The sequence below is a fragment of the uncultured Chitinophaga sp. genome, from assembly GCF_937874145.1.
Classification (GTDB): domain Bacteria; phylum Bacteroidota; class Bacteroidia; order Chitinophagales; family Chitinophagaceae; genus Chitinophaga.
Window position 1 is genome coordinate 1 of record NZ_CALNBI010000364.1, and the last position, 40,645, is coordinate 40,645.

41 protein-coding genes are annotated in these 40,645 nt (G+C 53.8%); 23 read left to right on the plus strand and 18 right to left on the minus strand.

The genetic code is table 11. The features are described 5' to 3' along the window. Positions 1-693, minus strand: a 693-nt coding sequence (locus Q0510_RS17630; protein ID WP_298714832.1) for a fumarylacetoacetate hydrolase family protein, incomplete at its 3' end; no start/stop codon positions are given. Positions 694-749: 56 nt separating this feature from the next. Here Q0510_RS17630 and Q0510_RS17635 point away from each other — a divergent pair. After that, on the plus strand, positions 750-2,687 hold the full coding sequence (locus tag Q0510_RS17635) for a serine hydrolase (protein WP_298714834.1): 1,938 nt from the start codon (positions 750-752) through the stop codon (positions 2,685-2,687). A 70-nt stretch (positions 2,688-2,757) separates the two neighbouring features. Beyond that, complete coding sequence (locus tag Q0510_RS17640) at positions 2,758-3,420, plus strand: sterol desaturase family protein (RefSeq protein ID WP_298714836.1); 663 nt, start codon at positions 2,758-2,760, stop codon at positions 3,418-3,420. Positions 3,421-3,481: 61 nt separating this feature from the next. Here Q0510_RS17640 and Q0510_RS17645 read toward each other — a convergent pair whose 3' ends face one another. From Q0510_RS17645 to Q0510_RS17670, 6 genes are all read right to left on the minus strand, one after another. Beyond that, positions 3,482-3,817 carry a hypothetical protein gene (locus Q0510_RS17645; protein ID WP_298714838.1) on the minus strand — a complete coding sequence of 112 codons (336 nt, stop codon included), beginning with the start codon at positions 3,815-3,817 and terminating at the stop codon, positions 3,482-3,484. Further along, positions 3,817-4,755: a DUF6263 family protein gene (locus Q0510_RS17650; protein WP_298714840.1), complete on the minus strand. Its 939-nt coding sequence runs from the start codon at positions 4,753-4,755 to the stop codon at positions 3,817-3,819. The genes Q0510_RS17645 and Q0510_RS17650 overlap by 1 nt, the downstream gene beginning before the upstream one ends. Before the next feature lie 14 nt (positions 4,756-4,769). Next, complete coding sequence (locus Q0510_RS17655; RefSeq protein WP_298714841.1) at positions 4,770-5,552, minus strand: TIGR02757 family protein; 783 nt, start codon at positions 5,550-5,552, stop codon at positions 4,770-4,772. 94 nt (positions 5,553-5,646) lie between these two features. Further along, positions 5,647-6,786: a cystathionine gamma-synthase gene (locus Q0510_RS17660; RefSeq protein ID WP_298714843.1), complete on the minus strand. Its 1,140-nt coding sequence runs from the start codon at positions 6,784-6,786 to the stop codon at positions 5,647-5,649. Positions 6,787-7,175: 389 nt separating this feature from the next. Further along, complete coding sequence (locus Q0510_RS17665; protein WP_298714845.1) at positions 7,176-7,796, minus strand: DUF2911 domain-containing protein; 621 nt, start codon at positions 7,794-7,796, stop codon at positions 7,176-7,178. A 55-nt stretch (positions 7,797-7,851) separates the two neighbouring features. Beyond that, positions 7,852-8,442, minus strand: coding sequence for an ACP phosphodiesterase (locus tag Q0510_RS17670; protein ID WP_298714847.1), 591 nt, complete (start codon positions 8,440-8,442; stop codon positions 7,852-7,854). A 419-nt stretch (positions 8,443-8,861) separates the two neighbouring features. Here Q0510_RS17670 and Q0510_RS17675 point away from each other — a divergent pair, with 419 nt between their 5' ends. From Q0510_RS17675 to Q0510_RS17690, 4 genes are all read left to right on the plus strand, one after another. Then, positions 8,862-9,305: a hypothetical protein gene (locus tag Q0510_RS17675; RefSeq protein WP_298714849.1), complete on the plus strand. Its 444-nt coding sequence runs from the start codon at positions 8,862-8,864 to the stop codon at positions 9,303-9,305. Positions 9,306-9,449: 144 nt separating this feature from the next. Next, positions 9,450-10,424 (plus strand): deoxyhypusine synthase family protein, encoded by a 975-nt coding sequence (locus Q0510_RS17680; RefSeq protein ID WP_298714851.1) that lies wholly within the window; start codon positions 9,450-9,452, stop codon positions 10,422-10,424. Positions 10,425-10,701: 277 nt separating this feature from the next. After that, positions 10,702-11,325: a TetR/AcrR family transcriptional regulator gene (locus Q0510_RS17685; protein WP_298714853.1), complete on the plus strand. Its 624-nt coding sequence runs from the start codon at positions 10,702-10,704 to the stop codon at positions 11,323-11,325. A gap of 131 nt (positions 11,326-11,456) precedes the next feature. Beyond that, on the plus strand, positions 11,457-12,071 hold the full coding sequence (locus tag Q0510_RS17690) for an outer membrane beta-barrel protein (protein WP_298714855.1): 615 nt from the start codon (positions 11,457-11,459) through the stop codon (positions 12,069-12,071). 691 nt (positions 12,072-12,762) lie between these two features. Here the strand turns inward: Q0510_RS17690 and rho are convergent. Further along, entirely contained in the window at positions 12,763-14,460 is a 1,698-nt protein-coding gene (gene rho / locus Q0510_RS17695) for a transcription termination factor Rho (protein ID WP_366941014.1), read from the minus strand. 362 nt (positions 14,461-14,822) lie between these two features. Here rho and asnS point away from each other — a divergent pair, with 362 nt between their 5' ends. The 4 genes from asnS to Q0510_RS17715 all read left to right on the plus strand — a co-directional run bounded on the left by asnS (position 14,823) and on the right by Q0510_RS17715 (position 18,317). Further along, the gene (gene asnS, locus Q0510_RS17700; RefSeq protein ID WP_298714857.1) at positions 14,823-16,259 is read left to right on the plus strand and encodes an asparagine--tRNA ligase; all 1,437 of its coding nucleotides are present in this window, start codon (positions 14,823-14,825) and stop codon (positions 16,257-16,259) included. 173 nt (positions 16,260-16,432) lie between these two features. Further along, positions 16,433-16,960 carry a biopolymer transporter ExbD gene (locus Q0510_RS17705; RefSeq protein WP_298714859.1) on the plus strand — a complete coding sequence of 176 codons (528 nt, stop codon included), beginning with the start codon at positions 16,433-16,435 and terminating at the stop codon, positions 16,958-16,960. Between the two features lie 55 nt (positions 16,961-17,015). Continuing rightward, positions 17,016-17,972, plus strand: coding sequence for a 2-oxoglutarate and iron-dependent oxygenase domain-containing protein (locus tag Q0510_RS17710; protein ID WP_298714861.1), 957 nt, complete (start codon positions 17,016-17,018; stop codon positions 17,970-17,972). 132 nt (positions 17,973-18,104) lie between these two features. Beyond that, positions 18,105-18,317, plus strand: coding sequence for a hypothetical protein (locus tag Q0510_RS17715; RefSeq protein ID WP_298714863.1), 213 nt, complete (start codon positions 18,105-18,107; stop codon positions 18,315-18,317). On the opposite strand, the gene Q0510_RS17720 is transcribed toward Q0510_RS17715, so the two are convergent. Next, positions 18,314-19,360 (minus strand): alpha/beta hydrolase, encoded by a 1,047-nt coding sequence (locus tag Q0510_RS17720; RefSeq protein WP_298714865.1) that lies wholly within the window; start codon positions 19,358-19,360, stop codon positions 18,314-18,316. The two genes, Q0510_RS17715 and Q0510_RS17720, sit on opposite strands and share 4 nt — an antisense overlap. 168 nt (positions 19,361-19,528) lie before the next feature. Here Q0510_RS17720 and chrA point away from each other — a divergent pair, with 168 nt between their 5' ends. Continuing rightward, a complete protein-coding gene (gene chrA / locus Q0510_RS17725; protein ID WP_333862149.1) occupies positions 19,529-20,722 on the plus strand; it encodes a chromate efflux transporter in 1,194 nt (397 codons plus the stop codon). 3 nt (positions 20,723-20,725) lie between these two features. On the opposite strand, the gene Q0510_RS17730 is transcribed toward chrA, so the two are convergent. Genes Q0510_RS17730 through trmB form a run of 7 tightly spaced genes read right to left on the minus strand, consistent with a single transcriptional unit; the run spans position 20,726 to position 25,550 of the window. Then, the gene (locus Q0510_RS17730) at positions 20,726-21,475 is read right to left on the minus strand and encodes a LytTR family DNA-binding domain-containing protein (protein WP_298714868.1); all 750 of its coding nucleotides are present in this window, start codon (positions 21,473-21,475) and stop codon (positions 20,726-20,728) included. A 22-nt stretch (positions 21,476-21,497) separates the two neighbouring features. After that, positions 21,498-23,564, minus strand: coding sequence for a histidine kinase (locus tag Q0510_RS17735; RefSeq protein ID WP_298714870.1), 2,067 nt, complete (start codon positions 23,562-23,564; stop codon positions 21,498-21,500). Between the two features lie 8 nt (positions 23,565-23,572). Further along, positions 23,573-23,812, minus strand: a complete 240-nt coding sequence (locus Q0510_RS17740) for a 4a-hydroxytetrahydrobiopterin dehydratase (protein ID WP_298714872.1) — start codon at positions 23,810-23,812, stop codon at positions 23,573-23,575. Positions 23,813-23,853: 41 nt separating this feature from the next. Beyond that, on the minus strand, positions 23,854-24,297 hold the full coding sequence (locus tag Q0510_RS17745; protein ID WP_298714874.1) for an IPExxxVDY family protein: 444 nt from the start codon (positions 24,295-24,297) through the stop codon (positions 23,854-23,856). Between the two features lie 30 nt (positions 24,298-24,327). Continuing rightward, positions 24,328-24,741, minus strand: a complete 414-nt coding sequence (locus Q0510_RS17750; RefSeq protein ID WP_298714876.1) for an MGMT family protein — start codon at positions 24,739-24,741, stop codon at positions 24,328-24,330. Beyond that, entirely contained in the window at positions 24,674-24,871 is a 198-nt protein-coding gene (locus Q0510_RS17755; RefSeq protein WP_298714877.1) for a DUF5522 domain-containing protein, read from the minus strand. Before Q0510_RS17755 ends, Q0510_RS17750 begins: the two co-directional genes overlap by 68 nt. Continuing rightward, positions 24,843-25,550, minus strand: a complete 708-nt coding sequence (gene trmB / locus Q0510_RS17760) for a tRNA (guanosine(46)-N7)-methyltransferase TrmB (RefSeq protein WP_298714879.1) — start codon at positions 25,548-25,550, stop codon at positions 24,843-24,845. Before trmB ends, Q0510_RS17755 begins: the two co-directional genes overlap by 29 nt. 492 nt (positions 25,551-26,042) lie before the next feature. Between trmB and Q0510_RS17765 the strand changes: the two genes are divergently transcribed. Continuing rightward, complete coding sequence (locus tag Q0510_RS17765; protein ID WP_109695159.1) at positions 26,043-26,510, plus strand: Lrp/AsnC ligand binding domain-containing protein; 468 nt, start codon at positions 26,043-26,045, stop codon at positions 26,508-26,510. A gap of 77 nt (positions 26,511-26,587) precedes the next feature. Here Q0510_RS17765 and Q0510_RS17770 read toward each other — a convergent pair whose 3' ends face one another. Together Q0510_RS17770 and Q0510_RS17775 are read right to left on the minus strand one after the other, a co-directional pair. Further along, the gene (locus Q0510_RS17770) at positions 26,588-27,628 is read right to left on the minus strand and encodes a tryptophan 2,3-dioxygenase family protein (protein WP_298714884.1); all 1,041 of its coding nucleotides are present in this window, start codon (positions 27,626-27,628) and stop codon (positions 26,588-26,590) included. Between the two features lie 124 nt (positions 27,629-27,752). Next, on the minus strand, positions 27,753-28,538 hold the full coding sequence (locus Q0510_RS17775) for an SDR family oxidoreductase (RefSeq protein ID WP_298714886.1): 786 nt from the start codon (positions 28,536-28,538) through the stop codon (positions 27,753-27,755). A gap of 176 nt (positions 28,539-28,714) precedes the next feature. On the opposite strand from Q0510_RS17775, the gene Q0510_RS17780 reads away from it, so the two are divergent. The 11 genes from Q0510_RS17780 (at position 28,715) to Q0510_RS17830 (ending at position 40,583) form a co-directional block, all read left to right on the plus strand. Next, positions 28,715-29,410 carry a DUF4290 domain-containing protein gene (locus Q0510_RS17780; protein ID WP_298714888.1) on the plus strand — a complete coding sequence of 232 codons (696 nt, stop codon included), beginning with the start codon at positions 28,715-28,717 and terminating at the stop codon, positions 29,408-29,410. Continuing rightward, the gene (gene murA / locus Q0510_RS17785; RefSeq protein WP_298714891.1) at positions 29,407-30,720 is read left to right on the plus strand and encodes a UDP-N-acetylglucosamine 1-carboxyvinyltransferase; all 1,314 of its coding nucleotides are present in this window, start codon (positions 29,407-29,409) and stop codon (positions 30,718-30,720) included. The genes Q0510_RS17780 and murA overlap by 4 nt, the downstream gene beginning before the upstream one ends. Positions 30,721-30,726: 6 nt before the next feature. Beyond that, positions 30,727-31,296: a guanylate kinase gene (gene gmk / locus Q0510_RS17790; protein ID WP_298714893.1), complete on the plus strand. Its 570-nt coding sequence runs from the start codon at positions 30,727-30,729 to the stop codon at positions 31,294-31,296. 54 nt (positions 31,297-31,350) lie between these two features. Then, on the plus strand, positions 31,351-32,622 hold the full coding sequence (locus tag Q0510_RS17795) for a hemolysin family protein (protein WP_298714895.1): 1,272 nt from the start codon (positions 31,351-31,353) through the stop codon (positions 32,620-32,622). Positions 32,623-33,245: 623 nt separating this feature from the next. Continuing rightward, positions 33,246-34,091, plus strand: coding sequence for a twin-arginine translocase subunit TatC (gene tatC / locus Q0510_RS17800; protein WP_298714897.1), 846 nt, complete (start codon positions 33,246-33,248; stop codon positions 34,089-34,091). Between the two features lie 47 nt (positions 34,092-34,138). After that, complete coding sequence (gene rpiB / locus Q0510_RS17805; RefSeq protein WP_298714900.1) at positions 34,139-34,597, plus strand: ribose 5-phosphate isomerase B; 459 nt, start codon at positions 34,139-34,141, stop codon at positions 34,595-34,597. 126 nt (positions 34,598-34,723) lie between these two features. Then, complete coding sequence (locus Q0510_RS17810) at positions 34,724-36,235, plus strand: M28 family peptidase (RefSeq protein ID WP_298714902.1); 1,512 nt, start codon at positions 34,724-34,726, stop codon at positions 36,233-36,235. 117 nt (positions 36,236-36,352) lie between these two features. Further along, positions 36,353-38,686 (plus strand): ATP-dependent helicase, encoded by a 2,334-nt coding sequence (locus Q0510_RS17815; RefSeq protein WP_298714903.1) that lies wholly within the window; start codon positions 36,353-36,355, stop codon positions 38,684-38,686. A 60-nt stretch (positions 38,687-38,746) separates the two neighbouring features. Further along, positions 38,747-39,208, plus strand: coding sequence for a regulatory protein RecX (locus Q0510_RS17820; protein WP_298714905.1), 462 nt, complete (start codon positions 38,747-38,749; stop codon positions 39,206-39,208). 74 nt (positions 39,209-39,282) lie between these two features. Further along, positions 39,283-40,074, plus strand: a complete 792-nt coding sequence (locus Q0510_RS17825) for an amidohydrolase (RefSeq protein WP_298714907.1) — start codon at positions 39,283-39,285, stop codon at positions 40,072-40,074. 35 nt (positions 40,075-40,109) lie between these two features. Next, entirely contained in the window at positions 40,110-40,583 is a 474-nt protein-coding gene (locus Q0510_RS17830) for a glycosyltransferase family 39 protein (RefSeq protein WP_298714909.1), read from the plus strand. The last annotated feature ends 62 nt before the right edge of the window (positions 40,584-40,645 follow it).

The following is a 40,645-nucleotide window of genomic DNA, read 5'->3' on the forward strand; positions in this document are numbered from 1 at the left end:
CAGGTTGAAATTGTTGCCGGTGTGGCCTTCTTTCGCGGGGATGCGGTAAGGCTCCAGTTCGTCGGGCGTGACCAGCATGGGGCCGATGACGGTGCTGAAATCCTTGCCTTTGGCGGGGCCCAGGTTGAGTTTCATTTCTTCCATCTGCAGGGTGCGGGCGCTCATATCGTTCATGATCATGTACCAGCCGATGTATTCGTCGGCTTCCGCGGCGGTGATATTCCTTCCGCGCTTGCAGATCACGATGGCGGCTTCCAGCTCGAAGTCGAGCTTGTCGAAATGATCGGGCATGCAGAAGATATCACCAGGGCCCTGGATGGCGTTGTGATTGGTAAAATAGAAAATAGGATACTGATCGAATTCGGGGATCATATCCACTTTCCGGTTTCTCCTGGCCGCGGCTACGTGCTGGCGAAAGGCGTACCCGTCGCGGCAGCTGGTAGGGAAAGGCACCGGCGCCAGGAGCTGCACTTCTTCGAAGGGCACGCCATGCACGTTGGCACGCGGGGTGTGTCCTTCTTTCAGCCGGGCATCTATCGCCTTCGCCAGGTCGATCACTTCTTCCCACATCTGCAAAAACATATGCATGGTGGTAGGAAGCTCGGGATGGAGATCCTGGAGGTTATACAGTTGTCCGTTCACGAGCATGGCCAGCTGGTCCACGTCTTCCCGGATGTAAGTAACGAGTTTCATTGGTTGGGTTTTGGTGTTCTGGCGCCAAATATATCGGATTTTTATAGCTTTAAGATATGTACAGACGGTTCCTTTTCTGCCTTTTGGTGCTGTATTCCGGCATGGCGGCCGCGCAGGCCCGTACAGACGCGCCTTTGCGGGAGCTCCTTTTCCGCAAAGCTTCTCCCGCACTGCGGCATGTGCTCAGCCACCCCGATTCCTTCCGGGTGCAGCTCATCTTCACCACCATTACCCGCGATGCGAAAGGGAAACCGGCCTTCCGCGACTGGCACTTCCAGACCGACCGGGACAAATATTTCAATCCCGCTTCCACCGTCAAAATGCCGCTGGCGTTCCTGGCGCTGGAGAAGCTCCGGCAACTGAAGCTCTGGAAATGGACGCCGATGCTGACAGACAGCGCCTGGAGCGGGCAGACGGCCGTGCATACCGATACTTCGGCGGCAAACGGGCTGCCGTCTGTAGCGCAATACATCAAAAAAATATTCCTCGTTTCCGACAACGATGCCTATAACCGGTTGTATGAATTCCTGGGACAGGGGTATATCCACGGGCAACTGCGGGCCAGGGGATACCCCGATGTGAAGATCGTGCGCCGTTTCGTGACCATGAACGAAGAGCAAAACCGGCACACCAACCCGGTGCGCTTCGTGCAAAACGGGGAAACGTTGTACAGTCAGCCCGCGGCGTATAATGCCGCGCCTTTCGATTACAGCAAAGTGTGGCTGGCAGGGCATTCGCATTGGGACCGCAACGACAGCCTCATCCGTTCGCCGATGGATTTTACGAAGCATAATTATTTTCCGCTGGAAGATCTTCACCGTTTGTTGCGCAGCGTGATTTTCCCTGAATCGGTGCCGGCGAAGGAAAGGTTTGGGCTGGAAGCTGCAGATTACCGGTTTTTATACCGCTGGATGGCCGCACTGCCTTCGGAAAGTGAGCACCCGCGGTATGATACCAGCGAATTCTTCGACAGTTACACCAAATTTTTCCGGTTTAAAGACGGGCGCCGCAAGATCCCCGGGCATATCCGTGTGTTCAATAAAACGGGCTGGTCGTATGGCTACCTCACCGACGTGGCGTATTTCGCGGACTTCGAAAATAATGTGGAGTTCATGGTATCGGGGAATATCTACGTGAACCGCGACGGCGTGCTGAACGACGGGAAATACGAGTACGAAGAAGTGGGTTATCCTTTCTTCCGCGAGGTGGGCGATATTTTGCACGCATATACGTTGGAGCACGCGCCCGGGAAGCGCGCAGACTTGTCGAAGTTCCGGGAGGCGGTGCGGGGTTTGGGCGAGAAGCCAGCGGCGACCGCCCGGGGGGATACGGCGCGGAAGCAGCTGGCGCTGGTGTTTACGGGGCATGAATTCGCCGATGGAGGGGTGTATATCGCGGATGTATTGAAGCGCCTGGGCGTGAAGGCGTCTTTCTTTTTGACGGGTGATTTTTACGAGAATCCGGCGTTTACAGGGCTTATCCGCCGGTTAGGGGATGAAGGGCATTACCTGGGCCCGCATTCCGGGAAGCATCTCCTGTACTGCGATTGGAAAAAGCGGGACAGCCTTTTGGTTACCCGCGATGAATTTGAATCGGACCTTGATATGAACCTTCGGGCCATGGCGCAACTGGGCTTGCCGGAGCCGCAATATTTCCTGCCGCCATATGAGTGGTATAACGACACGATATTGCAATGGGCACACGATCTGGGGATGCAACTCATCAATTTTACCCCCGGCACCCGTTCCAACGCCGATTATACTTATCCTGAAATGATGAAATCTTATGTATCCAGCGATAGGATTTACGAGTCTGTAATTCAATACGAAAGCCGCCGCCCTGCTGGATTGAATGGTTTTTTACTGCTCCTTCACATAGGCACTGACCCCAGGCGGGAGGATAAATTTTATTTTCAATTGGATAAATTGATACGATATTTGCTTCAGAAAGAATACGAATTGGTGATTGTACCCCGGTTACTGTCCAGACGGTAACCCACCCAAAACATTTAGTTCCCTACTCCTGTTACTGATTAACAAATGGTTTAATTAAAATTTGGGAGTCATGAAGTTTGAGAAGATCAAGAATAAAGGACAGGCAAGATTGTTTGAAAGCCGGTATCTGGAAATGCTGACCAAAACGCACCCTCTCGTGATCTGGGGGATGTATCTGCCGTTGATCGGGTATTCGCTGTATTACAGTCATAGCGCATTGGGTTTCAGCATAGGCCGAATTGCGCTGGTGTTTTTCGGCGCCATGTTTTTCTGGTCATTTTTCGAGTATATCATGCACCGTTTCATTTTCCATATGATAACGGAAAGCCCGCGGATGACGCGTTTCATTTACGTGCTGCATGGCAACCATCACGAATACCCGCGCGACAAGCAGCGGCTCTTCATGCCGCCAGTGCCCAGCCTCATCCTCGCTTCGGCCATTTTCGGAGCGCAGTACATTTTCCTGGGAAAGTTCACATTCATGTTCTTCCCTGGTTTCCTCCTCGGTTACCTCATGTACGGAAGCATGCACTACGCCATCCACGCTTGGAACCCGCCGTTCCGGTTCATGAAGCCGCTCTGGCGCAACCATCACCTGCATCACTACAAAAGCGAAGACAAAGGCTTTGGCGTGAGCTCGGCTTTCTGGGACCGCGTGTTCGGCACCTTCTTCGACATGGATAAAGAAAAAGAAGACAAAGACAAAGTGAAGTCGCTGATGTTCGACAAGTAAAAAAGACTATTCATAACAGAAGGGCCGCCAGTAATCTGGCGGCCCTTCTGCTTATATATGTTTACCATTTTTCCGCGTCACCGGCAAGGTCTTCGGGAGACTGGCGGTACTTTTCGCGGGAGATGATTTTTTCCGTTTGCCTTTCGATGATCAGCCGGGCGATGGAGCGGTATACGTCCGGGTAGTTTTGCCCGGCGAGGATTTCTTTTACTTTCTTTTCTGAGACGTCCACCTGGTAGAGGAGCAAAACGAACTGCTGGAAGTTTCTTTCCACGAGCATTTCAATCTGTTCCGCCAGGGTTTTCTCCAGGTCTTCCAGCGAAAACTGCGCCGGGAGGCTGATGCCGGCATTTTCCTGGAGCCAGGTACCGGTTTCTTCCAAATGGCGGCTTTCCATTACTTCACCTGCTTGATCTTGTAGGAAGCGTTGGTCACGATCTTCACCGGTACGGTCAGGTCCTTTTTCAGTTGCTTTTTGCGGTTGGCGAGGTATACGTACTTGCCGTTCATTTCCGTGTTTTGCACGGCGATGCTGGGGAAGCCGCTTTCGCGGAGGATGAGGTAATTGGTGATGAGCTTGCCTTCAATGGCAGCCGTGGCCTGGATGCCGTCTTCAATCGTAAAAGTTTCGACCCTGTCGGTTTTGATATTGCCTTCTGCATTGACCTTGGCCGTCTGCCCGTCCCAATGCTGGAGGTTCCAGTACAGGTCTACCCGGCCTTTGAGCCCCCCGCGCAGCGGAACGCTTTCTTCCCATTGCGTGCCGTTCTTGATGCCATGAACGGGGTAAATGATGAGGAGCTGTTCCAGCCAGCCGCGGAATGCTTCGGTGCCGAACTGGTCTTTGAGCAATTTTTTATATGCGTCGCGCTCGTCGGATTTCAGCTTGGTGAAAGCTTCGGAGGCTTTTTCCATGAGCTGGTCGAGCCCTTCCACCTTGGTGATATTGCCGGTGCCCTGGATCTCAACGGTAAAGGGCTGGTTAAGCAGGAGCTTGAGCGCGCCCTGCAGGGGCTCGTCGGGATGGTCGGTTTTGGCGTCTACGTAAATATTCTGGTTTTTGGCGTTGAAATTGAATTTGATGTCGGTGTAAGACCAATGCATGGTAAACCTTCCGGGGGCGGCATCAGTGACTTTAATGGACATTTTATTATTGTAATCGCGGGTAGTCCTTTGCACTACTTCCTGCACCGTCATGTAGGTTTCGCTGCGGCTTTCCTGGCTCAGGGTAAATTCACTTCCAGTCTTCAGGTTGTAATTCAGCTCCACATAATCCTGCGCGGAGAGGGATAAAGCGAGGCAGCACATCGCTACCAGTCCGGTGATTTTCTTCATTATCTCATGTTTGATCAAACGTATTTTTCGATGACCCCCAGCCCGAAAAGTGCGAAATCGTATTTCACGGGATCGGAAGGGTCCATCAACCGCAGCTGGCTGGTGAGCTCGACGGCGGTTTTCCAGTTGGCGTCTGCACTCTGGATAAGGCCGAGCCTGGCGGCCACGCGGCTGACGTGTATATCGACCGGGCAAACGAGCTGCGCGGGCGAAATTTGCCTCCATAGTCCAAAATCCACGCCATTTTTGTCGGGCCTGACCATCCAGCGCAGGTACATATTGAGCCTTTTGCAGGCGCTGTTGCGCGCCGGCGTGGATATGTGCTTGCGGGTGCGGTCGGGGTGTTCCATGGCGAAAAACATTTTCTGGAACCCGATGAGCGCGTTTTCCACGTTGACGTCTTCCGGATGGAGGTGCCCGCAGAAGGCAAATTCCAGGGAGGTCATGTTGGAATAATAGTGCTGGAGGAACTCCACGAAATAGAGGAGGTCCAGCCCATTGAAGGTCCGGTGCCTGAAATGCATGAGCTTCATCCGGTCGCGCGGGTCGTGGTTCACGATAAAATCGTGGGGCGCGTGGTCGAACAGCTCCATCAGCTCCGTGCACTTGTTAATGATGGTCGTACGGTTGCCCCAGGCCAGTGTGGCGGCGAAAAGGCCGGCGATCTCAATGTCCTGGAGCTTCGTAAACCGGTGCGGAATGCTGATAGGGTCGCCTCCGATAAAACCCGGCTGATCGTAGTGCTCTGCCTTGGCATCTAAAAATTCTTTCAGTTGCTGGAACTTCATAGTGGTCATAGCATATGGAAAAAATGCCCCCGGCCTATTTGCAAGAACGGAAGGCATGTAGGTGTAATGTGCTAAAAGTAAGCAGATTGACGGAAGAATCCAATCAGCCGATGGCTTTTTTCAGGTCTTCTATCAGATCCGACACATCTTCAATACCTACGCTCAACCGGATAAGGGAGTCTGTAAGCCCGTTTTTCAGCCTTTCTTCGCGGGGAATGGAGGCATGCGTCATCGACGCGGGATGGCCGATAAGGCTTTCCACGCCGCCCAGGGATTCCGCCAGGGAAAAGAGATGTGTGCCGCTGAGGACCTTCAGGGCCGCGTCCATACTATCGTCTTTCAGCGTAAACGAGATCATGCCCCCGAAGCCGCGCATCTGCTTTTGGGCGATGCCGTGGTTGGGATGATCTTCGAACCCGCACCAATAAACCTTCCCGACTTTGGGATGATCCCGGAGGAAGCGGGCTACGGCCTCGCCGTTCTCGCAGTGGCGCTGCATGCGTACGTGCAGGGTTTTGATGCCCCGGAGCACCAGGAAGCAATCCTGCGGCCCCGGAACGGCGCCGCAGCTGTTCTGGATAAAGGCCAGTTGCTGTGCCAGCTCATCGTCTTTCACGATCACGGCGCCATGCACCACGTCGCTATGCCCGCCGAGGTATTTGGTGGCCGAATGCACAACGATATCGGCCCCCAGGTCCAGCGGGTTCTGCAGATAAGGCGAGGCAAAGGTATTATCGACCGCCAGCAGGATGCCCTTTTCCTTCGCGATGGCCGCGCAGGCGGCGATATCGATGATATTGAGCATGGGATTGGTGGGCGTTTCCAGCCAGATGAGCTTCGTGGCCGCATTCAGGTGGCCGCGGAGGCCGGAAGCGTCCTGCAGGTCGGCAAAATGAAATTTGATGCCGTATTTGGCGAATACTTTGGTGAAAATCCGGAAGGTACCGCCGTACAAGTCGCTGGAAGCCACTACTTCATCGCCGGGGGAAAGCAGTTTCATGATGGCGTCGGTGGCGGCGAGGCCGCTGCCGAAACAGATACCGTGTTTCCCGTTCTCGATGGCGGCCAGCGCGTTCTGCAGCGCGTGGCGGGTGGGGTTCTGCGTCCGGGCGTATTCGTAACCCTTATGGTCGCCCGGCGCGGCCTGCACGTAGGTCGAGGTCTGGAATATCGGCGTCATGATCGCCCCTGTGGAAGGATCCGGTTCTACGCCCGCGTGTATCAGCTTGGTACCTAACTTCATGGATTGCCAGATTTTATGGGAATTCCAAAGTTAACGAATTATCCCGCCCGGCGGCCTCCTCCGTAATAATAGGGACATGACACGTATGTGCTATGCCGTTCCCGCTGAAATCGTTCCGCAGTATGGATTTGGGGGTTTCAACAACACTTATCGGCAGTAGCCGGCCTATTTCCACCGGTTACGAGAAAAAAAACAACGTTCACCAGAATGCGCCGGAATGTATGAGTTATTCCTCTAATTTTAACTCAGGTTTTTCATAGGATATGGTTAAAAATTTCTGAAGGCGGTATTCTTACCGCTTTTTTCTTTTGCCCCATGTTTCAAACTGTAATCATAAAAAAAGGCAGCGGATCCGCTGCCTTTTTGCATATCTGTTGATTCCCGGGGGATTATTTCGCTTTGGATTTCGATCCGGCAGCGGCCACGGCCTTGCTGTCGGCCCAGCGGATGGGCACGGAAACCTGGGTTTTATCCCAGCCCATGAGCAGGTTGGCTCCGCCGGAAGCTTTTTCGAATACCATGCTGAAGGCTTCGATTTCTTCCGGGGCGGCGTTAACCGGCACATCGGTGCGCACCACGTCGAGCTGGGGCTCATATTTATATGCGCCCCATATGTCGGTTTGTTTGTTGAGGATGACCGTCCATTTGGTTTCGCTGGGGATGGCGTAGAGGGTGTAGCGGCCTTTGGGGATGGTTTTGCCGCCGACGATTACGGGGCGGAAAAACTCCAGTTCTGTGGCTTCGTTAGCGCCCAGGCGCCAGATTTTACCGTATTCCACGAGGTTCCCGAAGATGGGGCGGCCTTTTTTCTGCGGGCGGCTGAAGATGGCCCTGGCCACCAGGGTGCCGGGCTCGCCTTTCACCTTGCAAACGTAAGGGTACATTACGGGGTAGTAGGCCATGTCCATGGGACTGGGGTCTACCGGCGGCATTTTCTTGTCCTGCGCGGTGGCTGCGAGGCTGCACACGGCCAGGCCGGCTATAACGAAGAGCGTTTTGAGCGTATTCATATGCGTTGGATGATGAGTTTGAAATCGGCCCCAAACCTACGTGTTTTTCAGAAATCTATGAAAGCTCCTTTGTGAGAGATTTCATAAAGTTTTCGGCGTCGGGGATGAAAGCGTTGTAACAATCCCGGAAATCCCTGTATTGGGCCGTAAAAACGCTGTAAGGGACGGCGGCGGGGTGCTGGAAATATTTGGACCGGCGCACGATGCCGCCGAAGCTGCGGAGGATGGCGTCGCGCTCATGATAATGGTAGAGCCAGTTCTGGCTCTGCATGAAAGCGAACATCTGGCGGAAGGATGCCGGGAGGAGGGGCAGGCGCTCGTCCACCGCTGCGTAGGTTTCCTGCGCGAAGCGCTCGAGCGTGGGGAGGGGGAAGCGGGCAGGGTCGTTGGCGAGGAAATGGTCGTACACCACGTCAAGGAACACGCCGCCGTAGAGCCCGGAGCTGGGGCGGAAGATATCGCGGGCGGTTTTGGAGGCGGGGTGCTGGTCGGTATAACCGTCGAGCGCCCGGTGGAGGAGGATGCCTTTGCGGAGGGGGGCGGGGTAATCATCCACTTTTTTCCCCTTGACAAAATCGGCGATCAGCTGCCCGGCCGTAATATCCGGATCATGAAAAGATAAATATGCGTGGGCGAGATAATTCATAGTCAGACAGGCGGCGAATCCCTTCGATGAACGGCAAAAGCACGACAACCGGGCGTTTCCGCATCTCCGAAGATAGGTATTATTCCCCGCTCCGTCCGCTTCCGGTACACATCGTCCGTTTTCGAAAATGCTTTTCCAGCCGCTACCGCACGTCACCACCCGATCACTTTAACAAAGTCTTAACCCGGCCGCGTGCAACATTTCTTCTTTTCGCTCAACCCCGCATCCGGCGTGGGTTCCATAGAGAGAGAATAACGCGTTTTATACATGCGTTATAACATACATAACATAGGCTTCACACATGCGTGCCAGTCATAATTATTCCCTTGTCAACCGTTTACCGCCGGACTAATTTTACATCATCAAATCACACACCGCATTCTAAAACATTTTTAAAACCTGATTAAAATTTTTCCGCCATGAAAAAGATGATCGCCATTCTGACCCTGGTAACCGCATTCGTCACCAGTGCATTCGCCCTGGATGAAACCATTAACAACAAGAAAGTGCTGGACGCATTCAAGGAAGAGTTCGCCAAAGCGCAGGACGTGTCGTGGTACACCACGACCGACAAGTACGTGGCCAAATTTACCCTGAACGCCCGGAAAGTGACGGCACATTACGACAGGGACGGCGTGTTGCTGGCCACCAGCCGTTACATCGACGATGCCGACCTTCCCCTGAACGTCATCACCCGCCTGATGAAGAAGTACCCTGACCAGAAGATTAACAACATCGTGGAATATGAAGCCGACGGCCTCACCACCTACGTTGTGACCCTGGAAAGCGAGACCCACTGGACCGTGCTGAAAGCCGAATCCAACGGGAACATCACCCGCCTGAAGAAATTGCAGAAAGCATAACCGAGTTTTAGTTTTAGTTTCAGTCAGTATGCCGTCCTGGATTCGCCGGGACGGTTTTTTTATATACGGTAGTTTCAATGGGCCTTTTGCCCATTGAAAATTGTACCTTTGCGGCTTGTACACACAAGTAAAACACGTACTGTAATGACTAAAGGACCTGTTTCACAATTTATCCAGCATCATTACCGCCACTTCAATGCGGCGGCACTGGTAGATGCAGCGAAAGGATATGAGACGCATTTGCTGGAAGGCGGCAAGATGATGGTAACCCTTGCGGGTGCGATGAGCACGGCTGAGCTGGGGATTTCGTTCGCGGAAATGATCCGTGCCGGAAAGGTCGATATCATTTCCTGTACGGGCGCGAACCTGGAGGAAGACATCATGAACCTCGTGGCGCATACACACTACAAGCGCGTTCCGAACTACCGCGACCTCAGCCCCCAGGAAGAGTGGGACCTGCTGGAGCAGGGCTTCAACCGGGTAACAGATACCTGCATCCCCGAAGAGGAAGCTTTCCGCCGCATCCAACAACACATCCATAAAATCTGGAAAGACGCGGAAGCGTCCGGTGAGCGTTACTTCCCGCACGAATACATGTACAAGCTGCTGCTGAGCGGCGTCATGAAAGAGCATTACGAGATAGATCCGAAGAACAGCTGGATGCTCGCCGCGGCGGAGAAGAATATTCCCATCATCGTTCCGGGATGGGAAGACAGCACCATGGGCAACATCTTTGCTTCCTACGTGATCAAGGGCGAACTGAAAGCTTCGACCATGAAGAGCGGCATCGAATACATGGTGTGGCTCAGCGAATGGTACCGCAACAACTCCGCCGGTAAAGGCGTTGGCTTCTTCCAGATCGGTGGCGGCATCGCGGGCGACTTCCCTATCTGCGTAGTGCCGATGATGTACCAGGATCTCGAGTGGACCGACGTTCCGTTCTGGAGCTACTTCTGCCAGATTTCCGATTCCACCACTTCTTACGGTTCTTATTCCGGCGCCGTTCCCAACGAGAAAATCACCTGGGGCAAGCTGGATATCAATACACCGAAATTCATTGTTGAGTCGGATGCTACCATCGTGGCGCCGCTCATCTTCGCCTACCTGCTCGGCTGGTAAGCGCATATATTTTTCCGGAGGCCGCGAATTATCAGGCGGCCTCCTTTTTAACCCTTTTACCCCGTTCCCCACTCTTTCAAATTGCCTGTTACCGCTGTTTTAACAAAATCTTTCATGATACATATGTGGAATATTAAATATTTCTTTATGTTTGCAGTGCAATTGATTTACATATTGTAGTTTTTGTAGTTCTTATCAAATCGGGCATAAATTTTTTTTGCAGGTTCCAAAATCTTCCTACATTTGACCCGCAAAGTCAAAAAGTCAAACGCGATTTTTGCATAGTCACCAAATGGCCGAACAGGATCAAAAGAGGGAAGCGATACTGGAGGCGGCGCTGAAGCGGTTCAAACGCTTTGGCCTGGCCAAGACGACTATGGACGAAATCGCGAAGGATCTGGAGATCAGCAAAGGGTCTTTGTACTACTATTTTTCCGATAAGGACAGGATTTATGTAGCGGTGGTGGAGCGGATCGTGAACGGTTGCTTTACAGACATCAGCTCATTCCTGGAAACGGCCGGCTCCGTGCAGGAAGTAATGGACCGGTACCTTTCGGTGAAAGAATGGATGTTGTTGGAGTATCATCTCCTGTTTGGCATCAACATGTGGGTGAGCGACAAACCGAGCAGCCTGATGCGGCAGATCGGTGAGATGGTCCATCAGTCCGAAATCCGGTTTATTTCGTCCTGGCTGAGAAAAGGAATTGAGCTGGGAGAATTATCGGAAGCACATGATCCTGCCGTAACGGCCGACCTGCTGGTGCAAGTGATGTTTGGATTCTGGATTAACTGGTGCAAATGGCAGGCCGCGGATTTTGACCTTCAAGACGCCAACAATATAAAAGAGTTCATGAACCGGGAGAGAAAGATGTTAACTATTTTCTTCAACGGTTTGAAATAAACCCGGAAAACTATATCCGAAAACCATTTTTATCGACCGAAGCCTGCTTCCCTCCAATTGCTTCCATGTATGTAGAGACATGAATTAAGCGATTCAATCATTGACATATTAAACTCAAAATTGTACGACAGATGAAAAAGATGATCGTTATGGCCGCGCTGGCCCTGTTCGGTTCCCAATTCGCCAAAGCCCAGGTGCAGAAAGGCAACTTCCTGGTAGGCGGTACGCTCGGTTTTACTAGCGCGACGGAAAAAGTTGACGGTACAGACAACAAGGAAACCGTTTCCCAATTTAACATCAGCCCCAAAGCTGGCTATGCCCTGTCCGACAAATGGATGGTAGGTGTGTTCGTGGAAGGCGCTTTCAATTCTACTAAAGACGTTGTAGGCGAGAACGAAGACAAAACCAAAGGTAACTTCATCCTCCCGGGTGTATTTGTGCGCAATTATTGCCAGATTGCTGATTCCAAAGTGTACTTCACCAGCGAAGCAAACGTTGGTTATGGCTTTGGCAGCAACGAAGTCAACGACGTGAAAACCGACAAAACTACCGGTTTCAGAGCGCAACTCATGCCCGGTATCTCTTACCTGGTTGGCAAACGCCTCATGCTGGAAGGTAACCTCGGTGGTCTTTCCTACAGCAACATGACCCAGAAGCCTGAAGGTGCAGGTGCTGAAATCAAAACCAGCGCTTTCGATTTCAACTTCATTAAGAGCTTCCAGGTAGGTGCTTCCTTCCTGTTCTAATGCTGAAACATTAGCGTTTTTTATAAAGGCATTGTCCCTGACGGACAATGCCTTTTTTCTTTTCCTGCCCTTGTTGAAATTTTTGGCTTGCATCTTGCATTACAAGGTGAAATTAACATAACCGACTATGAGATTTAACCGGATACACTTACTGTTTGCATTGGCAGGAACATTGATGTTTGGGAGTTGCGTGGTAGAACGGCACCACCACCACGGGCATAGCAAGCCCATGCCGCCGGGGCAGGCGAAGAAGTACTACGGTACCAAATCCGCCAAGCCTTTTGCGCCAGGCCAACAGAAAAAACACCGGCATTAACGGTATTAAAAACTTAGGATATGAAAAGGAATTGGAGATCAGGAGGAGTGATTGCACTGGCTACGATTTTATTTGCGGCATCGTGCGCAGTGCCCCGGCCCCCGCGGCCGCCGAAGCCTCCACGCCCGCACCATGGCCAACGCCCGACCGAACCGCCAAGACCGCCGGCGCCGCCTCACGGCCCTATGGCTGTACATTCAGCACAGGCGCCGCATACGGACCTTATCATAGCATACCCACATCGATAATCGGAAATCAGTTTACAAAAGAAGCAAGAGGCTGCCACAGGCAGTCTCTTCTTTTTTAGGCCAATGCTATAAAAGCAAAACGCCACCGCAGATGCAGTGGCGTTTTTTGTATCGTTGAAACCGGGATCTATCTGTTCATAGTCACCAGGAATTCTTCGTTGCTGCGGGTTCCGCGCATGTGCTGGAGCATGAAGTTCATGGATTCTTCCGTGTTCATGTCGGCCAGGTGGTTGCGGAGGATGTATACTTTCTGGAGCACGTCTTTTTCCAGCAGGAGATCGTCGCGGCGGGTAGACGATGCGGTAACATCGATAGCCGGGAAGATGCGGCGGTTGGCCAGGCGGCGGTCCAGCGCGAGTTCCATGTTGCCGGTACCTTTGAATTCTTCGAAGATCACCTCATCCATTTTGGAGCCGGTGTCGATCAGGGCGGTGGCCAGGATGGTGAGGGAACCGCCGTTTTCGATTTTACGGGCGGCGCCGAAGAACTGTTTGGGTTTCTGCATGGCGTTCGCTTCCACACCGCCGGAGAGCACTTTGCCGGAAGCAGGGGCTACGGTGTTATGGGCGCGGGCGAGGCGGGTGAGGGAGTCGAGCAGGATGACTACATCGTGGCCGCATTCCACCAGGCGTTTTGCTTTCTGCAGTGCGATGGCGGATACTTTCACGTGCTTTTCTGCGGGCTCGTCGAACGTGGAGGCGATTACTTCCGCTTTCACGGAGCGCTCCATATCGGTCACCTCCTCGGGGCGTTCATCGATCAGCACCACCATGAGATAGATCTCGGGGTGGTTGGTGGCGATGGCGTTGGCTACTTCTTTCAGCAGCATCGTTTTACCTACTTTCGGTTGCGCCACGATGAGGCCGCGCTGGCCTTTACCGATGGGCGTGAAGAGGTCGATGATACGGGTGGAGTAGTTATTGGCCGTGGTGGTGAGGTGCAGTTTCTCGAAGGGGAACAACGGCGTGAGGTAATCGAAGGGAACGCGGTCGCGCACTTCTTCAGGGGTTTTGCCATTGATGGTTTCCACTTTCAGCAGGGCGAAGTATTTCTCGCCTTCTTTCGGCGGGCGAACGGAACCGCGTACGGTGTCGCCGGTTTTGAGGCCGAAGAGTTTGATCTGGCTGGGAGAAACGTAAATATCGTCGGGCGAACTGAGGTAGTTATAATCGGAGGAGCGGAGGAAACCGTAGCCGTCGGGCATCATTTCCAGGACGCCTTCGCTGAGGATAACGCCATCGAATTCGATATTGAAAACAGGTTCTTTTTTCGGGTATTTATGTTGCTGCTGCTGCTGATTGCTGGCGGCGGGCTGCTGTTTTACAGGCGCCACGGGCTCCTGCACGGTTACGAAATCGTCTTCCGCTTCTTCTTCCGGGATAACGGCCGCTTCTTCTTCCTCTTCGGTGAGTGCGGGCAGCACGATGTCATCGTCGTCATCGAACGTCAGGGACGGAATGTCGAGATCGATATCGATCTTCCGTTTGGCCGGAGGAGCTTTGATTTCTTCTTCGTCTTCTGATTTGGAAACTTTTGTGGTGGCGGCTTTTTCTTCTTCTTCTTCGGGGCGGGGAGTTGATTTCTGTGGGGTGGGGGCCGGTGCGGGTTCGTCTTTTTTGCTTCCTACCGGTTTCCGTTTCCTCACTTTCTTTTCATCTCCGCTTCCAGGCTTATCTTCCGATGCTATCACAGCTTGTTTATCGAGTATTTTATAAATAAGTGATTGCTTGTCCAGTTTTTTTGCGTTGGGAATTTCCAGCTTCTCGGCGATGTCAAGTAGTTCAGGAACGAGCATGTCGTTCAGTTGTAAGATGTCGTACATCATCTGTTTTTGTCAAATTTTAGAAGTGTCGTAAGGCGGGTACCACTGCATACCAACATACACCAATTAACAAATAATTGTTTTGCGTCAATAATAAAGTCTTGATCATTAAATTGATAGGGATCACCTGTGGTGGGTGACTGCTGATGAAGATGGCAAAAAAGGAACTTAATCAGACAGATTGAGGATACAAGATTATGACTAATTTTGCGATTCTCCAAAAAAATATTGAACATAGCGACCTAACGCATAGCGATTTACCATCATGCACCGCAGCCCCTGTAATCCCCGCCCCTTGCCAAAAAGCGGATTTTCGTCATCCGAATTTGTCTATTTTTGCAACTCAATTCAAAACACATATTGATATGAGCCAAAGAGTAAAAATCAGGCAGGTCCTGCAGGACGACAGTACCAACTATGAAGTGACGGTTAAAGGATGGGTGCGCACCTTCCGCAATAACCAGTTTATAGCGCTGAACGATGGCTCAACTAATAATAATCTGCAGGTAGTGGTACAGGAAGCGGAAATGGACCCCGCCACCTTCAAGCGTATCACCCGCGGGGCGGCCATCAGCGTCACCGGCGAGATCATCCCCTCGCTCGGCAAAGGCCAGCGCGTGGAACTGAAAACCGCCAGCCTGGAGATCCTCGGCGACTGCGACGCCGAAGCCTACCCCATCCAGCCCCAGAAACAAAGCCTGGAATTCATGCGCGAAATCGCCCACCTGCGATTCCGTACCAACACCTTCGGCGCCGTTTTCCGGACCCGCCACTCCCTGGCGTTCGCCGTGCACCAGTTCTTCCACCAAAAAGGCTTCGTTTACCTCCACACACCCATCATCACCGCCTCCGACGCGGAAGGCGCCGGCGAAATGTTCCGGGTTACCACCCTCGACATGAAAAACCCGCCCCGCAACGAAGCCGGTGACATCGATTATAAAGAAGACTTCTTCGGCAAATCCACCAACCTCACCGTGTCCGGCCAGCTCGAAGGAGAACTCGGCGCCATGGCGTTCGGCGATATCTACACCTTCGGCCCCACCTTCCGCGCAGAAAACTCCAACACCGCCCGCCACCTGGCGGAATTCTGGATGATCGAACCGGAAATGGCTTTCTATGAACTGAAAGACAACATGGACCTCGCCGAAGAATTCATCAAATACGTCATCAAATTCGCGCTCGACAACAACCGCGAAGACCTCGAATTCCTCGCCCAGCGCCTGGCTGACGAAGAAAAGCAAAAACCGCAGGCCGAGCGCAGCGATATGGGGCTCATCGAGAAACTAGAGTTCGTACTCAACAACGAATTCGAGCGTATCACCTACACCGAAGCGATCGAGATCCTCCGGAACAGCAAGCCCAATAAAAACAAGAAGTTCACCTACCCGGTAGACGCCTGGGGCACCGACCTCCAGAGCGAACACGAACGCTACCTCGTAGAAAAACACTTCAGGAAACCCGTGATCCTCACCGATTACCCCGCCGCCATCAAATCGTTCTACATGAAACAGAACGAAGACGGCAAAACCGTACGCGCCATGGACATCCTGTTCCCCGGCATCGGTGAAATCGTGGGCGGTTCCCAGCGCGAAGAAAGCTACGATAAGCTGGTAGCGCGTATGAACGAACTGAACATCCCCGTGGAAGAGCTCTACTGGTACCTCGATACCCGCCGCTTCGGTACCGCTCCCCACAGCGGTTTCGGGCTCGGCTTCGAACGCCTCGTGCTGTTCGTGACCGGTATGACCAACATCCGCGACGTGATCCCCTTCCCCCGCACACCCAAAAGCGCGGAATTCTAAAGATCACCCATCATGCACATACGAAAGCAGGCGCCAACCGCGCCTGCTTTTTTTATGGAATTACCCGCCGCCTGCATCCTACTGTCAATTGAGCAAAACAATACAGTGTGTGTAATCACGGCGGCGGGTTTCGATCCTGCCGCCGGAATTTCTTCACCTTCAAACCCATCCCTATGGCAGAAATCATCTCCTCCCCCGACAACAACCGCAAAGGCCGCCGCCGCGCTTCCAAACGATCGACCCGTGTAGACATGACGCCCATGGTGGACCTTGGCTTCCTTCTCATCACGTTCTTCATGCTCACCACCACCATGTCACAGCCCAAAGCCCTCCCGCTCATCATGCCGGCAGACGGGCCCCATACCGCCGTGCCCGAAAGCAAATCCATGACCCTGCTCGTGAGGACGAACAGCACCGTGTCGTGGTACGAAGGGCAGGGCGAAGACCCCGCGAAGCCGCCGCAGATCCATCACAGCACCTTCTCCGCCGGCAACGGTATCGGGGAAGTGATCCGCGCCAGGCAAAGCGCCGTGGCCGCAAAGTATGGCCATGCGGATGAACTGATCGTATTGATTAAAGCGGAAAACGGCGCCAGCTACGGCAATGTGGTGGATGCGCTCGATGAGATGAAGATCAACCGGGTGGCGCGCTACGCGCTGGCGGACATAACACCGCAGGAAGAGAAATTGTTGCAGCGATGAGCCGTTCGGCGGCAGGGTTTTTCCCTTACCTTTAGTGTTCCAAAACACTATCGATATGGCAACCGTTCATTCCATCCCCTCCGTTGACCTGGCGGAATTCCGCTCCGGCGATCCCGCAAAGAAAGCAGCCTTCGTGAAAGCGCTGGGTAAAGCATATGAAGAAGTCGGGTTCGTGGCCGTTAAGAACCACGGCATCACCGACGCGCTCATCGCGCAGCTGTATGATAACGTAAGAGCCTTCTTCCAGCTGCCCTCCAGCACCAAAAGCAAGTACGAAATACCGGAACTGGCCGGCCAGCGCGGATATACTTCCTTCGGGAAAGAACACGCCAAAGGCTTCGACGCGCCCGACCTGAAGGAGTTCTTCCAGTTCGGACAGTCGGTGGAAGACGAAGACCCCGTTAAAGACGCCTATCCGAATAACGTGACCGTGAAAGAAGTGCCCGAATTCACGCCCACACTGTACCGCGCTTTCCGCGGGTTCGAAGACAGCGGCGCCGCCCTCCTCCAGGCCATCGCGATCTACCTGGGGCTCGACGAACATTTCTTCGACGGAAAAGTGCACAACGGCAATTCCATCCTCCGCGCCATCCACTATCCGCCCATCACCCAGGAACCGGCTTCGGCCATCCGGGCGGAACAGCATGAGGATATTAATTTGATTACCCTGCTCGTTGGTGCTTCGGCAGACGGTTTGCAAATTCTGGATAAACAGGGGGAATGGGTGCCAGTTACGTCCTTGCCCGACCAGATCGTGGTGAACGTGGGCGATATGCTCCAGCGCCTCACCAACAATCGTTTGAAATCCACCACGCACCGGGTCGTGAACCCGCCGCGGGAATTATGGAATACTTCCCGCTTTTCCATCCCGTTTTTCCTGCATCCCAAGTCAGACATGGATCTTACCTGTCTGCCCCAATGCGTGGACGAAGCCCATCCCGTCGAATATCCCCCCATCACCGCCGGCGAGTACCTCGACGAGCGCCTCCGCGAAATCGGGCTCAAGAAATAAAAACAACTTAGTGCACCCGGAGCCCCCGCTCCGGGTATTTTGTGCCTGGTAATGAACAGGACCGCACAAGAAGAATAAAAAATGAACAAAATGAACGAAAACCGGATGGCATGATGATCCGTTAGTAGCGGCATGCATACCCAACAATTCATCCCGCTGGCGATCGAAGACATGAGGCTCACCACCGGCGGCAACCTCACCGAAAGAGCGGGCGAACTGCCGACGCTCCCTCCCGTAAGAATTACAGGTACGTCCGATGCCGGTGCTTTGCGCACGGAAGCCGCTCCGGGGCCGCAGGTTGACGCGCCCGGACTGGCCGTAGCTGAGATGATGCGGAACCGTTAATTGGAAGCCGTAGCCGAGGGGGCGCTCGCCTGAAGAGCCGTCAACTCCCCCGCGGTTACGCCCTGACCGTTGAACAATCTCCCGAAGTAAGCCACCATGGCCGGGTTGAGCCGGTATTCGTTGTAGGGAAAATTCATGAAGTAACTATGCTGCCAGCGCGCCGCCTCCAGGAAGTCGACATATTGCGCGTTGGCCGCCCGCTGCCGGCGGGTCACCTTCTCACCCAACTGGCGCTTCAGCGTAAGCAGGTGCGCGCCCTTCAGCTGCAGGTCGCGTTTATTGTAGTGGATGTAAATGTTCTTCGCGAAATGGATCTTCTCCACCCAGCGGGCATGCCGCTTCATCGGCACGCAGGCGGCGTTGATGATGAGATTGTCGATATACGGAATGCCATCGGCGGCAAACTCGTTTGACTGATCTCCCTTCATCATTTGTTCGAGGATGATATTGCCCATACTGTGGTAAAACGTGGAAACGGAAACGCCCTCTGTCCAGGGCTCACCCGCCTCCCGCGCGGCTTTGATCATCTCCAGCAACTGCCGGTACTGCCCTGCCGATAACTTCGCATTCAGCCGCGCGAACTTGAAATTCCTGGAAGGTTTGTAGGTACTGTTAATGCTCGCATAATCGAACATCACCACGTTTACGCGGTATTGCGCGCTCATCAGCTGCGCCCGCTCCACGTTGTTGGTGAAGATCTTACCCATCCCTTCGGCATACACCACGATATCCCGGTGATGCGGCAGGTGCTGCATGGCCTCCCGGAGCGTGGGCTCCTGGAACACCTTCCAGGTGCCGTTCTGCTTTTCGAGGAAAAAGAATTTAAGGGAAGATGTGTCGATGAACTCGTCCACGAAGCGCAGGCTGTCGGGGTGGATGAACCGGTTGGAAACGAAAACGAGGGAGGTATCGCCCCGGGCAGGCGTTGCATGGTCCGATTGAAGGGAGAACCGCTGCCAGTTGGCCTGGCTGTTGTAGTTCGACCGTTGTGCCTGGACAGAACATGCCAGCGCAAGCAGAAAGCCAGTCAAAAGACGTTTCATATGGACAGTTGTTATTGCTTTAACGCCTAAACGAATTCAAAAGTTTCACGGAATTACCAATACAAGGATTATGCCTCGCTAACCGACGGATTATCAGGCACATTCCGTCGCCGGATTTGAATATCTCATTATTTTACTGGAAATTGGGGAGCGAACTGATATCCGAACGTGTTTTTACGTCACATCTCATTCTTAAAAGCAGTATTGTTGCACAGCTTCACGGCATTCGGGGGCCCGCAGGGCCACCTGGCTATGATGATGAAAACCTTTGTGCAGCAACGCCGGGACGTGACGGAGAAGGAGCTGATGGAATACAACGCCTTTTGCCAGCTGCTGCCGGGGGCTTCTTCCTCGCAGACGTTGACGCTCATCGGGTACAAGCGCGGCGGGGTTCCCCTGGCCGTGGCCACCCTCGCCATCTGGATCACACCGGCCTGCCTGCTCATGGGTTCCCTGAGCTTCCTGCTGCAGTACATGGACAAGCGGGCGCTCAACGTGGATATCTTTAAGTACGTTCAGCCCATGGCCGTGGGCTTCCTTGCTTTCGGCGGCATCCGGGCCTACCAGATCAGCATCCGCAATACCGCCACATTCTTTATCATGGGCGTAGCCATGGCGGCGGCGTTCTTCTTCAAATCTCCCTGGACCTTCCCTGCCCTGATCATCCTGGGCGGCACGATCTCCAACTTCAGCGATAAACGCATCCCGGACATCAACGAGCCCCGCAAGAAAATCCAATGGGGCAACCTCTGGCTTTTTGCGCTGATATTCGTGCTGGCGGGGTTCATGTCGGAGCTGGCGCGTACCAACGACTGGATCACCCGCCGTCCCTTCAACCTTTTCGAAAACTTCTACCGTTTCGGCAGCCTGGTGTTCGGCGGCGGCGATATCCTCATCGCGATGATGCTGGAGCAGTACGTGTTCCGTTCCAAAAGCCAGTTCATGTCGGCCGAAGAGTTGCTGACGGGGGCGGGTATTATGCGGGCGATGCCGGGGCCTACCTTTTCGGTGTCTGCCTATGTGGGCGGGATGGTGATGCGCAGCCTGGGGCCGGGGTACCAGTTTCTTGGCTGCATTCTCGCGCCGGTGGCCATCTTCCTGCCGAGCATGCTGCTGGTGCTCTTTTTCTTCCCTATCTGGAGTAACCTGAAAAAGCATGTGGTGATTTACCGCGCCCTCGAAGGGATCAATGCCGTAGTGGTAGGCGTGATGTGGGCGGCCACCATCTTCCTCTTCATTTCCATCCCGGTGACCTGGTACAATGTACTGATCATGGCCGTTACGCTGGGAGTGCTTTGCCTGACCAAAGTGCCCTCGCCCGTCATCGTGATCGCCTGCATCCTCGCGGGTGCGCTTATGTAGCGTTTAAGATTGCTTCCATGCGGCGGCGAGTTCCCGCTTCCTGCGTTCGGTGATATCGAGCACGGATTTGTTATGCAGGTGAAGCTGCAGGTTGTCGTGATCGATGTGCCGGATATGCGGCAGCTGCACCATCTGGTGGTTGTTGATCTGGTAGAAGCGCATGCCGGCGAAGAGTTCCGTATAATATCGGAAAGGCCGCCGGGATTGGAGGAGGTCGCCGTTGGAAAGGCTGAAAAGCGTCCGGTCGGTGCTGCCTTCCACGTAAGCGATGTTTTCGATGGAAGCGATGTATTCGCCGCCCCCGGCCAGGGGGATCACGATCTGGCGCACGTCTTTGGCGGATTTGCCGAAGTTGTGCAGCAGCACGTCGTACCGTTCCTGTTTACCGGGATGGTGGAGCCTTTGGCGGACGGCCTGAACGGCCTGCTGAAGGCTTTCGCGGTCGATGGGTTTGAGGATCAGCTCCACCTCGCTGAGGCGGATGGTATGGAGGTAGCGTTTTTCGAACGCGGTCACGAATACCGTTTCAAACGTGGCGTCGTAGGCGCCGGTGAGTACGTCGAACCCTGTGCCGTCGGGCATTTCGAGGTCGAGGAATACGAGCTGGGGCCGGTGTTCGCGGATTTGTGCGATGCCTTCGCGGCAATTGGCCGCCTGCGCCACGGCTTCGATGTCGGGGCAATAGCGTTGCAGCATCAGGGCGATAATATCCCTGCTGTTCCGCTCGTCGTCAATAATTACTGCACGGATCATGGGTCTTCCAATTTGGTCCCGTCTACAACTGGGGTATGAGCACCCTCACGATGGTGCCGCTTTCCTGTGTCCCGCGGGCGGATTTGTCTATGATTTCGATCTGGATGCCGGTATTGTACATTTTGTTCAAAAGCTCTGCCCGGTTGAAGCTGATTTCCATACCGGAAGACTGGTGATGGCCGGGAAGGGTCCGCAGTTGCCGCGAACGCTCAATGCCGAGGCCGTTGTCTTCCACGATGCATTCCAGCATATCGTGGGCAATCATGGTAAAGCGAATGGTCAATAGTCCTGTTGTGTGCTCTTCGTTCGTCATTCCATGCTTGACGGCATTTTCCACATACGGCTGGAGCAGCATGGCGGGCACCTCCAGTTCGGCCGTATTGAGGGTGGGGTCCATCAAAATCTCGAAACTCATCTTTTGTTCAAACCGCATCTTCTCCAGACCAAGATAAGTATTTAAATAAGTTATTTCGTCGGCCAGGGAAATAAAATTGCGGCGCGAGAAATCCAGCGTCTTGCGGATCAGGTACGAGAAATCGGACAAATATTTCTGCGCATGCTCGAAATCGCGCTGCATTACGAACAGCTGGATCGAGTTGAGGCAGTTGAAAATGAAGTGCGGGTTGATCTGGGCGCGGATGGCTTTCAGCTCTATTTCCGCGAATTTCTTGCTGTATTCCGCTTCCATCTGCAGCTTCCGCTGCTCTTCCAGCTCGGTTTTGCGGCGTACGATCTCGGTGGTCTGCTCCCGCACCAGCTCTTCCAGCTGCTCGTTGAGCTTGCGTTGCAGCTCCTTGTTTTTGTTCAATTGCTTGATCAGCATCTCCTGCGTACGGGTCTTTTCCTGGTGCACGAGCTTGTTCCTGTAACTGAGGCCCGCGGCGTAACTGAGGGCCTGCACGAGTACACCCACCACCAGCAGCGAGTATGGGGTAATCAGTTCGGGCAGCGGGGTAAAGGGAACAGGCTCCGTATTGCGGAAAAACGACAGGATAGCCAGCAGGTACAGGCCGAGGGAGCCGTACAGGAAAAACCGGATAAGGGGATGATGGCGCACCCTCCGCCCAAGGGCCACGAACGAAATCCCGAAAGGGATCAGCGACAGGAAGGTGGCCCAGGTGAAGATCTGCCCAGGCAGCGAATAGTCGCCCATCCACATCAGCACGATGCAGGCCGCGATGCAGGCGCCGTAAAAGATATTGCTGTAGAAATAGTATTTGTCCATCAGCGGGAACCGCTCCCGCAAATTCAGGAACGCCCGCCCGAAAAGCATCGGCATGAAATAGAAGCAACAGATCAGCGCCGGCACGTCCCAGTAATATTTCAGCATGGGCATGCTGTGGAAGAACGACAGCTGGTAAGGCTTCGTTTCCAGCCGCAGGCAGAAAAACAGGATCAGCCCCAGCAAATATGCCGAAAAATACATGCTGGGCTTGTCAGGCAGTTGGATGTAATTGATGATCGTGATACTGAGGAGCACCAGCAGCATGCCGATCACGATCTGGATCACCAGCGCCTCCCCTTTGAAACGGTCCGCCTGGAGGTGCCGGAACTGCGCATAATGAATGGCGTCGTACAGCACCGGCATCAGCTCGTTCTCGCGGTAGTAGGGATTTTCGACGTGCAGGTAGAAGGTGCGCGCCTGCCCGGCCGCCACATGGAGCGGGAAAGCGTAACTGTCCCAGCGATCGGCCCCCGGCTGGTAATGCATCATGCCCGCGGAAGCATCGTGACGGAGGGCGCCGGATGCGTCTTCCGAATAGAAAAATAAACGCTCCTGCCAGCCGGCGAAAAGGTATAACACGGAATCGACAGGACCGGTGTTGCGGATCGTAAGCCGGAACCAGCCGTCGTTTTCCTGGAAAAGCAGTTTTTTGTTGCGGTGAAAGAAGGACGTGTCTTTCCGGTAATCCAGCCCCTGCGCCTGCGACGCGGTAGCGTTACCGGAGAAAACCGATAAATAATGGCGGATATCGAGCCCGTTTACAGGCCGGGAGAAGTCTACCGACAAGGTATCCCGGTCGCCGGCGCGAACCGTCCCCGTCAGGGCGGCGCAAAGCAGGAGGCATATCAGGGATAGGCGGTACACTGTCAGTTTCAGGAATTTGGGATGAATTGATCGATGACGCGGGCGAGCGCATGGTCTTTCTCGGTGACCGTATTGCCGGCGCTATGGGTACTGAGCCAGATCTCCACCTTGTTCCAGGTGTTGGTCCAGGTGGGGTGATGGTCCATTTTCTCCGCGGCCAGCGCCACTTTTGTCATAAAGGCGAAGGCTTCGCGGAAGTCGGGGAAAGTGAAGGCGCGGTACAGGTGCCGCTCGGTTTCCTGCCACATAGTGCGTGATTTAAACGGTGGATGGATGGGGAATATCTGTGTCAGAATATCAGGTTAATCCGGTTGCGGATGTCGCGCAGGTCCAGCAGCGACGCCATCTGCACCAGTTCAGCTTTCCTGCATTGTTCGATCAGCGCTTTCACGTCCGGCTGCTGGTAATAGTTGCCTTTGATAAGCCAGAGATAGTCTACATGCTTCAATTCAGGGAGCAGGAATTCCGCTTTGCAATGATTGTTATAGAAATAGTGCCCGGCGGATTTGGTCAGCTCCTGGTGTTCGTACACGGTAAAGAAGAAAGACCGGCGGTTTTTGGCAAGATTGATTTCCAGGGAGTTATTTACCCTGAAATCGAAGCCGAGCTGTTTGTTGAGCTGCCAGATAAGCTGGTAGTCCTTGGCCTGGGAAATGATCCCCGCCAGCCAGGCGTCTTCGAAAAAATCTTCCACCAGGGCGTCCTGGTCCAACTTCAGTTTGAGTACAGACATGCGGTAAAGTTATTGAAAAAGGGCCTGCACCTATTTTTCTTTTTTGGGCAACGCTGTGTTCTTTTTGGTCAACGGCGGGTTCCAGAACTTATCCGTAAAGCCGACGACCTGGTTATTGCGTATTTCTATGCCTTCCTGCTCCAATAATTCCTGCATTAAGGTGGGTGTGGCGAAGTGAACGGCGCCGGTCAGGAGGCCTTTGCTGTTCACCACCCGGTGCGCCGGAACGGGTGGGTGGGCTTTCCCGGCCTGGTGCATGGCCCAGCCTACCATGCGGGCGGTGAGGCGGATGCCGGCTCTTTCGGCGATGGCGCCATAACTGGTCACCCGCCCGCGGGGAATCTGGCGGGCGATATCGAAAACCCGGTCTACGAAGTCAGGCTCCGTCTTTCTGGCGGCGGGCTTCGAGGAGGCGGTTTCTTTTTTCTTCGGGGACTTTTTCATAATCAAACGGGCAATGCAGGCATCCGTTACCGCAGCAAAATCCCCTTTCAAGGTGGAATTTTTCGGTCAACACCACATATCCCTGCTCGTTATAGTAGAAATCAATATGTTCCTGCAGCTGCTTCTTCATCCGTTGCGAGGTTCACGGTTTTCCAGCTGATGGGCTGGTCCGGTAATGCAAATTTAAGGAACCGGATGGTACGGCCGTCCGCCAGGTGCATCCCTTCATAATAGGTCTGGATCTGCAGGAGCTCCGGGATGGGCGAGAGGGCGTAAACGTCGGGAATGTCTGTGATCATGCGGCAACCGGTCCGGGCGATCACCATTTTGGTGAAGGCGTAAAGTTCCGGGGAGTCGGTTTTCAGGTTGATGGTGCCGCCTTCGGCCAGGAACTGCTGGTAGAGGGCCAGGAACCGGGGATGGGTAAGGCGTTTTTTGGATTTGGATTGGCGGAGGAAGGGGTCCGGGAAGGTGATCCAGATATTTTTTACGTCGCCCGGCGCGAAATATTCGGTAATTTGTTCGATCTGGGTACGCAAAAATGCTACATTCGCGATTTGCTGGTCGATGGCGGTTTTAGCGCCTTTCCAGATGCGGTTGCCTTTGAGGTCTACCCCCATGAAGTTTTCTCCGGGGTATTTCCGGGCGAGGCCGAGGGTGTAATCGCCCTTGCCGCAGGCCAGTTCGAGGGTGAGCGGATGGCTGTTGCCGAAATGGCGGCTCCAGTTCCCGGGCATGTCTTTCGGATAGATGAGCACGTTGGGGAATGTCTCAATTTCCGCGAATCGCTGTAGTTTCTTGTGTCCCATGAGGGCGCAAAAGTACGAAAAGGGATGAAAACCGCATTGGCGACAGGTAAGGATAAGGTATGGGCGCCGTAGGGATACAGTAGGGATACCGTACTAGAAGGTAACCATTGGGAAGTGGGTAGGTGTTGCAGGGCAGGCGGGATGTAACGAAAAACGCACCGGCGTAAACCGATGCGTTTAATGGCTGTAGGGGTAGGAGTCGAACCTACACGAGGCAGTTAGCCATAGCACAAATAAGATTAGTGGTCAACCCATTACGCTACGTTTATCCCGTGATCCTCACCCCCGAGACGAGAGGGCATGTCTGCCAATTTCATCACCCCACAAAGTTGGATAATTTCCCTGGCGGGTAAGCGTTGTTTTCAACGATTATGATGCAAATCTAAAGAGAGGGGGTATTTTTTGCAAATATTTTAATAGAAATTTTGGAAATTTCGATATTTTTTAAATATTTGCATGTAAGTTTAAAACATTCAAAAACACTTTGTCAAAATGAGCCACAATTTGAATATTGACAAACTGGACCTGCAGATCATCAGCGAGATGATGTCTAACGCTGAAATCTCCTATGCTGACCTGGGGAAGAAGCTGTTCGTATCAGGCGGTACGATCCACGTACGAATGAAGAAATTGCAAGAGCTGGGTATAGTTAAAGGTACGAGATTACATGTAGATTTAAAAATGATCGGTTATGACGTAATCGCATTTATCGGCATTTTCCTCGAAAAAAGCTCCCTTTACGATTCAGTGGCCAAGGAATTGCGCAAAATGCCGGAAATCGTTCGCCTGAACTACACCACCGGCAGCTACAGCATGTTCGCAGAAATCATTTGTAAAGATATCACCTCCCTTCGCCGCGTGCTGCACGACGAGCTCCAGAAAATCAAAGGGATCGAACGCACCGAAACATTCATTTCGCTGGAAGAAAGCTTTACGCGCACCATTAACGTTGTCGAGTAAGGGCGCAGGTTTCACGTTATGAGCAAAGACAAAAAGGGAGACGGCCGCCGTCGCCCTTTTTGCCGTTTTGGGACCCCTTATCTGAATCCCAGTCTCCGCCCCATCGCCGGGCTCAGCGCCGGCAGCTTCCTTCTTTCAATCAGGAAACTCGTTAACCGCGCAATGTCGGCAAAGATGTAATGCTTGTCCAGCGCGCCTTTCAGGTAATCCCTGCCTGTGCTGCCGCCCGTTCCGATACGCGTGCCGATCACCCGCTGCACCATGCTCATGTGCCGGTACCGCCAGGTGCTCAGCTGCTCGTCGATCTCCAGCAGGCTGTTCAGCAGCTGGAAAGGCAGCTGCAGCAAGGGATAACCCCTGTACAACATGATGAACAATGCCGCGCGGCTCGCCCTGGGCGATAAATGCCCCGCCCCTTCGCCGTCGCCGAATACCTTGTCGAAATAAGCGCGGTTCGCCTGCTCGGCATCCGCCAGGCCTGCCATGTAAATATTACGGTAATCGTTGAACCAGAGCGATCCGCCGTCGGTAGCGGCATTGGTAGATGGCTGGTAATCGGACCAGTTGTCGGGCTCTTCGAAGAAGGGCATGCGCTCCAGCCAGTCGTTGAGGAGCTTCAGCACGGACGGTTCCCTTTCCGCCCGACGGATGATCTCGATCTTGTCGGGCGTGAGCTGGGAGATGTAATATTCCTGTCCGAAACGGTTTTCGTATTGCAGGCCCAGCCTGGCTTCGAGGGTTTTGAATTGCCAGCTCTGGAAGCCGGATGCGGGGCGCAGCATGTCGCGGAAATCGAGGAAGTCCATCGGTGTCATCGTTTCCATAATATCGATCTGCTGTACCAGCAGTTTGAGGATGGAGACGCTGCGGTTCAGGCGGTGCACAACGGTCTGCAGTTCCGGGGAATTATCGTTCACGGCTGGTTTGCTCATGATATCGGCCACGGATTCCACTTCGAAAAGCAGTTGTTTGAACCAGAGCTCGTAGGCCTGGTGGATGACGATGAACAGCATTTCGTCGTGGGCGGGCATCCCGTGTTTGTCTGATTCGGGATGCTGTGCGTTCAATATGGCGTCGAGTTGCAGGTACGGGCCGTACTGCACATTGGTTTGTTGCATGTTGGTGGGTGAGGTGTGAAATGAAGGAATGGGCCGCGCCGGCGGCCGTTCAGGTAAATAACGGTCGGGAGCGGATCAGGTTGGGCTTTTGATGATGTTTTTCCAGATATTCATCGGTGCGGATTTAGAGCGAAGGCGTTTTGCCGCCGTCAACGGGCAGGTTGATGCCGGTGATGTAGGAGGCGGCGGGGGAAGCCAGGAAGGCTACTGCGGCGCCGAATTCGGACGGGTCGCCGAAGCGCTGCATGGGGATTTCGGCCCTCCATTCTTCGGATACGGTCGCTTCGTCGACGCCGCGGCTTTCCGCATTGGCGCGGAAGAGGCTGCGGAGGCGGTCGGTAGACATGGAGCCGGGCAGTACATTGTTGACGGTGATCCCGAAAGGCGCGAGCTCGCCGGCGAGGGTTTTGGCCCAGTTGGCGACGGCGGCGCGGATGGTATTGGAAACCCCGAGGTTGCGGAGCGGTGTTTTGACGGAGGTGGAAATGATCTGGATGATACGGCCGTACCCGCCGGCTTTCATGCCGGGCACCACGGCCTGCGCCAGGAGCTGGTTACAGACGAGGTGCATCTGGAACGCCTGGAGGAAGGCGCCGCCTTCGGCAGCGAGGATCGGGCCGCCCGAGGGGCCGCCGGTATTGTTGACCAGGATGTGGACGATGCGCTGGTCGGTGATGGCGCTGATGGCCGATTGCACGTTGTCGGGCTGGTTGAAATCGGCGGTGTGCCAGCTGTGTTGCTGTCCCCGGGAGGTATCCAGCGATGCGGCGGCGGCTTTGAGGGGCGCTTCGCTCCTGGCGATGAGGATGCAATTGGCGCCCAGGAGGGCGATTTCCCTGGCGGAAGCGAGCCCCAGGCCCTGGGAGCCTCCGCAGATAACGGCGTTTTTACCGGTCAGCGACAAGTTCATAGGGTAAAAGTAAGGAATCGGGGCCGCTTCCCGTGCGGCGTATGATTTTTTTCATTAGGTTTGCATATAACGCAATACTGCACTTGAGGCCGTTCCATAAAAAAGGAATATTTTTTGTTACTTCACGGTAGAACGGCTGCATTTCAAGATTTTTTACGGAATTACAATTTAGATTAATGGAATATAACACCGCACGCAATCACCTCATCATGAAGGAGTACGGCCGGAACGTACAGCGGATGATCGAATATATCTTGACGTTGAAAGACCGCGAGCACCGCCAGCAACAGGTGTCCGCCGTGATTGAGCTGATGGGCATCCTGCAGCCGCACCTTCGCAACGTGGAGGATTTCCGGCATAAGCTGTGGGACCACCTCTTCCTGGTGTCAGACTTCAAGCTGGATGTGGATTCCCCATACCCCATCCCCACGAAGGAAACCCTGCGCGCCAAACCGGACCGCCTGCCTTATCCCAAGAAACACCCCCGTCACCGCCACTTCGGTAAAAACCTCGAAAGGGTGATCGATAAAGCCCTGGAAACCGAAAACCCTGAAATGAAGGACGGCTTCGTACAGGTCATCGGCAATTACATGAAGCTGGCTTACGGCAACTGGCACAAGGAAAACGTCCATGACGACGCGATCCGCGCCGAGCTTTCCGGTATCACCCAGGGCAAACTGCAGTACTATCCTACTTCGGGCAACGCCAACCCTGCGCCCGTTATCAGCCTGGAACCCCAGTTCCGCGCACCCGGCAACACTACCGCCCCCACGGCCAGCGCCAAGCGCAAACAGTTCCAGCAGAACAAGTACAAGCAGAACAATAACAACAACAAGAACAAACACAACAAATACAAAAACAGGAACAAGTGATCAACGCGTTCGAAGTACGAGGCGGCAACCGTCTGAAAGGAGAAATTATACCGCAGGGAGCCAAAAACGAAGCATTACAGATTATCAGCGCGGTGCTGTTAACACCCGGAAAAGTCACCATCAGCAATATCCCGGACATCGTGGATGTTAACCTGCTGATCGAGCTGCTGGCCGATGTGGGCGTGAAAGTAAACCGCGTATCCCGCGCCGTGTGCGAGTTTCAGGCTGATGCAGTAAATATAGACTACCTGGAAAGCCCTGAGTTCAAAAAGAAATCCGGCCGCCTGCGCGGCTCCGTAATGATGGCCGGCCCCCTGCTGGCACGTTTCGGTAAAGCATATATTCCCAAACCCGGAGGCGACAAGATCGGCCGGCGGAGGCTCGACACACACGTGATCGGGTTCGAGCGCCTGGGCGCTTCTTTCGTGTACGACACCGGCGATAACTACTTCCGCCTCGAGTCGCCCAAAGGCGGCCTCAAAGGCACCTACATGCTGCTCGACGAGCCCAGCGTAACCGGCACCGCCAACATCGTAATGGCCGCCGTGCTGGCCAACGGCACCACCACCATCTACAACGCCGCCTGCGAGCCTTACCTGCAGCAACTCTGCAAAATGCTCAACAGCATGGGCGCGAAGATCAAAGGCGTGGGTTCCAACCTCCTCGAAATCGAAGGCGTTTCGTCGCTTACCGGCTGCGAACACGCCATGCTGCCCGATATGATCGAGATCGGCTCCTTCATCGGCCTCGCCGCCATGACGCAGAGCGAGATCACCATCAAGAACGCCAGCATCAAAAACCTTGGCATCATCCCCGAAAAATTCGGTCTGCTCGGTATCAAAATGGAATACCGGGGCGACGATATCCATATCCCGGCGCAGGACAGCTACGAAATCCAGAATTTCCTGGATGGCTCCATCCTCACCATTTCCGACCATCCCTGGCCGGGCTTTACCCCCGACCTGCTGAGCATCGTGCTCGTGGTAGCCACCCAGGCCCGCGGCAGCGTGCTCATCCACCAGAAAATGTTCGAAAGCCGCCTGTTTTTCGTGGACAAGCTCATCGACATGGGCGCGCAGATCATCCTCTGCGACCCGCACCGCGCCACCGTGATCGGCCTGGGCCGTCACCATCCGCTGCGGGGCATCACCATGAGCAGTCCGGATATCCGCGCAGGCGTGTCCCTGCTCATCGCGGCGCTCAGCGCCGAGGGCAAAAGCACCATCCATAACATCGACCAGATCGACCGCGGCTACCAGTATATCGACGAGCGCCTGCGGAACCTGGGAGCAGATATCAAGCGCGTTTAGAGAATCATGGCATCCAACAAAATCATCATTATCACCGCACCCTCCGGGGCGGGTAAAACCACCATCGTCCGCAAGCTGCTGGCTGATATGCCGGAGCTCGCATTCTCCATTTCCGCCGCCACCCGCTCGCCCCGCGAAACGGAAACGCACGGGAAAGATTACTATTTCATGTCGCCCGAAACCTTCCAGGAGCATATCGAAAAGAATGATTTCGCGGAATATGAAATGGTGTATGCCGGTAAATATTACGGAACCCTGAAGAGCGAATTGCAACGCATCTGGATGAACGGGCAGACGCCGATGGTGGACATCGACGTGAAGGGCGCGCTGAGCATCAAGGAGAAATACCATGCTTCGGCTATGACTATTTTCATCCAGCCGCCGTCGCTCGACGCGCTGCGCGTACGCCTGAGTGAACGGGGGACTGAATCGCAGGCGAGCCTCGATGAAAGGTTGGGGAAAGCGCGGTACGAACTGTCTTTTGCCAAAGAATTTGACTATATTGTTGTAAATGAAGTATTGGAAACGGCCTATGCGGAGGTGAGAAAACTGGTGGAGAACTTTTTGGCCCGTTAATCGTTATTGATTGGCGCGGCTGAAGGCTGAGGCCCCATTAAAACATATATCTGGATGGATATTTACACGATCGTTTTACTGGTTTTAGTGATACTGCTGGCGGGCTTCTTCGCCGGGATGGAAACGGCGTTCGCGAATGTGAACCGGCTGAGCATCGAACTGAAGAAAAAGCAGGGGCGCGTGGCAGGGAAGATCCTGGCGGGCTTTAGCGAGCATCCGGCCAAGATCCTGGCGACCAGTCTTATCGGTCTGACGATCAGCATCGTGATTTACAGCATGCTGGTGGCGGGCTGGCTCGACCAGCTTTGGCTGTCGATCTGGAAATCGGAGGAGCAGGTGGCCAAGTTCGTGGCGCTGACGCTGTTTATCGAGATTTGCGCGGCTACCTTGCTGGTGTTGTTTTTCGGGTTTTTTATCCCGCGGAGCATCTTCCGCAGCCGTCCGGAAGCGTTGCTGAGCTTTTTCGCCTGGCCCATTTCTTTCCTGTCGAAGCCTTTTTACGTGATCGGCGCCATGCTGGAGTCGATTTCGGAATGGATACTGAAATACTTGTTCAACGTGCGCATCATCGAGAACAAGAGTTCGTTTTCGCGGGTGGACGTAGAGTTTTTCACGCGGCAGAGCCAGCAGCATATGGGCGAGAGCCAGGAGCTGAACACGGAGCTGTTTGAGAATGCGCTGAGCCTGGTGCATGTGAAGATCCGGGGCTGCCTGATCCCGCGGAAGGAGATCGAAGCGCTGGAAATTACGGCCTCGATAGAAGATTGCAGGAAGAAGTTTATTGACACGAAGCTGTCGAAAGTTATCATCTACGAACAAAATATTGACAATATTCTCGGATATGTGCACCAGCTGGACATGTTTAAGAACCCGGAAGACATCAGTGCGGTGATCCACCCGATCCTGGCGGTGCCGGAAACGATGAGCGCGATCGACCTGTTGGGGAAATTCAATAAAGAGCGGAGAAGTATCGCGTGGGTGGTGGACGAGTTCGGCGGAACGGCCGGGATTGTTACGATCGAGGATGTGCTGGAGGAGATTTTCGGGGATATCAAAGACGAGCATGACGTGGAAGAGTTCGTGGAGCAGCAGATTGCGGAGAAGGAGTATATTTTCTCCGGCCGCCTGGAGCTGGATTACCTGAATGAGCGGTATGGTTTTGATTTTCCGGAGGATGAGAGCGAGACGCTGTCGGGTTATATCATCTCGCATTATGAGACGATTCCGCGGCTGAAGGAGCGCATTATCATCGATAACTACGAGTTCGACGTGTTGAACGTGACGGATACGCGGATAGAGATGGTGAAAATGAAGATCCTGGATTAGGGAGAATCCGGCCTGATTGTTGCTGTAAATTAGACAAATAGCTGGTTTGTCCGGCTGCGGGAGTAAAAGGGTAAAAACTTCCTTCCCGGTTTAAAAGCACCAGTTTTGAGTTGATTGTAAAGGTATTGAAGAACGATTTAAGTAGAATTTAATTTATATATAATATTATCTTTGCAAAATCGTTTTTTACAAGAGTGGTAGAAAATTAACACGGGCGGGATAGGAATAGGTGCTGATACGTAACACAATAATTTGATTTTTGTTAAAAGGTTGTAAAAAACTTTGTTGTAACATTGATAATACGATATTTCTTTCTATTTTTGTTTTAGAAAATTGAATGCTTTAGTAACGGTTGCGACTTACATCTGAATAGCTTGCCATTAAAGGATGCAAGTTTCAATCTAACAGAAGCGAATAAAGACATTCTCGAATTCAACTTTTTTGGGGTTAACAAACAATGGATGAAAGGCCGGCTCTTGATTCTTCTCGGGCTGGCTCTTTTTTTTGCCCTAAATCCTCCTCCTCATACTTTCTCGTTTTTTTCTTATTACCTTAGCCCACATTTTTTTTCACATTCAACTCTTCGGGGCATGTTATATTTGTGCTCCTGATTCTGATACCGCATGTTAAAGAAGTTATTTTCGCAAAACGAGGATAAGGCAGAGATGTCGTTTTTCGACCACCTGGAGGAGCTCCGGTGGCACCTGGTCCGCTCCGCCGCAGCGATTGTGATCGTGAGCATCCTTGGCTTCGTATTTACCGACTGGATCCTTACCAAAGTGATATTCGGGCCCACGCAGGCCGAGTTCCCGACTTACCGTTGGCTGTGCTCCGCCAGCCAGGCGCTGGGGCTGGGAGATAAGTTGTGCATCACGCCGCCGGAGATTATCTTCCAGAACACGAAAATGGCCGGCCAGATCATGCTGCAGTTCAAACTGGCGATGATCATCGGCGTAATCGGGGCCTTCCCTTATGTGTGCTGGGAGATGTGGCGATTTATCCGTCCGGCCCTGAAGGATAATGAAGCGAAAGGATCGAAAGGCGTTATCTTCTGGGTAAGCCTGCAGTTCCTCATGGGTATCGCGTTCAGCTATTTCCTCATCGCTCCGTTCATGATCAACTTCCTCGCCAGCTACACCGTGTCTGACGTGATCAAGAACGACTTCTTCATCGACGATTATTTCGGCCTGATGTCGCAGATCATCCTCGGTATGGGCGCGCTGTTCGAAATGCCGATCCTCGTATACTTCCTTACCAAGCTCGGTATCCTCACGCCTACCTTCATGCGGAATTACCGCCGCCACGCCATCGTGGTGATCCTCATCCTGGCGGCCATCATCACACCGCCCGATGTACTGGACCAATTGCTCGTTTTCGTACCTTTATACCTGCTGTATGAAGTGAGCATCCTGATTTCGGCCAGAACCTACGCGAAGAAAGAGAAGGAAGAAATTGAAGAATGGTCGTAAGACAAACACAGCAACGTAATACCAACACCAAAATAAACCCATAGGGTATGGAACAGACGACATTTGATCTTGCCTTGCCGATCGCCATCGGATCGGACCATGCAGGGTTCGGGTACAAGGAAGAAGTGATCTCCTATCTCGAAGGAAAAGGGATTACGGTAAAAGATTTCGGTACGCATTCGGCCGACTCCGTAGATTATCCCGATTTCGCGCATCCTGTAGCCAGCGCCGTGGAAGACGGCACGCATGCCTTCGGCATCCTCATCTGCGGCAGCGCCAATGGCGTAGCCATCACGGCCAACAAGCACCAGGGCATCCGCGCGGCGATCTGCTGGGGCGATGAGCTGGCCCGCCTGGCCAGGAGCCATAACAACGCAAATGTGCTCTGCATCCCGGCGCGCTTCGTGAGCGTACCCACCGCCACCGAAATGGTGGATGTATTTGCGGCTACGCCTTTTGAAGGCGGCCGTCACGAAAACCGTGTTAAGAAAATCGCCTGCATGTAACCCGCAGGCCCGGCGATTTTTTCGGAATATATTTGAGAAAGAGGCTGTGCAAGCAGCCTCTTTTTATTTGAGTGGTAGCGGTGGCTACTGCCGTAAACCTTAATTTTAGCGCATAAAAACCTGCGAATGAAGAAACAATCCATGCTGGCCTGCCTCCTGGCCGTAGGGACCGCCGCCTGCGCACAGAAGGCTTCCACGCCGCTGAAACGCTCCGCTGCTACGTCCTACGCCGAGACCATTACGGCCGCCAAGCTCAAGAAACACCTGTTTATCGTAGCCGGCGACGAAATGGAAGGCCGCGAAACCGGCAAGCCCGGGCAATACAAAGCCGCCAAATATATCATCGAGCAGTTCAAGGCCGCGGGGCTCCAGCCCGGCGCAGGCAACGGCGAATGGGAGCAACCGTTCACGTTATTGCAGGACACCCTCAACCAAAGCACCATACAGGCCGGCGGTAAAACCTTCACATTCGGCCAGGAATATTACGGTTCCGTAAAAGAACTCACCAACCAGCAACTGGGCGCCACCCCAGCCTTCTTCGCAGGGTTCGGCGTTGTCAACGAAGCCATGGACCCCTACAAGGGCGCCGGCTCTTCGGAGAAGATCATTGTCATCGCAGATACCGAAGGGAAAGGAACGCCCCTCACCGACCGGCTCCGCACTGCCGCCAACCATGGCGCCGTAGCGGTGTTTGTGGTGAGCGAGCGTGCCAACCTCGGCGGCCGCGGCGGCTCCCGCATACGCAGGACCGGCCTGTACTGGCCCATGATGAAAACCATGGAGTACATCCCCAACAGCTATTTCGTGTCGCCAGAAGTGGCTTCGGCTATTTTCGGCAAACAATGGCCCGAGCTGCTGGCAGCCGCCAAATCCGGCAATACCACGCCTGCCACCGGCCAGGTAACGGCGCTGGAATTTAGCAAGGGTACCGACGAAATCAAATCCAGCAACGTACTCGGTATTTTGCCGGGAACCGATCTGAAAGACGAATACGTTTTCCTGACCGCGCACTACGACCACATCGGGGTGATCGACGGGAAGATCCATAACGGCGCGGACGACGACGGTTCCGGTACGGTGGCTATCATCGCCATGGCGGACGCTTTCATGAAAGCGAAGAAAGCTGGCAAAGGTCCCCGCAGGTCGGTCGTATTCATGACCGTTTCGGGCGAGGAGAAAGGGCTCCTGGGTTCGCAGTATTACACCGATCATCCCATCTATCCCCTCGCGCAAACCGTTACCGACCTGAACATCGATATGATCGGGCGGATCGATGACGAGCATAAAAAGGATACCAACTACGTATACATCATCGGCGACGACAAGCTCAGTTCCGACCTTCGCCCCATCAGCGAAGCGGCCAATGCGCACACCGGGCTGAAGCTGGATTACAAGTACAACGACCCCAACGATCCGAACCGTTTCTACTACCGTTCCGACCACTACATGTTTGCGCAGCACAAGATTCCCATCATCTTCTACTTCAACGGGGTGCATGAGGATTACCACCGCGCGGGCGACAAACCGGAGAAAATCCATTACAACCTGCTGGCGAAGCGCGCCAAACTGGTGTTCTACACCGCCTGGGAGGTGGCCAACCGGCAGGATCGCCTGAAGGTGGACAGAAATGAAAAATAATAGCGAAGAACGGCCTCCGGGCCGTTTTTTTATGCCCCGGAACGGGCCGGAGTTATCCACTTATTTCGTGATCCGGCCGTCAATCCGTACTTTTACGTCCTGCAAATTTTTTCAGTGATGAGTGCAAACTATTTAGACGGCCTGAACGAACGGCAACGGGAAGCGGTGATTACCTTACAGGGTCCCGTGATGATCATTGCCGGCGCCGGATCGGGCAAAACCAAAGTACTGACGACGAGGATCGCCCACCTGATGCGTAATGGGGTGGACGCTTTCAATATACTTTCCCTGACGTTTACCAACAAAGCCGCCAAGGAGATGAAGGAGCGTGTGGAGAAGATCCTGGGCAGCAACGAGGCCCGCAACCTCTACATCGGAACTTTCCACTCCGTGTTTGCCCGCCTCCTGCGTGCGGACGCGCCGAAGATGGGTTATCCCAGCGATTTCACCATTTACGATGCCGACGATGCCAAGAGCGTGGTAAAAACCATCATTAACGAGCTGAACCTCGACGACAAGCATTACAAACCCAATCTCGTCTACAACCGCATTTCCGCGGCCAAGAACAGCCTCATCGGGCCTGACGCGTACCAGGTGGACTATTATCTCCAGCAGGAAGACCAGCGCGCCAGCCGCCCGCTTACCGGCAAGATCTACGACCTGTACGTGAAGCGGTGTTACAAGAACGGCGCCATGGACTTCGACGACCTGCTGTTTAAAATGTACCAGCTGCTGAAGGGCTTCCCCGACGTGCTCGCGAAGTACCAGCACAAGTTCAAGTATATCATGATCGATGAGTACCAGGATACCAACCCCGCCCAGTACGAGATCGTGAAACTGCTGGGTGCGGTGCATGAAAATATCTGCGTGGTGGGAGACGATGCGCAATCCATCTACTCCTTCCGCGGCGCCACCATCCAGAATATCCTCCAGTTCGAAAAGGATTACGACGACGTGAAAGTGGTGAAGCTGGAGCAGAACTACCGTTCCACCAAATCCATCCTCGGCGTAGCCAATGAGGTGATCGCGAAGAATAAGGGGCAGATTGAAAAGAACCTGTGGACCGACAATGTGGAGGGCGACAAGATCAAACTGGTAAGAACCAATACCGATAATGAAGAAGGCAAAACCGTAGCGGATACCATTGCGGAACTGAAGCTGCGCAACCACTTCGCCAACCGCGACTTCTGCATCCTTTACCGGACCAACGCGCAGAGCCGCTCTTTCGAGGAAAGCCTCCGCAGGCAGGCAATCCCTTACCGGATCTTCGGCGGGCTTTCGTTCTACCAGCGTAAAGAAATCAAGGACTTCATCGCTTACCTGCGGATTATTTCCAACTCCCGAGACGAAGAAGCCCTTAAACGGATTATCAACTACCCTGTCCGCGGCATTGGTAAAACCACCATCGAAAAGGTTTCCATCTTCGCCAACGACCAGAATATCACCTTCTGGGAAGTGCTGGAAAGGGCGAATGAGTTCGGTTTCAAAGGCGGTACCCTTGAGGCCATCGCCAACTTCGTGATCATGATCCAGAGCTTCCGCGTGATGCTCGACAAGCACAACGCTTACGAAGTGGCAGTGCAGGTGGGCAAGAGCACGGGCATCGTGAAGGAGCTTTTCAACGACAAAACCACGGAAGGGCTTGCGCGTTACGAGAACGTGCAGGAACTGTTGAACTCTATCAAGGAATTCACCGAAACGCCCACCGAAGACGGTGAGCTGCTCGACGATAAATCCCTGGGCATCTACCTCCAGCAGATCACCCTGCTCACGGATGCAGACAATACCAACGACGAAAACAGCGACGTGGTAAAGCTCATGACCATCCACGCGTCCAAAGGGCTGGAATTCCCGGTGGTGTTTAACGTGGGGCTGGAAGAAGGGCTGTTTCCCAGCGGGCTGTCTATCAACTCCCGCGAGGAGCTGGAAGAAGAGCGCCGGTTGTTTTATGTAGCCGTTACCCGTGCCAAGAGCCGTCTTTTCATCACGTATGCCAACAGCCGTTACCGTTTCGGGCAGCTGCAGCAGAATGAGCCGAGCCGGTTCCTGGAAGAGATCCCTGAAAAATACCTTGACCGCAGCTATGCCGGCGGCGGCCTCCGCAACAGCGGCACCATGGGCGGCGGCGCTTCCTGGGGCAATATGTTCGATAAGCGTAAAGCGCCCGGCGCAGCTGCCGGTCCTTCCCGCCCTGTTCAGCAACAACCGCAGCCCCGGGTGATTTCCTCGGCCACCGCGGCTAACCACACGCCTTCCGCCAACTTCACGGCCGATGATCCGGCGACGATGGAAGTGGGCATGGACGTGGAGCACCAGAAGTTCGGTTTCGGAAAGATCATTGGCCTGGAAGGCGCGCCCAACAACCGCATTGCCACGGTGATGTTCCCAAAGGCGGGCGGCGAAAAGAAGATCATGCTCAATTACGCCAAACTGATGATCGTTCGGCAGTAATTTGCGAATACATTACTCACCTGGCCGGCCCGATTACGGCCGGCCTTTTTTATGCAGACTATGAGCAGCAGCGATATAGAGAAGTTGCGCCACTTCTGCGCTTACCAGGAACGGTGCCACTCCGAAGTGAAGGAGAAGTGCCGGGACCTGGGGCTTTACGGCGATGCCGCCGACGAGGCCATTGCGCAGCTGGTGCAGGATAATTTCCTCAATGAGGAACGGTTCGCCCGCGCTTATGCCGGCGGAAAATTCCGGATGCGTCAATGGGGGCGGAAGAAAATCAGCCTCATGCTGAAACAAAAACAGGTATCGGATTATTGCATCCGCAAGGGTTTGACGGAAATCGACCCCGAGGATTACGATAAGGTGCTGCGCAACCTGGCAGAGCGCAAATATGCCAGCCTGAAAGGCGAACAGCCTATGAAACGCACCTGGAAAACCTTGCAGTACCTCCTGCAAAGGGGCTTCGAGCAGGATTTGTCGCGGGAGGCTATTGAAGAAATTTCAAAAAAAGGCGAATAACGCTGCATCATTTCAAAACTTTCTAAGTTAATGCTGCGTAAATTTGAGGTCGAATTCCTGGAATCCATAATTGTATGTCAGATTTAACCGTTTCGCTCGTTCAGGCGAATTTGCATTGGGAAGATATCGCGGCCAACCTGGCCATGTTCGATGAAAAGATCGACGCGATCAAAGAAAGGACGGAAGTGATCATCCTTCCGGAAATGTTTTCCACCGGTTTCAGCATGCAGCCCGAGAAGCTGGCGCAAACCATGGATGGCAGTGCCGTTCAGTGGATGAAGCAGAAAGCGAAACAGAAGAACGCCATCATCACCGGGAGCCTCATCATCGAAGAAGAAGGCCAGTACTACAACCGCCTCATCTGGATGCTTCCCAACGGACAATTCGGAACATACAACAAGCGTCACCGTTTCGGTTTCGCCGGAGAAGATAATCACTACGAAGCGGGCGAAAAGCGCCTCATCGCCTCGGTAAAAGGCTGGAAGATCTGCCTGACCGTGTGCTACGACCTCCGCTTCCCCGTATGGAGCCGCAATACCATCAAGGAAGACGGCCAGCCGGAATACGATGTGCTCGTGAACGTAGCCAACTGGCCGGAGCGCCGCAACGTGCCCTGGAAAGCACTCCTGCAGGCGCGCGCCATCGAAAACCAATGCTACATGATCGGGGTAAACCGCGTTGGCAACGATGGCAACAACATCTACCACAGCGGCGATACCAGCCTCATCGACCCCGTAGGCGAAATCATCTACCAGAAGGCGCATGACGAAGATGTATTTACGTACACCCTTTCCCGTCAGCACCTCGACGAGCTGCGCGGCAAATTCCCCTTCATGAAAGACGCCGACCGCTTCATGATCCTCTAAGAAATAGCGGGGGATTTGGCTAACTTCGCCCCACTATGATCCGCTTTTTTACGAAGAACCAGTACAAAAACACGGTATTGGCCATCTGGGCCCTGCTTGCGATCGTCCAGGCTTGTTTTACCGAGCTGATGGACGATGAGGCGTATTATTGGGTGTACTCCCGGCACCTCGACTGGGGGTATTTCGACCACCCGCCCATGATCGCGCTGCTGATCAAAGCCGGCTACGCGCTGTTTCACAACGAACTGGGCGTGCGGCTGGGAATGGTGGTGCTGAATGTGGGCACGCTCATTTTAACTGACAAGCTCCTGTCAGAAAAGAACAATACCGTTTTTTACCTGCTGCTGGCGTGTTTGGGAGCCATGCAGCTCGGCGGTATCCTCGCCGTTCCGGATATTCCGCTCATCTTTTTCGCCGCTTTATATTTTTACCTCTACCGCAACTTCCTGGCCGCACAAAACTGGAAGAACACGCTGCTGCTGGGTGTGGGCATTTCGCAGTTGTCCTAAACCAATTTTGTTGTTGTTTTTTGTTTTTGGCATTGGTGCAATGAGCTTCCGAATGTCTAAAT

Coding starts and splice junctions, on each gene's coding strand:
- tatC (WP_298714897.1), top strand. CDS start 33,246: ATGTTAAAGAAGTTATTTTCGCAAAACGAGGATAAGGCAGAGATGTCG.
- Q0510_RS17655 (WP_298714841.1), bottom strand. CDS start 5,552: ATGACCACTATGAAGTTCCAGCAACTGAAAGAATTTTTAGATGCCAAG.
- trmB (WP_298714879.1), bottom strand. CDS start 25,550: ATGGGACACAAGAAACTACAGCGATTCGCGGAAATTGAGACATTCCCC.
- Q0510_RS17750 (WP_298714876.1), bottom strand. CDS start 24,741: ATGAAAAAGTCCCCGAAGAAAAAAGAAACCGCCTCCTCGAAGCCCGCC.
- Q0510_RS17675 (WP_298714849.1), top strand. CDS start 8,862: ATGAAAAAGATGATCGCCATTCTGACCCTGGTAACCGCATTCGTCACC.
- Q0510_RS17740 (WP_298714872.1), bottom strand. CDS start 23,812: ATGTGGCAGGAAACCGAGCGGCACCTGTACCGCGCCTTCACTTTCCCC.
- Q0510_RS17635 (WP_298714834.1), top strand. CDS start 750: ATGTACAGACGGTTCCTTTTCTGCCTTTTGGTGCTGTATTCCGGCATG.
- rho (WP_366941014.1), bottom strand. CDS start 14,460: ATGATGTACGACATCTTACAACTGAACGACATGCTCGTTCCTGAACTA.
- Q0510_RS17715 (WP_298714863.1), top strand. CDS start 18,105: ATGCATACCCAACAATTCATCCCGCTGGCGATCGAAGACATGAGGCTC.
- Q0510_RS17640 (WP_298714836.1), top strand. CDS start 2,758: ATGAAGTTTGAGAAGATCAAGAATAAAGGACAGGCAAGATTGTTTGAA.
- Q0510_RS17680 (WP_298714851.1), top strand. CDS start 9,450: ATGACTAAAGGACCTGTTTCACAATTTATCCAGCATCATTACCGCCAC.
- gmk (WP_298714893.1), top strand. CDS start 30,727: ATGGCATCCAACAAAATCATCATTATCACCGCACCCTCCGGGGCGGGT.
- Q0510_RS17705 (WP_298714859.1), top strand. CDS start 16,433: ATGGCAGAAATCATCTCCTCCCCCGACAACAACCGCAAAGGCCGCCGC.
- Q0510_RS17775 (WP_298714886.1), bottom strand. CDS start 28,538: ATGAACTTGTCGCTGACCGGTAAAAACGCCGTTATCTGCGGAGGCTCC.
- Q0510_RS17825 (WP_298714907.1), top strand. CDS start 39,283: ATGTCAGATTTAACCGTTTCGCTCGTTCAGGCGAATTTGCATTGGGAA.
- Q0510_RS17730 (WP_298714868.1), bottom strand. CDS start 21,475: ATGATCCGTGCAGTAATTATTGACGACGAGCGGAACAGCAGGGATATT.
- Q0510_RS17795 (WP_298714895.1), top strand. CDS start 31,351: ATGGATATTTACACGATCGTTTTACTGGTTTTAGTGATACTGCTGGCG.
- asnS (WP_298714857.1), top strand. CDS start 14,823: ATGAGCCAAAGAGTAAAAATCAGGCAGGTCCTGCAGGACGACAGTACC.
- Q0510_RS17670 (WP_298714847.1), bottom strand. CDS start 8,442: ATGAATTATCTCGCCCACGCATATTTATCTTTTCATGATCCGGATATT.
- Q0510_RS17665 (WP_298714845.1), bottom strand. CDS start 7,796: ATGAATACGCTCAAAACGCTCTTCGTTATAGCCGGCCTGGCCGTGTGC.
- Q0510_RS17780 (WP_298714888.1), top strand. CDS start 28,715: ATGGAATATAACACCGCACGCAATCACCTCATCATGAAGGAGTACGGC.
- Q0510_RS17745 (WP_298714874.1), bottom strand. CDS start 24,297: ATGTCTGTACTCAAACTGAAGTTGGACCAGGACGCCCTGGTGGAAGAT.
- Q0510_RS17690 (WP_298714855.1), top strand. CDS start 11,457: ATGAAAAAGATGATCGTTATGGCCGCGCTGGCCCTGTTCGGTTCCCAA.
- Q0510_RS17810 (WP_298714902.1), top strand. CDS start 34,724: ATGAAGAAACAATCCATGCTGGCCTGCCTCCTGGCCGTAGGGACCGCC.
- Q0510_RS17770 (WP_298714884.1), bottom strand. CDS start 27,628: ATGCAACAAACCAATGTGCAGTACGGCCCGTACCTGCAACTCGACGCC.
- Q0510_RS17720 (WP_298714865.1), bottom strand. CDS start 19,360: ATGAAACGTCTTTTGACTGGCTTTCTGCTTGCGCTGGCATGTTCTGTC.
- Q0510_RS17830 (WP_298714909.1), top strand. CDS start 40,110: ATGATCCGCTTTTTTACGAAGAACCAGTACAAAAACACGGTATTGGCC.
- Q0510_RS17645 (WP_298714838.1), bottom strand. CDS start 3,817: ATGGAAAGCCGCCATTTGGAAGAAACCGGTACCTGGCTCCAGGAAAAT.
- Q0510_RS17755 (WP_298714877.1), bottom strand. CDS start 24,871: ATGAAGAAGCAGCTGCAGGAACATATTGATTTCTACTATAACGAGCAG.
- rpiB (WP_298714900.1), top strand. CDS start 34,139: ATGGAACAGACGACATTTGATCTTGCCTTGCCGATCGCCATCGGATCG.
- Q0510_RS17650 (WP_298714840.1), bottom strand. CDS start 4,755: ATGAAGAAAATCACCGGACTGGTAGCGATGTGCTGCCTCGCTTTATCC.
- Q0510_RS17815 (WP_298714903.1), top strand. CDS start 36,353: ATGAGTGCAAACTATTTAGACGGCCTGAACGAACGGCAACGGGAAGCG.
- Q0510_RS17820 (WP_298714905.1), top strand. CDS start 38,747: ATGAGCAGCAGCGATATAGAGAAGTTGCGCCACTTCTGCGCTTACCAG.
- Q0510_RS17710 (WP_298714861.1), top strand. CDS start 17,016: ATGGCAACCGTTCATTCCATCCCCTCCGTTGACCTGGCGGAATTCCGC.
- Q0510_RS17660 (WP_298714843.1), bottom strand. CDS start 6,786: ATGAAGTTAGGTACCAAGCTGATACACGCGGGCGTAGAACCGGATCCT.
- Q0510_RS17765 (WP_109695159.1), top strand. CDS start 26,043: ATGAGCCACAATTTGAATATTGACAAACTGGACCTGCAGATCATCAGC.